Raw genomic sequence first — 53,423 nt, 5'->3', positions numbered from 1 at the left:
TTGACGCCCGCGGTGTTGCCCAGCGCGTTGGCCTCGACCATTTTTGGGTCGTTAGCTCAGTTGGTAGAGCAGTTGGCTTTTAACCAATTGGTCGTAGGTTCGAATCCCACACGACCCACCATTTTTGAAACCAGTTAACGCTGGGATCAGATCTTAAGATCAGAGGCCAAAAGCACTGATCGAAGAAGGCGACTGTAAAGGTCGCCTTTTTTTTACCGGGGTATAGCGCAGTCCGGTAGCGCGCCTGCTTTGGGAGCAGGATGTCAGGAGTTCGAATCCCCTTACCCCGACCATATTAAAAATCCTCGTATCGAAAGATACGGGGATTTTTTTTGTCCGACAAAAAGCCAAACCCCTTCAAGTCATCGTACAACCTGCCGATAGCCATGCGTCGGGGGACTGCCGAAACACGCCCCTTATCCAAGCCACTACAAAAAAAGGGCGCTCGTTATGTTTCTTCGTCGGTTGAATATTGCTCCTCGGGCTGCCTTGGGGTTCGCCTTGATTGCCGTGCTGGTGGCGCTGCTCGGGGTGTTTGCCCTTGGGAAGATGTCGAGTATTCGCGACAGTGAAGTCGCCGTTGAAAATCAATGGCTGCCCAGCATCCGTGGTGGCGATGAGATCCGCGAGATCATGCTGCGCATTCGTACGATCTCACTGCGTATGGCTCTGGATCAGGACCCGAAAAACCTGCCGCAATACCGCAGCCAGATGGACACCCGGGACAAAGAGCTCAGCGAGAAAATCGCGGCCTACGACAAACTGGTCAACACCGCCGAAGGCAAGGCCTTGTACGACCAGTTCAAGGTGACCTTCGCCGCCTACCGTGCCGGCATTGCGCAATCGTTCGCCCTGGCCGAGCAAGGGCGCCGTGATGAGCTGACCAAGCTGTTGCTGATCGACATGAAAACCGTGGTCGATGGCTCGGGCAAACAACTCACCGACCTGGCCGACCTGTTTGCCAAACAAGTCGCCGCCGAAAGCCAGAAGTCCGCGGCGCACTACGACACCTCGCGAATGATCGTCAGCCTGTTCATCGCGCTTGCGGCCCTGGCCACCGTTGGCTTGGCAATGCTGCTGACCCGCAGCATCGTCCGACCATTGAACGAAGCCTTGCATGCCGCCGAAAACGTGGCCCGAGGCGACCTGACGAGCCACATCGAAACCCACGGCAACGACGAAGTCAGCCGCTTGCTCAAGGCGTTGGCGACCATGCAACAGAACCTCAGGGAAACCCTGCAAGGCATCAGCGGCTCGGCGGCGCAGTTGGCCACGGCGGCGGATGAACTGAACGCGGTCACTCTCGACAGCACGCAAAACCTGCAACAACAGAGCAACGAGATCGAACAAGCGGCCACCGCCGTCAACGAAATGACCACCGCCGTCGAGGAGGTCGCGCGTAATGCGGTGTCCACGTCCGACGCCACGCGTCAGTCCAGTGAGTCCGCGCATGTTGGCCAGGAACGGGTCAGCGAAACGGTTTCGGCGATCGGTGCGCTTGCCAGCGATGTGGAGATTACCGGCGGCCTGGTCCAGTCCCTGGCCAATCAATCCCAGGACATCGGCAAGGTCCTGGATGTGATTCGGGCGATTGCCGAGCAAACCAATCTGCTGGCACTCAACGCGGCCATTGAAGCGGCGCGTGCCGGGGAAAGCGGACGCGGTTTTGCGGTGGTGGCCGACGAAGTGCGGGCGCTGGCGTATCGCACGCAGCAATCGACCCAGGAGATCGAGCAGATGGTCCAGGGCATGCGCAGCGGCTCGACCCAGGCGCTGGATTCGATGCAGGCCAGTTCAACCCGTGCGGCAAGCACCCTGGTGTTGGCCGAACGTGCAGGCGAGGCGTTGCAGACGATTACGGCGTCGGTGCACCAGATTCACGAGCGCAATCTGGTGATCGCCAGTGCGGCGGAGGAGCAGGCGCAAGTTGCGCGGGAAGTTGACGGCAACCTGGTGAACATCCGCGATTTGTCGGTGCGTTCTGCGACCAGCGCGGATCAGACCAGCGCCTCCAGCCATGAACTTTCGCAGTTGGCCAACTCGTTGCGGACCATGGTGCAGCGCTTTCAACTGTAAGGGCGCGAGACGAAAAAAAGCCGCGCTTCTCAACTGAAAAGCGCGGCTTTGACCTTGGACGCTCAGGCGCCTTCCTGGTCTTTCAAGTGCTCGAATAACCCTTTCGGCATTTTCTTGCCATTGGCTTCGAAGTTGGCTTTCACGTTGTCGTAAGCCTCCTGTTCGTCGATGAAGCCATCATGGTTGCTGTCGATTCTGTCGAAGTTGGACTTCGGCGCGACGGCCTGGAACTCGGCGCGGGAGACCTTGCCGTCGCCATCGGTGTCGGTTTTGGCCATCGACGCATCGCCACACTTGCCTTCGCCACATTTGCCTTCAGGGGTTTTCACCACCTGTTCCGCCGAGGCCAGCAAGTAGCCTTGGGACAGCGGCTGCGCAGCGAATACGGAACCGGTCAGCATCATGCCGCCGGCCAAAACCGCGCCCAGCAAACCGATAGTGTTTTGAGTGGTACGGGACATTTCAATGCTCCTGGGTTGCACGACACAACCATTCGATAAAGGACGCCACATGAGTGCGGCGATGACCGTCGCGGGCGGAGGTGCCTTGCTCGGGTGTGGCCATTTAACGAGCGGGGTGTATCGCTACTGTGTCGCGCATGGGGGAGTTTGTAAGCGAAGGAGGGCAAATCGCGGGGAGATACAGTGAGAAACAGATCTGCAAATCAATGGAGATCTGATGTGGGAGCGGGCTTGCTCGCGAAGGCGTTGTGCCAGACAACCTAAATGTTGAATGTCAATTCGCTTTCGCGAGCGAGCCCGCTCCCACAGTGCGTCAGTGAAGCTTGAGTCGCGGCTCGGTGCCGCGCCCGATCTTGCTGCCCAGCATCAGCATCGCCGTACGAAACGCGCCATACAGTGCCATCTGGTGCATGCGATACAGCGACACATAGAACATCCGCGCCAGCCAGCCTTCCAGCATCACGCTACCGGTCAGGTTGCCCATCAAGTTACCCACTGCCGAAAAACGCGACAGCGAAATTAGCGAGCCGTAGTCGGTGTACTTATACACAGGCAGCGGCTTGCCTTCGATGCGCAGCTTCAGCGACTTGGCCAGCAACGAGGCCTGTTGATGCGCCGCCTGCGCGCGCGGCGGCACATTGCGATCGGTGCCCGGTTGCGGGCAGGCCGCGCAGTCGCCGAAGGCAAAGATGTTCTCGTCGCGGGTGGTTTGCAGGGTCGGCATTACTTGCAGCTGATTGATGCGGTTGGTTTCCAGGCCATCGATGTCCTTGAGGAAACCCGGCGCACGAATCCCGGCGGCCCAGACTTTCAGGCTGGCGTTGATCACTTTGCCATCGGCGGTGATCAGGCTGTCCGCCGTGACCTCGCTGACGGCGGCATTGGTCATGACATTGACCCCGAGTTTCTCCAGGGTTTTATGCACAGGCCCGCCGATGCGTTCCGGCAGGGCGGGCAGCACCCGTGGGCCGGCTTCGATCAAGGTGATGTGCATGTTTTCCGGTTTGATCCGGTCCAGGCCATAAGCCGCCAGCTCATGGGCGGCGTTGTGCAGTTCGGCGGCCAGCTCGACGCCAGTGGCACCGGCACCGACGATGGCGACGCTGATCTGCTCGACCTTGTCGGTTTGCCCGGCATGGGCGCGCAGGTAGTGGTTGAGCAATTGCTGGTGGAAGCGTTCAGCCTGTTTGCGGGTGTCGAGGAACAGACAATGCTGCGCTGCGCCCTGAGTGCCGAAGTCATTGGTGGTGCTGCCGACCGCGATCACCAGCGAGTCGTAACCCACTTCGCGCGCTGGCACGAGCTCGATACCGGCTTCGTCATAAGTCGCCGCCAGCTGGATTTTCTTCTGCGCGCGATCCAGCCCGCTCATGCGGCCCAGCTGGAACTCGAAGTGGTTCCATTTCGCCTGGGCAACATAGTTGAGTTCGTCTTCGGAGGAGTTCAGCGACCCGGCCGCGACTTCGTGCAACAGCGGTTTCCAGATATGGGTCAGGTTCGCGTCGACCAGCATCACACTGGCCGTGCCACGTTTGCCCAGAGTCTTACCCAGACGGGTAGCCAACTCCAGACCGCCGGCGCCGCCGCCAACGATGACAATACGATGAGTCATGGGGATATCTCGCAAGGCTAAAAGAAATCGGTGCAGTTACCCGAGCGAGCGCGAGGCAGCTCATAGCGTCAAGTAACTGATAAATCGGCTCAACAGGCCCAAACCAATGGTCACTGCCAACACCACCACCAGGAGCATCCACGGCCGGAAAGGCCGGCGCTCGACTCGGTGCTGGGACAGGTGCAGGTACTCTTCGACATGTTTCTGGTCGTCGGGGTTCAGGCGGCTGGTCATATTGGCCTCGTCAGGTAGACGTTGCTGAATGTGTAGAAGCTACAGGCGGATTTAACGAACGTTGAACGGAGCATAGCCGCTGTCCGGGATAGGCTCGACGCTAACCGTGTCGTCCAGGCGAATGATTCCACTTTGTAGCACCCGGGCGGTGATTCCGCCATGGCCGCGAACCGCCTGAAACGTCCCGGGGCCAAGGTTGTTTTGCAGGCGCGCACAAGGCTGGCACCAACCGGTGGTTTCAAAAATCGCCTGGCCGATTTTGAAGCGTCGGCCCTTGAGGCTGAACAGGTTGATCCCGCTGACGACCAGGTTGCGCCGCAACTCGTTGGGCAACACAGGCTGATCGTCCGGTCGGCCCAGCAGCGAACTGATCACCGCCAGGTGTTCCCACTGAATCAGTGTCACTTGCCGCGCATTGCGTACGCCGGGGCGCGCGCGATCCCCGGTCAAACCCGCTTCGAGCCGGGCTTCCACGGCGTCCAGTTCGATCATTGGCACATGGGGCTGCGGACGCACGCCAATCCAGCGCACGCGACCGATTTGCGGGACGTCGGCAATCAGTTCCTGCAATGGGCTCACAGGCTGATACCGACGTCGAACACAATGCTGCGCCCGAGGTTGCTGCGCAGAAAATCCGGCGCATCCGGGTGCGCGAACAGCACGCGGGCGAAGGTCGGGCCGACAAGCGATAACGAACGCCATCCCTGGCGCAGGTATTCGGTGGGCGGCGGAAAGTGGCTGTTGAGGTCTAGTACTTCGCGCTTGAGACTAGCGAAAGCGATGATGTCCAGTTCACCCAGATCCATGCCGCGTTCTTTGTAGTTGTGCGCTTTTTTGCGCAATGTGGGCGCCAGTCTCAGCAGAAATTCATTGGCGGGGATGCGTTTGGGTTTGGCTTCACGCCGCACCAGTTGACTCAGGGAAAACGCGCTGCGCCGGCGTTGCAATTCATCGCGCCATTCGTCGTTCAGGCGTCGGCCTTCATCGAGGACAAAAAACACTTCGAAATTGGCATCGCGAAACAACACGTCCGGTGGCTCCCCGGCGGGGGCGAATTCTTCGGTGCGGTAGGGAATGTTCAAGCCTTGCAACAGGCGCTGGCAAACCCAACGCTCGCGCTCCCATTTGCGGGCATTGGACAGGAACGCGTTGGCTTGCTCGGCCGCGATGGTCAGCAGGCGTAAATAATCTGAGTCATCCATAGGCCCAAGCTTAGCGTTCAAATGCGACAAGCAGAAAGCATTGCATCAGATGGAGCGACTTTTACGCCGGTGTAGACTGCGTGGGCAGAGCGTTCATCTCACAAGGAGTCTGCGGTGGAGTTCAAGAGGTTCGCGACATGATCGGCGCCGAGTTGCTTTCACCCGAAACGTTGACAGTTGGCTGGCTGATTTTTGTGCCCGCAGTGCTGTGGGCGATGTGGCGCGCGCCGTGGGTCGAGTTGTTCAGCGATAGCCGTCGTCAGCATCTGCTGTTTGGCACGGTGTTCGCGCTGTTCATGTTGTGGCTGGTGCGGCGGTACTTCGATACCGGCGTGTCGTATCACTTCATCGGTTTGACCGCCGTTACCTTGTTGCTCGACTGGCCACTGGCGATCCTCGGTGCGCTGGTGGCGCAAGGCGGGCTGGTGCTGCTGGGGCGGCAGGACCTGGCGGCCGTCGGGGTCAACGGGACGTTGTTCATTTTGCTGCCGGTGCTGGTGACCGAATGCTGCGCGATCCTTGTGGAGCGCGCGCAACCGCGTAATCCCTTTGTGTATATCTTCGTTTCCGGGTTCTTTGCCGCGGCGCTCTCGGCGTTGTTGTGCCTGCTGCTGGCGCTGACGTTGTTGTGGTTCGACGAGCGTTTCGAGATGCCGTACTGGCTGGAGGATTTCGTCGGTTATCTGTGGCTGCTGATTTTCCCGGAGGCGTTTATCAACGGCATGGTGGTCAGCGCACTGGTGGTGTTCAGCCCCGAATGGCTCGAAACGTTCAACCGCACGCGCTACCTGTCGGCGCCCTGGAAGGACGACGATCCCAAGTCGTGATCCATATCAAATCAGCCCGGCGCTGACGCGACCATGCTCGGCAAAACCTTCAGGAGCATCGGCATGAGTGTCTACGAGTGGGCAAGGCAGGAGTTGCGTCAGAGTCTGGATGCGGCGCAGGAAGTTGGATTTGATCCGGGGTTGAGCGTGCGCGCCATGCTCAGCGCGGTGGTGCAGCACAGCAAAACCCTGCGCAGCGCCGAAGACCTGGCCGACGAGTTGCGTTTTCTCGCGGAAAACCTCGATGACAGCCAGGACTACGGCTTTATGCGGCCCTGAGCATCAGTGACGCGGTTCGAAGTCTTCGCTGAACAGATCGTCTTCGGCATCCGGGCTGACCGGAATCTTGTGTTCTTCCGACGCCCAGGCACCCAGGTCGATCAGTTTGCACCGGTCTGAGCAGAAAGGCCGGAACGTGCTGTCGGCGCTCCATTCAACGGGGGCGCCACAGGTTGGGCAGGTGACGACAGGGGGTTGGCTCATGACTGGCCTCCACGCAAAGTAAGGTAAAAGTGATGCAGGCGTTCGACCTCGCTGTGCAGCCAGGCGAGGTCGCGGTCGTTGACCACCACATCGTCGGCGCGGCTCACGCGATTCTCGCGGCTGGACTGGGCCTTGAGGATCGCCTGAACCAGTTGTTCGCTGGTCTGGTCACGCCGCAGGGTGCGTTCGATTTGCAGTTGTTCAGGGGCATCGATGACCAGAATCCGTTGGGTCATGGCGCACTGCCCGGATTCGATCAACAGCGGCGACACCAGAATCGCGTAAGGCGATTGTGCCTTGCCCAGGTGTTCGGCTATTTCCTCGCCGATCAGCGGATGCAGCAGCGCTTCGAGCCAGCGGCGTTCCTCCGGCACCTCGAAGATCAGTGTGCGCAATGCGCCGCGATCCAGTTGCCCGTCGGCTTGCAACACGCCGGGGCCGAAGTGTTCGGCGATTTGTGCCAGTGCCGGGCGACCCGGTTCCACCACCCAGCGCGCGGCGTGGTCGGCGTCGACCACGTGTACGCCAAGGTCGATAAAGTGCTGCGCAGCCGCACTTTTGCCGCTGCCAATGCCGCCGGTGAGGCCGAGAATCCAGGGTTTTTCCACAGGGGTATTCATTTCAAACCGACAAACTGCCAATAGAAGTCGGTTATTTGACCACCCCAGAGCAAGGCAATCCAGCCGGCAATTGCCAGGTAGGGGCCGAAGGGGATCGGGGTCGACATTTTCGCGTCGCGCAGGCGCAGCAAAATCACCCCGAGAATGGCGCCCACCAACGATGACAACAGAATGGTCAGTGGCACTATCTGCCAGCCGCCCCACGCGCCGAGCATCGCCAGTAATTTGAAATCGCCCTGACCGATGCCGTCCTTGCCGGTGATCAGCTTGAACAGCCAGAACACCGACCACAGCAGCATGTAACCGGCAATCGCGCCCCACAGTGCGTCCTGCAACGGCACGAACAGCCCGAAACTGTTGACGATCAGCCCCAGCCACAACAGTGGCAGCACCAGCAGGTCCGGCAGCAGTTGATGCTCGGCGTCGATCAGGCTCATCGCCAGCAGGCCCCAGCTCAACACCAGCACCATGCAGGCCGGCCAACCGAAACCGAAGTGCCAGGCAACAAAGGCGCTGAGCACGCCGCATGCCAGTTCGGTCAGCGGATAACGTTTGCTGATCGGCGCCGCGCAGTTCGAACAGCGGCCGCGTAAAAAAACATAACTGAGCAGCGGAATGTTTTCCCACGCACGAATCCGGTGGGCGCAGTGTGGGCACTGGGAGTGCGGCAGCATCAGGTTGTAGACCGGGCCGGGTGCTTCGGGTGGCAGGCCCAGCACGTCGTGGGCTTGCCGTCGCCATTCGCGGTCGAGCATCTTCGGCAGGCGCCACACCACGACATTGAGGAAGCTGCCGAGCAGCAGGCCGACCACCAAGGCAATTGCCACGAAGACCAGCGGGTAGACGGTCAGAATTTCATTCACAGGCATGTCAGATCGCCGAGCCGAGCTGGAAGATGGGCAGGTACATCGCAACCACCAGGCCGCCGACGATAACACCCAGTACCACCATGATGAACGGCTCCATCAGGCTGGTGAGGTTGTCGACCATGTTGTCCACTTCGTCCTCGTAGAAACTCGCCACTTTGTCGAGCATGTCGTCCAGTGCGCCGGACTCCTCGCCAATGGCCGTCATCTGAATCGCCATGTTGGGGAAGATACCCGATGCACGCATCGAGAAATTCAGCTGCATGCCGGTCGACACGTCCTGCTTGATCCGCAGCACCGCACGCTTGAAAACAATGTTGCCCGTCGCGCCCGCCACTGAGTCCAGTGCTTCGACCAAAGGCACGCCAGCGGCGAACGTCGTCGATAGCGTGCGTGCAAAACGGGCCACGGCCGACTTGTACATCAGCGTGCCAATCAGCGGCAGCTTCAGCAGCCAGGTGTCCATTCGGTCGCGAAAGCCCTGGGACGTCTTGAAGGCATGACGAAAACCGAAAATGGCCGCCACCAGCGCGCCGAGCATGGCCCACCACCAGTGCTGCATGAATTCCGACAGGCCAATGACCATCACCGTGAAGGCCGGCAATTCAGCCCCGAAACCCTTGAATACCGACTCGAATTGCGGCACCACTTTCACCAGCAGAATCCCGGTGACAATGATCGCGACGAATACCACGGCCATGGGGTAAGTCATGGCTTTCTTGATTTTGGCCTTGAGCGCTTCGCTCTTTTCCTTATAGGTCGCCACCCGTTCCAGCAGGGTGTCGAGGGCGCCGGCGTGCTCGCCGGCGTCCACCAGGTTGCAATAGAGCTCATCGAAATACTGCGGCTTCTTGCGCAACGACGCGGCGAAGCTGTTACCCGCCGCGACTTCCTGTTTCACCTCGTCCACCAGTTTGCGCATGGCCGGGTTATCGAAGCCTTCGCCGATGATGTCGAACGACTGCAGCAACGGCACGCCGGCCTTCATCATGGTCGCCATCTGCCGGGTGAACAGGGCGATTTCCTGAGCCTTGACGCGTTTGCCAAAACTGAAAATCGAGGCGGATTTCTTGCGTACCCGGCCGGGATTGATGCCTTGCTTGCGCAGTTGAGCCTTGATCAACGCCGGGTTCTGGCCGCTCAGCTCGCCAGTCATTTTCGTGCCTTTGCGGTCCGTGCCTTCCCAGGCGTAGACGCTGATTTTTGCCGCTTTGACCGCCATGTTCAGTCCTTGGTGACCCGGTTGATTTCTTCAAGGCTGGTGACGCCTTGCATGGCCTTGATCAGGCCCGAAGTGCGCAAGTCGTTGAAGCCGTCCTTGCGCATCTGGATGTCGATTTCCAGTGAGTTGCCTTCGGCCATGATCAGCCGTTGCAGGTCCGGGGTATTGCGCACCACTTCGTAGATCCCGACACGGCCCTTGTAGCCGCCGTTGCATTGGTCGCAACCGACCGGCTCATAGATCGTGAACGAGCCGATGCGTGCTTCGGGGAAGCCTTCCTTGATCAGTGCCTCGCGGGGGATTTCGATAGGTTTCTTGCAGTGGCTGCACAGCTTGCGCGCCAGGCGCTGGGCGATGATCAGCGTCACCGAGGTCGCAATGTTGAAACCCTGGATGCCCATGTTATGCAGGCGAGTCAGGGTTTCGGCGGCGCTGTTGGTGTGCAGCGTGGACAGCACCATGTGCCCGGTCTGCGCCGCTTTGATGGCGATTTCGGCGGTTTCGAGGTCGCGGATCTCGCCGACCATGATCACGTCCGGGTCCTGGCGCAGAAACGAGCGCAGCGCCTGGGCAAAGTCCAGCCCCTGCCTGGGATTGACGTTGACCTGGTTGATGCCTTCCATGTTGATTTCCACCGGGTCTTCGGCGGTGGAGATGTTGATGTCCACGGTGTTGAGGATATTCAGGCCGGTGTAGAGCGACACGGTTTTACCGGAACCGGTTGGCCCGGTGACCAGAATCATCCCTTGTGGCTGCTTGAGCGCGGCCATGTACAAGGCTTTCTGTTCCGGCTCGTAGCCGAGGGCATCGATGCCCATCTGCGCGCTGGACGGGTCGAGGATCCGGATCACCACTTTCTCGCCCCACAGGGTCGGCAGGGTGTTGACCCGGAAGTCGATGGATTTGCTCTTGGACAGGCGCATCTTGATCCGCCCGTCCTGGGGTTTTCGCCGCTCGGAAATGTCGAGGCTGGCCATGACTTTCAACCGCGCCGCAATGCGCCCGGCCAGTTGAATGGGCGGCTTGGCGACTTCGCGCAGCATGCCGTCGGTGCGCATCCGCACGCGGTAGGTTTTCTCGTAGGGTTCGAAGTGCAAGTCCGAGGAGCCGCTTTTGATCGCATCGAGCAGCATCTTGTGGACGAAGCGCACCACGGGGGCGTCATCGGCGTCCTGCCCGGCGATGGCGTCCTGGTTTCTGTCATCGCCTGACTCGATATCGAACCCGTCAAGATCGACATCGGCCATTTCTTCGAGGCCGGTGGAATGGCTGTCGAAGAATTTCTCGATGGCATCGCTGAGCTTGTCGTCCTCCACCAGAATGGCTTCGGTGTTCAACCCGGTGCTGAACTGGATGTCGTTGATGGCTTGATGATTGGTCGGGTCGGAAACACCGACGAACAGCTTGTTGCCGCGCCGCCAGAGGGGCAGGGCGTGGTGCTGGCGAATCAGCTTTTCGCTGACCAGGCCTTTGGGTTGGGTTTCCTTGTCCAGGCAATTAAGGTCAAGCAGCGCCATGCCGAAGTGCTCGGAGGCAATCTCGGCCAGTTCACGGCTCTTCGCCAGTTTGTTCTGCACCAGGTAGCTGACCAGCGAGATCCGGTTGCGTTGGGCTTGCTGAGACGCCTGTTGCGCGGTTTTGTCAGTGAGCAATTCGGCCAGGACCAATTGCTTGGCCAGACCGCTAAGGGCGATGTCGTTCATTGGGATACCGGACGCAGACAGTTCATGACTTATAGCCTAGTCAAGGAGCTGAGCCAAACCAGCGCGCTTCAAGTGACAAAAAGTGTCAGATAGTGCGGATTCTGCGGGCAGGAACCGGTCTGGCGCGCGCCTCGCGCCCCGGCCACAGGGGGCGGGCGGTTTGGCATGGGCTGTGCTGCGGCTAATTCAGATCATGAGATTTCGACTCATGCATGGAGCTTGTCTATGAATACTCAGAAAGGTTTCACCCTTATCGAACTGCTGATCGTGGTGGCGATCATCGGGATTCTGGCGACGTTTGCATTGCCGGCGTATTCCAAATATCAGGCGAAGGCCAAGGTGACGGCTGGCCTGGCAGAAATATCGGCGTTGAAAGTACCGTTTGAAGATCTGATGAATAACGGCACCAGCCCGACCACCGTGGCGGGAATTGGTGGGACTAGCCCAACCTCAAACTGCACGCTGACGGCTTCCGGAACAGCCACCGATGGCACAGGCAGCATTGTTTGTACGATCCTTAACGCGCCTGCACCGGTTTTAGGCAAGACCATCACCCTGTCGCGCACGACCGCTGGCTGGACGTGCGCCACTACCGCTCAGCAGGACTACGCGCCTAAAGGTTGCACCGGTTCCGCTACCTGATACTGACGTCGTTTATGCAAGCCAAAACCCCGCGGAAATCCGCGGGGTTTTTTATTTCTTCAGCGAATTCTCCATAAATAAGAAAATCCCCGACAATTCATGGCCTTAGGCCCACACCAAAACCTGCAACTTGCATGTCGATAAAATCAAACTCATGCATTTTGCATGATTCCGAAAATCAGCCATTTTTTTAAGTTGCTGATTTATAAGGATTTATACCTGTTTTGAAAGTTGGCACAGCGTTCGCAATATACCCAGTAACCCTGCTGACAAGACACGCAGCAGACTTTCTAGAAAAACAGGAGTTACTCGTATGAAGAAGTTCGCTATCGCTGCCGCTACTGCAACCGCGCTGACCCTGACCATGGCCAACGCAGCCTTCGCACAGACCCAAACCACCCAAGCCCCGATGACATTGGCGGCCGGTGAAGTGGCCAAGGCAAAAGAAACCACTTCTGATACTTGGATCACTACCAAAGTCAAAAGCGACCTGGTCACCGAAAAAGGCATTCCTGGCACCGACATCAAAGTCGAAACCAACAAAGGCGTTGTATCGCTGTCGTCGACTGTAGCCGTGACTGAAGCGCAGAAAACCACCGCCGTTGCGATCACCAAGAAAATCAAAGGCGTCAAAGCGGTCTCCGCTGACGGCCTGAAAGCCGAGTAAGGCAAGACTTCTCGCCTGGACCGGGAGAAGGCGTGGCAGACGGGCCGAGCAATACGCCTGCCGCCTCAGGAGAGTTCATGCGAAGGCCACAAGGATGTGGCCATTACAGGCCCCGGCATTCGTGTCGGGGCCTGTTCTATTGTGGCGACACAAAAAATCCAACTGTGGGAGCGGGTGAATTCAACTCCCGCGTTTGCTGGTGATCTGTCTCAGGCGATTGCCTTCGAACCGCAGGTATTGATACATCCCGCTATTGGGCCCGTAGGTCCATTCCTCCACCTGAAACTCTTCCCGGCGATTGGCACTTTTCTTGTAGCCCAACAGATCGCGGCTGGCGGGCTCTCCACACTTCTGCAATACCTCGCTCGACCGGTCGCCAACGCTGACCAACGCGCTGCCACAGCGCAGGGTATCTGCCGCCGAGGCCTGACTGGCGGCCATCGCCAGAGCCAGGCCGATCATCAATTGTCTGAGCATCACTCGGCATCCAGGTGCAGCGGTGTCACTACCCGGCCGTCACTTTGCGCTTCGCCCAGGCTGGCATCGATGAAGTACACGCGGTCATCGGCCAACTGGGCCTTGTCGACCAGGTAATCCTTGATGCTGCTGGCGCGGTCCTGACCCAACTGCCGCAACAGCACGTCGCTGGAACTCCAGAACTTGATCACGTCGGCACGCATCTTCGCGGTGCGTTCTTCCTTGCCCAGATCCTTCCAGTCGGCGGGCGGCTGGGTTTTCAGACGGGTGCGATAGATGCCTTCCAGCAGCGGACCTTTTTCGCTATCCGGCACCTGAATCAATGACGCCTGGGCCGGCACCTTGTCGCCGCGACGCTGGAGCATTTTGTAGTAGTTGTACTGGTATTCGCGTTCCAGGCGTTGCTCGGCAATCAATGGGCCGTCGCTGCTGGCAGCGGCAGTACCTTCGATTTCCAGGCGCAGGGCCGGACGTTCCTTGAGCGCCTGGGACAGCTTGATCAGCGAACCCTCGGCGTCTTTGCTCAGGTCGCTTGAGCCCGGCGCAAACGAGACCGTGCCCAGGTCTTGCGAACCACCGCCACTGATCAGGCCGCCAATCATTTTGAACGGCGCGGCGGCGGCTTTCACGATGAGGTTGCGCAGGGTCTGCCAGACAATCGGCATCACGCTGAACTGCGGGTTGTTCAGGTCACCGGTGACCGGCAGCTCGATGGAAATCTTGCCATCGACGTCCTTGAGCAGCGCGATTGCCAGTTTCAACGGCAGGCTGACCGCGTCCGGGCTGTCGACTTTTTCACCCAGTTGCAGCTGTTCGATCACCACTTTGTTTTCAGCTTTGAGCTGGCCTTTGGTGATCAGGTAATGCAGGTCGAGATTGAGCCGGCCCTTGCGGATGCGATACCCGGCGAACTTGCCGGAGTAGGGCGTCAGCGTGGTCAGCTCGACCCGTTTGAAACTGGTGGCGATGTCGAGGCTGGCCATCGGGTCGAACGGGTTGACCGCGCCCTTGATGGTCACCGGCGCATAACGGTCGACCTTGCCATTGATGTCGACGCTTGCCGGTTTCGCCTGACGGCTGTCGATGGTGCCGATCTGCCCGTTGAGCTGCTGCACGGCGGTGGCGAAGTTCGGTGTCAGGCTGAAATCGGCGAAGTTGGCCGAGCCGTCATTGATGGCAATGCCGCCAATGTGAATACCCAGCGGTTTGTCCTTGCTCGCCGGTTTGGCCGCTGCGGTTTTGGCGCCGGAGTCGGCCGGTTGCGGAATCAGCAGGTCGTCGATATTGGTGGTGCGGTCATCGTTGATCATGAAGCGCACATACGGCTGGAACAGGTTGACCTTGTCGATCGACAGGCTGTCGCCGTGTTGATAATTCAAGCCTTCGACCACCAGTTGCTGCCACTTGAGGAAGTCGCGGGTTTTCAGGGTGTCGAGGGTGTGCAATTGATCGACCTGAGCGCGACCGGTGACGCTGAATGCCAACGGCTCGGTGCTTTTCAGGTCCACCGCCAGGTCGCTGCCGAGCATGCCGCTGCGCAGTTCCAGGCGAATAAACGGGTTGATGTAGGACTGGGCGACACGCAGGTCGATGTCTTTGGTCTGCACGTTGAGTCGGGCGCTGACCGGCGCCAGATTGACCACGCCTTCGGCCGTGAGCTTGCCTTGCTTGCCCAGGCCGGTGTCGAGCTTCAGATTGAAGGGCGAGCCATTGAGGCTGTCGAAATTTTGCAGGTCCAGGTTCAGCGGGCCAACTTCCAGGGCAACCGCGGGCTGCGCCTTGCGATCCGCCAGATGCACTTGGTAATCGCGCAGTTGCACGTCTTTGAGCAGCACTTGCCACGGTTTGCTCGGGGCGGCGGGCTCCTTCGGCGAGTCCGCTGCTGCCGGCGTGCTGGGCGGTTCGGCGGCGGCTTTGGCGGCTGGTTTCGTCGGTTGGCTGGCGAACAGTTTCTGCCAGTCGAGTTGCCCGTCGGCTTCGAGTGCGGCCCAGGTTTCCAGTTTGTTGCTGCGGATCTTGCCGACCACCACTTGTTGCCTGGCCAGGTCTACGGTTGTGTCGCTGACGTCCAGCCGTTCGAGGTTGACCAGCGGCCGACCATCCGGGGCCTTGATGGCGAAGGGGGCGACGCTGACGGCGACATTGCTCAGCAGCAGTTCGGTGTCCTTCGACAAATTGAGTTTGTAATCGGTACTGAAGCTCAAGACCCCGCGTTCAAGGTCCAGTGGCACCGCGTCACGCACATACGGCCAGAAGGCTTTCATCTGGCCGTCGGTGATTTTCAACTTACCTTCGGAGGCGATCGGGATCAGGCTGAAGTTGCCGGTCCAGTCGATCTGCCCACCGGCCGGGCCGACGGCGACCAGGGTCATGTCGGCGTTGTCATCGGGCAGGGTGCTGAGGTTGTTCAGCTCGAAGTCGAGTTTGTCGTAGATGAATTCGATTGGTGTGCTGGGACGCGCATCCAGAAAATGCACGGCCCCGCCGGCCAGTTTGATGCGCTCGATGCGCATCGGGAACGGTTTGGCGTTGGGGTCGGCCGGGGTGGGTTCGCTGGCGGGGATTTTGAACAGCGCGAGCAGGTTGAGTTTGCCTTCCTTGTCGAAGAGGATTTCGGTCTTGGGTTTGTCCAGTTCGATGTCGGACAGGTGCAGTGCCTTGGTCCACAGGCTGTCGATCTGCAAGTTGGCGTACAGGCGTTCAAAACCGACCTGTTCCTTGCCCGGCTCGCCGATGATCAGGCCCCACAGCGTCACTTCGAGGGTGAAGGGGTTGAGTTCGATCCGCGAGATCGTCGCGGGCACCGTGGCGTAGTTGGCCAGTTGTTGGTTGGCAACCCGCAACGCGATGCCCGGCAATATCAGAAACCCCAGCAGGCTGTAGAGGGCCAGAGCAGTCAACAAGGCGCCGATAGCGCGAATCAATCCTTTGGGCATGTGCGGCTTCATCTGTCTGAATCGGAGTGCGTTGGAGTATGGCACGCGAATCCGGTTCCGAAGTGCTCGGGCCTTATAGGATTAATCTGAATCTGCGGTGGGGCCTCAGAGCTGAAGAATCAGGGTCTTCAGCGGTGGCTGTTGATCCATGGACGGAAAATCGGCGCCCGGTTTCATTACTGTCCACTCGCGCACTGGGCGACCGGCCTTCTCGGCGCAACGCAAAACCTGTTCGCGCCAGTCATCCATGCTGACTTTTGCCAGGTTGTTGCAGCAGATCAGCACGCCATTGTCGGCGGTGGTCAGCAGTGCCGGTTTGAGCAGGCTTTGGTAGTCGCGCAGCAGGTCGACGGTGCCGAACGCGCTCTTGGCCCAGGCCGGCGGATCGAGCAGCACCAGATCGTACTGACGCTGTTCCAGGCGCTGGTAACTCGGCAGTTTCTGCCCGCGACGCTGGCTGATCGGCAAACCGGCCAGTTGGCGGATCGCCGGGAAATAATCGGATTGAATGAACTCCATGGCCGGCAACTGCGCATTCAGCAGACCGTTTTCACGACCGACCGCGAGGTTACCTTCGGCGAAATCCAGGTTGCACACCTCACGCGCACCACCGGCCGCAGCACACAGGCCGACGCCGCAGGTGTAGGCAAACAGGTTCAGCACGCTTTTGTCTTTGCTGTGCGCCTTGACCCAGCCACGGGTGTTGCGCAGGTCGAGGAACAGCAGCGGATCTTGCCCGGCATGACGGCCGCGAACCCGGTAGTTGAGGCCCCATTCGTGGCCGACCAGATCCTGCAGCGCGGCTTCGTCGGCGCGGTAAACGGTGTCTTCGCGGTCGATGCGCGAGTTGCCACGGGAGCGATCGTTGTAAACCAGCAGCGTGTCCACGCCCAAGTGTTGATTGACGGTCGCGTGCAGTTGCAGCAGCGCCTCGCGTTCCAGCGACTGGTGAAAGCTTTGCACCAGCAGTTGCGGGCCGTAGCGGTCGATGGTCAGGCCGCTGGCGCCTTCCTGGCTGCCGTGGAACAGGCGATAGCAATCGGTGCCCTGCTGATGCAGCTCGGCAAGCAGGTCCTGACGATGTTCAAGGGCGGCGAGAAGCGCCTGATTCAAGGAAGACATGCTGGGCGCCTTGCAGGAGGGAATTTGGCGCGGGAGTTTAACACTGTGGCCAGAGGGATTACCTGTGGTGGAGGAGACTACATGTGAGGGGGCTTGCCTGTGGCGAGGGGGCTTGCCCCCGTTCCAGTGCGCAGCACTGGCAGGATTTCAGCAGCGCTCGAGATTTAGGGGCCGCTTCGCAGCCCAACGGGGGCAAGCCCCCTCGCCACAGGCAAGCCCCCTCGCCACAGACAAGCCCCCTTTCCACAGGCAAGCCCCCTTTCCACGGGCAAGCCCCCTTACCACAGGCAAGCCCCCTAGCCACAAGGGGCGGTTATGTCAGCAGACCCATCCGCCGCTTGGCCCGCTGCACCGAGCCATTGCGCACCGCCCAGCGCAGCATCGGCGCGCTGCGGTTGACGCTGGCTCGGATCAGTTTGCGTTGCAGCGGGCTTTGGCGAACGCCGAGCAGGTCACTGGCCCAGTCCGGCAGCAAATCGATCCCGGCCTGCATCATCAAGCCGCCGAAAGGCTTGGCCAGCCGACTCGGTGACGGCGCATTCAACAACAGACGCAACACTTCCCGACTGCGCCCGTCGCACAGCAATTGTGGGCGAATGCGCTCAAGGTAATCGGCGATTTCCTGCCGCGAACGCGGCACATCACGGGCGCCCAGACGCTCGGCGACCAGCGCGATTTCGCCGTAGTAACGGTCCTGATCGGCCAGCGACAAACGCGGATTGCGGTAGCGCACATGCGCGGCGAGGAAGTTGCTGACTTCGGCGACGTGCACCCAGGTCAGCAAGTCAGGATCGCTGGCGGCATACGGCCGGCCATCCGGCGCCGTGCCGGTCACTTGCAGGTGGATGGTGCGAACCTTCTCGATCAGCCAGTCGGCATCTTTGCGCGAGCCGAACGTGGTGCCGGAAATGAACTGCCCGGTGCGGCGCAAGCGCCCGAGCATGTCCTCGCGAAAATTCGAATGGTCCCAGACCCCGGCGAGTGCCAAGGGGTGCAGGGCTTGCAGCATCAACGCGCTGATACCGCCGATGAGCATGCTGCTAAAGTCGCCATGCACCTGCCAACTGACTGAATCGGGGCCGAACAGCCCGGGATCGCCCTTGGGGTTCTCCAGGTCGAGCTGGCCGAGGGACAGACCGGTCAGGCTCATGATCTGGGTTTCGATGCGGGTACGGATGAATTCCATGGCGACTCGGTGGTGAGAAGAGGGCGCGGCCAGTGCTGACCGCGCAGGGCTTACTGGTTCAGACGGGTGTCGATCAATCCTTGAACCACGCTCGGGTCGGCAAGCGTCGAGGTGTCGCCCAGGCTGTCCAGTTCGTTGCAGGCGATCTTGCGCAGAATGCGCCGCATGATCTTGCCTGAGCGGGTTTTCGGCAAGGCCGGCGCCCACTGGATCAAATCCGGTTTGGCGAAGCTGCCGATTTCCTTGCTGACATGGGCCAACAGTTCTTTCTTCAACTCGTCGTTGGGTACGGCGCCGTTCATGGGCGTGACGAAGGCATAGATGCCCTGGCCTTTGACGTCGTGGGGGTAACCGACCACGGCCGCCTCGGCGATGCTGTCGTGCAGCACCAGCGCGCTTTCGACCTCGGCGGTGCCGATGCGGTGGCCGGAGACGTTGATCACGTCGTCGATGCGCCCGGTGATCCAGTAATCGCCGTCCTCGTCGCGCCGGGCGCCATCGCCGGTGAAGTAGTAACCGGGGTAGGGCTTGAAGTAGGTGTCGATCATCCGTTGCGGGTCGCCGTAGACGCTGCGGATCTGCGCCGGCCAACTGGATTTGATCGCCAGCACGCCGCTGCCGGCGCCTTTGATTTCCTTGCCGGTTTCATCGAGCAGCACCGGTTGCACGCCGAACATCGGTTGCGTGGCGCAGCCCGGTTTAATCCGTTGCGCGCTCACCAGCGGGCTGAGCATGATGCCGCCGGTTTCGGTCTGCCACCAGGTGTCGACGATCGGGCAGCGCTGTTCGCCGACGATGTTGAAGTACCAATCCCACGCTTCCGGGTTGATCGGCTCACCGACGCTGCCGAGTAATCTGAGGCTCGCGCGGGACGTTTCCTTCAGTGGTTGCGGGCCTTCGCGCATCAAGGCGCGCAGGGCGGTGGGGGCGGTGTAGAAAATGTTGACGTGGTGTTTGTCGATCACCTGCCAGAAGCGCGAGCTGCTCGGGTAGCTGGGCACGCCTTCGAAGATCAGCGTGGTCGCGCCGTTGGCCAACGGGCCATAGACGATGTAACTGTGGCCGGTGACCCAGCCGACATCGGCGGTGCACCAGAAGACTTCACCGTTGCGGTAGTCGAGCACGTACTTGAAGGTCATCGCCGCTTGCAGCAAGTAACCGCCGGTGGTGTGCAGCACGCCTTTGGGTTTGCCGGTGCTGCCGGAGGTGTAAAGGATGAACAGCGGGTCTTCGGCGTCCATCGGTTCGGGCGGGCAATCGTCACTGACCTCGCGCAATGCCTGGTGATACCAGAGGTCGCGACCTTCGACCCAGTTCACGTCGCCCTGGGTGCGCTCGACCACGATGACGCTGCTGACATCCGGGCAACTGTGCAGGGCCTTGTCGACGTTCGCTTTGAGCGGGACGAATTTACCGCCGCGCACGCCTTCATCGGCGGTGATCACGGTGCGGCAGTCGGCATCGAGAATCCGGTCGCGCAGCGAGTCCGGCGAAAACCCGCCGAACACCACCGAGTGCACCGCGCCGATCCGTGTGCAGGCGAGCATCGCGTAGGCGGCTTCGGGGATCATCGGCATGTAAATGCACACGCGGTCGCCCTTTTTTACGCCACGGCTTTTGAGCACGTTGGCCAGGCGGCAGACATGGTGATGAAGTTTTTTGTAGGTGATTTGCGCCGATTCGGCCGGGTCGTCGCCTTCCCAGATGATCGCGATCTGGTCGCCGCGCTGTTCCAGATGACGGTCGATGCAGTTGTAGCTGACGTTCAACCGGCCGCCGGCAAACCAGCTGGCCTCACCGGTTTTCAGGTCATAGCGCTGGACGGTTTGCCACGGCGTGCTCCAGTCGAGGAAGCGCGTGGCCTGTTCGGCCCAGAAGGTGCTGGGGTGTTCAATGGATTGGCGGTACAGGCGCTGATAGTCGTCTTGACTCAAGTGTGCAGCCCGGCGGACGGCATCGGCTTCGGGGAACGTGCTGATATCGAACATGACGGTTCCTTATTCTTGTTTTGCGACAAGTAACAAAGATGCGCCGAGAGACCAACGTGTTCAAGTCATGCGCAAAGCAACTGTGGGAGCGGGCTTGCTCGCGAAGGGGGCAGGTCAGTCAACTCGATGCTGAATGATCCACCGCTTTCGCGAGCAAGCCCGCTCCCACAGGGTAGAGCCGTGTGGCGTTAGATCACCCGCGATGACGGCCGCGGAAGTAGTTGATCAAGCCTTGGGTGGAGGCATCGTCAGCCGGGGTTTCTTCGCTGCCGACCAGGCGGTTGTAAACGCCTTTGCCCAACTCTTTGCCCAACTCCACGCCCCACTGGTCGAAGGCGTTGATGCCCCAGACCACGCTTTGCACGAAGACTTTGTGTTCGTACATCGCCACCAGTGCGCCGAGGCGACGCGGGCTGATGCGCTCGACCACCAGGGTGTTGCTCGGACGGTTGCCCGGGATCACCTTGTGCGGCGCGAGCTTATGCACTTCTTCTTCGCTCAAGCCTTTGTCGCGCAGCTCGGTTTCAGCTTCGGCAAGGGTCTTGCCGAGCATCAGTGCCTGGCTTTGCGACAAGCAGTTGGCGTACAGCCACTGGTGGTGATCGGACACCGGGTTGAAGCTGACAATCGGCACGATGAAGTCAGCCGGAATCAGCTGGGTGCCCTGGTGCAGCAACTGGTGGTAAGCGTGCTGACCGTTGCAGCCGACGCCGCCCCAGATCACCGGACCCGTGTCGGTGGACACCGGGGTGCCGTCCTGACGCACGCTCTTGCCGTTGGATTCCATGTCCAGCTGTTGCAAGTGCTTGGTGATGTTGCGCAGGTAGTGGTCGTACGGCAGGATCGCGTGACTTTGCGCGCCCCAGAAGTTGCCGTACCAGACACCGAGCAACGCCAGCAGCACCGGCATGTTCTGTTCGAATGGCGCGCTCTGGAAATGCTGGTCCATGGTGTAGGCACCGGACAGCAATTCCTTGAAGTTGGACATGCCGATGGCCAGGGCAATCGGCAGACCGATGGCCGACCACAGCGAGTAACGCCCGCCGACCCAGTCCCACATCGGGAAAATGTTTTCTTCGCGAATACCGAAGGCCACTGCCGCCGCGTTGTTGCTGGAAACCGCGATGAAGTGACGATACAGCTCGGCTTCCGAACCGCCCTGAGCCAGGTACCAGGCGCGCGCGGCCTGGGCGTTTTTCAGGGTTTCGAGGGTGTTGAAGGATTTCGACGAGACGATGAACAGCGTGGTCTCGGCGCGCAGCTTCATGGTCAGTTCGTGGAACTCACTGCCATCGATATTCGCCAGGTAATGGCAGCGCACGCCTTTCTGGGCGTAGGACAACAGCGCTTCCGAGACCAGTTCCGGCCCCAGGAACGAACCACCGATGCCGATGTTCACCACGTCGGTGATCGGCTTCTCGGTGTAACCACGCCACAGACCGTCGTGGATCCGGCCCACGAGGTCGGTGATCTGGTTCAACACTTTGTGTACTTCGGGCATCACGTTGACGCCGTTGACCGAGAGCTTGTCGCCCACTGGACGGCGCAACGCGGTGTGCAGGGCCGGACGACCTTCGGACGAGTTGACGATTTCGCCGTCGAACAGCGCTTTGATCGCGCCCTTGAGGTCGACTTCGTTGGCTAGGCCCACCAGCAGGTCGCGGGTCTGGGCGTTGATCAGGTTTTTCGAGTAATCGAGAAACAGGCCGCAGCTGCTAAGGGTGAATTGCGTGAAACGCTGCGGATCGGCATTAAACGCTTCGCGCATGCTGAAATCCTGCATGGCTTGGCGGTGATCTTTCAACGCCTGCCAAGCGGGCAGGGCGGTCACATCGTGAGGAGTGCGGTAGTACGCCATCGCTGCGGGTTTCCTTTTTACTTGAACGGCCTTTTGAACACTGAAAATACCGGAGCGCTGCGGGAGGGCGTCCGGTCAACTGAGTCGACACGATTTGATGACACAGGGCGAATACAGTAAACCTCGCGCTGCGATCTGTCTTGACTTTGTCTGACCCGTTCCCGGTACTTTTTTGTACATCAGGTCGGGAACGGTCCGACAAACGGAAGAGAGGGCTCGCTCAGGCGACCTGAACCGGGATGGCGTTGCTGGTGTGGCTGAGCTCGTTGCCCGGCGCCATGTAGAGCATGCGCGGCTTGAAATTGAGCAGTTCGGCTTCGCTGTAGTGGGCGTACGCGCAGATGATCACCCGGTCACCGACCTTGGCCTTGTGGGCGGCGGCACCGTTGACCGAGATCATGCGCGAACCTTCTTCACCACGGATGGCGTAGGTGGTGAAGCGCTCGCCGTTGTCGACGTTGTAGATCTGGATCTGCTCGTACTCACGGATCCCGGACAAGTCCAGCCATTCGCCGTCGATGGCGCAAGAACCTTCGTAATCGAGAACTGCGTGGGTGACTTCGGCGCGATGCAGCTTGGCCTTGAGCATGATGGCGTGCATGAGGGTTTTCCCAGGTCGGAATCGAACGGCGGGCAGTTTGCCCGAAGGCTTTGGGGGCGGCAATACAGTCTGCGAGCAGACACAAAAACCAATGTGGAAGCGGGTTTGCTCGGGAAGGCGGTGTGTCAGTCAACATTTAAGCTGAATGACACACCGCCTTCGCGAGCAAGCCCGCTCCCACAGGGGGGTATTGCGGTGTTCAGACGTGCGCGTCGAGGTTCAGGTGCAGGTTGTCGATCAACCGCGTGGTGCCGAGGAACGCGGCCACCAGAATCACCAGGTCCCGGTCTTCCGGGGTCGCCGGGCGCAAGGTCAGCGCCTGACGAATCTCCAGGTAGTCGGTGCGCAAACCGGCTGCTTCGAGCTGTTTAATCTGCGTGTCGATCAGTGTCGGGTAATCCCGTTCGCCCTGTTTAATGGCGTCGGCAATCGACGACAGGGTGCGATAGACCACCGGCGCCACGGCCCGTTGTTGTTCGCTGAGGAAACCGTTGCGCGACGACAGCGCCAAACCATCCGCCGCACGCACGGTCGGTTCGCCAATGATCTGGATCGGCATGTTCAGGTCATGCACCAGCGCCCGGATCACCGCCAGTTGCTGGAAGTCTTTCTGGCCGAAGATCGCCAGGTCCGGCTGGACCATGTTGAACAACTTGCTGACCACCGTCGCCACACCTTCGAAGTGCCCCGGACGACTCGCGCCGCACAGGCCTTCGGACAGTTGCGGCACGCTGACGCGGGTTTGGCCGGTCATGCCATCCGGGTACATTTCCTCGACTGTCGGCGCGAACAGCAAGTGGCAACCGGCCTGGAGCAGTTTTTCCTGGTCGGCGGCCAATGTGCGCGGGTACTTGTCGAGGTCTTCGCCGGCGCCGAATTGCAGCGGGTTGACGAAAATGCTCGCGACCACGAAATCCACCCGTTGCGAGGCTTTGGTGATCAGTGCGACGTGGCCGCTGTGCAAGTTGCCCATGGTCGGCACGAAGCCGATGCGCTTGCCTTCGCTGCGGGCACGGGCCACGGCGGCCCGCAGTTCGCGTACGGTTTTAACGGTGTTCATGCAGAAAATCCGTGTTCGATCCCAGGGAAAGTGGCGGCTTTGACTTCAGCGACGTAGGCGCCGAGTGCCGCTTGAATGTTCGGCTGCCCGGCCATGAAGTTCTTCACGAACTTCGGCACGCGCCCGGTGATGGACAGGCCGAGCATGTCGTGCAAGACCAGCACCTGGCCGTCGGTGGCGCTGCCGGCGCCAATGCCGATCACCGGAATGCCCACTGCCTGGGTTATTTCCTGAGCCAGTTCGCTCGGCACGCATTCCAGCAACAGCATGGCTGCGCCGGCCTGCTCCAGGGCGATGGCGTCGGCACGCATCTGCCGCGCCTGGTTCTCGCTGCGGCCCTGGACTTTGTAGCCACCCAGAATGTTCACCGACTGCGGTGTCAGGCCCATGTGCGCGCACACCGGAATGCCGCGTTCGGCCAGCAGACGGATCGACTCCGCCAGCCACAACGCACCTTCAACCTTGACCATGTGCGCACCGGCCTGCATCAGTACGGCGCTGTTGGCCATGGTTTGTTCAATGGTGGCGTAAGCCATGAACGGCAGGTCGGCGAGAATCAGCGCGTCGGTGTTGCCGCGTTTGACGGCCGCCACGTGATAAGCCATTTCCGCGGTAGTCACCGGCAAGGTGCTGTCGTGACCTTGCAACACCATGCCGAGGGAGTCGCCCACCAGCAGCACTTCGACGCCAGCCTCATTGCAGGCATGGGCGAAGGTCGCGTCATAGCAAGTCAGCATGGTGATTTTTTCACCTTTTTGCTTCAGACCTTGCAGGGTGGTCAGGGTGATGGCTGGCATGAAAAGTTCCTCATTCAGGCGCTGTGGAAACTGCTGCGAGTAACGCGCGTGATTCTTCGTTAAATACAGGCGCACGGTCTGTTGTCGTGCTTGTAAGGCCTGGATTGCGCCCTTCAACGCCGGGTTGGCGGCAACGGGACGCCTATAGTCGTGAGGAGAACTCGGGAAGTCAATTGCGTGTGTTACCGCGATGTTACGTACGGGTTGTTACCGGGGTAACTGATGCGTTTCAGCAGCCGCAGAGCTTGTGTTCGACACAAAACCCCCACAGGAATTAGTGTTGATTTGGGGAAAGGCGTTCGAGGCCGATGAACGGGCACGCGAGCAGTAATTCCTTCAGGGTTCGGCCATCGGCCAACCGCAAATCCGCAGGCGCCAGCTCAGCCAGCGGATACAGCACGAAGGCTCGTTCCTGCAAATGGTAGTGGGGGACTTTGAGGCGCGGTTCGTCGATCAGCCGATCGCCAAACAAGACGATGTCGAGATCCAGCGTGCGGGGGCCCCAGCGTTCAAGACGCTCACGGCCCTGTTCATTCTCGATGGCCTGTAGCGCGTCGAGCAGGTCCAGCGGGGCGAGGGTACTGTCGAGCGCGGCGACCGCGTTGGTATAGCGCGGCTGGCCTGGCAATAAAGAGTCGCTCTGATAGAACGCGGATACGCCGACCAGCCCGCTCTGGGGCAGCCGCGCCAGCGCCTCGACGGCGCTGCGCAATTGTTCGGCGGGGTCAGCCAGATTGCTGCCCATGCCGATGTAGATGCGTTCCATGGATTACTCGCCCGTGGCACTCGGTGCGCCGGCCGCGCGTTTACGCTTGGCGCCACCGCTGCGACGACGTTTGCGCGGAGCGCCGGTGCCGTCTTCCTTGCCGCTGAGGTCGCGAATCATGTCGCGGCGCTCGCTGTCGTTGGCGTCCTGATAGTCCGTCCACCATTCGCCCAGGCCATCGGTCTGCTCGCCGGCGCTTTCACGCAACAGCAGGAAATCGTAACCGGCGCGGAACCGTGGGTTGTCCAGCAACAGGTCGGCGCGCTTGCCGCTGCGGCGGGGCAGACGCTCCTGCATGTCCCATATCTCGCGAATCGGCATGGTGAAACGTTTCGGAATCGCGATCCGCTGGCACTGCTCGGCAATCAACTCGTGCGCCGCTTCCTGCATCGCCGGAATCGGCGGCATGCCACGCTCTTGCAGGCGCAACACACGCGCCGGCAGGGCAGGCCACAACAGCGCCGCAAACAGGAACGCCGGGGTGACCGGTTTGTTCTGCTTGATCCGCAGGTCGGTGTTGATCAGCGCTTCGCTGATCAGGGTGTGGGTGTACGTCGGGTTGTATTCCAGCGCCTCGGCACTGGCCGGGAACAGCGGATCGAACAGCTGCAAGTCGACGAGCATCTCGAAGGTGTCTGCCGCATGCCCGGAAAGGAACAGCTTGAGCACTTCTTCGAACAGGCGGGCCGACGGGATCTCGCGCAGCATCGGCGCCAGATCGCGGATCGGCGCGGCGCTGTGTTTTTCGATGCCGAAATTCAGCTTGGCGGCGAAACGCACGGCCCGCAGCATCCGTACCGGGTCTTCCTGGTAGCGTTGCTTCGGGTCGCCAATCAGGCGGATCAGGTGATTGCGGATGTCGTGCACGCCGTTGGCGTAATCGAGAATGCGCTCGCTGACCGGGTCGTAATACAAGGCGTTGATGGTGAAGTCGCGGCGTTGCGCGTCTTCTTCCAGCGTGCCGTAGACGTTGTCGCGCAGGATACGCCCGCTCTCGTTGCGGGAAGACTGGTTGCTGTCTTCCTCTTCATCGTTTTGCGGGTGGTTGGCGCGGAACGTCGCGACCTCGATGATTTCGCGACCGAAGTGGATATGCACCAGTTTGAAGCGACGGCCGATGATCCGCGCATTACGGAATTCGGCGCGGACCTGTTCAGGTGTGGCGCTGGTAGCGACGTCGAAATCTTTCGGGGTGATGCCGAGCAGCATGTCACGCACACAGCCGCCGACCAGATAAGCCTGGTAGCCGGCGTTCTGCAGGCGTTCGACGATATTCACCGCATAACGGCTGAATTGGGCTTTTTGCAGCGAATGTTGGCCGCTGTTGAGCACTTCAGGCGTACTGCGAATATGTTGCGTATGACGCTTGGGAGAACGGAATGACTGGAACAACTTCTTCAGCATGGGGTGCACTGTTTGAAGGAATGTTCGGCCATAACGAAGAATGACCGCATGATGGGCGGGGATTCTAGCATTTAGTCGGGGGATGGTGTAGGACGCAGCAGATATGAGCTGCAAGCCGCGAGCTACAAGGGGAAATCCAGGCGCCAATGCGGGGATTTTTTCAAATCGCAGAAACTACAAGGGGAGCCGAAGCTCCCCAAGAAGTAGTTGCATGCTCTATTTTTATTATTGGTTTCGGGCTTTTTGTTTTTGTTAAGTGCCCTCGTCATGAAGAATTTCCTTCATGACCCTCCCAATCGGGAGCCAAGAGCAAACGGATTGCTTTGGTCGCTGTGTTGCAGTGATCTTGCGATCCAACCAGTTCAGGCTCTGTCTCAGGACAGTTTTTGTTGTTCTCGGCCTGGTCGTGGGGCTAGCCCCAAATACAACGCCTCTCCAAAAGAATCAGTTAGCTGCGCCTCTCGCCGTCTTGTTTTTATTGTGCGTGAGTCGATTCGTCTTATTTTTATTGTCTTGTGCATTGCTTGTTATTGTTCTTGTATCAAACATATAGCAGGGTGCGTGCCAACTTTTATGAGGTCCAGTAAAACAAGGGGTTAGGCCGGTTGATGGGCTTTTTCCAGGCCCAAAAAAACCGGGGCTTCGTTACCGTAAGCCCCGGCTTTTGTTACGTGAAAAAACATGGGTAACAGTTTTTTCACATTGTCACGTGTAACCCGCACATCCGACAGCCGAGGTTCAGCTTTCGCTGGCCACTCCGGTCTTGCGCCGTGGAATGCCCAGGCGTTGGCGGCGTTCCCACAGGCACTTGCGACTGACGCCGAGTTTGCGCGCCAGCTCGGTTTCGGTCATGTGGTCCTGATGCTCAAGGACAAAGTGCTGGAAGTAGTCTTCCAGCGACAGGTCTTCGGTAGGCTCGTGGCTATTGTTACCGGCGTTGTTGCCCTGTTGGGGCGGCAAGCCGATGAAATCGTCGTCGTCCAGATCGCTCAGCTCGATGTCGATGCCCAGCAGCTCGGCGGAGATCTCCGGGCTTTCGCACAGAATCACCGCGCGCTCGACGGCGTTTTCCAGCTCGCGCACGTTCCCCGGCCACGAGTAATGACGAATCGCCTGTTCGGCATCCGCCGCGAACTTCAGATCGGTGCGGTTGACCCGCGCGCTCTGCCGCGCAAGGAACGCATTGGCGATTTCGTTGACGTCGGCGCCACGCTCGCGCAGGGCTGGCAATTTCAGGGCAATCACGTGAAGGCGGTAATACAAGTCTTCACGGAACTGGCCGATCTTCGCCAGGCTCTTGAGGTCGCGGTGAGTGGCCGCGATCAGGCGTACATCGACTTTTTGCGATTGCACCGAGCCGACCCGCCGAATTTCACCTTCCTGCAGCACGCGCAGCAGGCGAGCCTGGGCTTCCAGCGGCAATTCGCCGATTTCATCGAGGAACAGGGTGCCGCCATCGGCGGCTTCCACCAGGCCGGCACGCCCGGCGCTGGCACCGGTAAACGCGCCTTTTTCGTGGCCGAACAGTTCGGACTCGATCAGGCTCTCCGGAATGGCCGCGCAGTTCACCGAAATCATCGGTGCCTTGGCACGCCTGGACAGGTTGTGCAGGGCGCGCGCCACCAGTTCTTTGCCGGTGCCCGACTCGCCCTGGATCAGCACGTTGGAATCGGTTGGCGCGACTTTGCGGATCTTGCTGTACAGGTCCTGCATCGGCGGGCAAGACCCGATGATGCCAATTTCGCCGTTGCTGTTATCGATGCCCGGTTTGGCGGCACCGTTGGCGACTTTGCCGACGGCAGGTTCGCCGCTGGCCTGCACTGATTGCCGGTCACGCAAGATGCGAGCGACGGCCTGGAGCATTTCATCGTGGTCGAAAGGCTTGGCGATGTAATCCACCGCGCCCATCTTCATCGAGTCGACCGCTGAGCGCAGGCTGGCGTAGCTGGTCATGATCAGCACGGGCGTGCCTTGGCCGAGCTTGATCAGTTCAGTACCCGGTGCGCCAGGCAGGCGCAGGTCACTGACGATCAGGTCAAAGGTGGGAATAGTGAAACGTTCTTGTGCTTCCTGCACTGAACCGGCTTCGCTGACCTGGTACTGGTTACGTTCCAGCAGGCGGCGCAAGGCGGAGCGGATAATTGTTTCGTCTTCGACGATCAAAATGTGCGGCATTGATTCGATACTCTCGACGGTCTCAGTTCACAGCGGACGTCGCTTCGACATGACGCGGCAAGGTCACCCGGATACGGGTGCCGCGTTGGCTTTGAACATCAGCCGGGCTGTCGATGGTGATTTGTCCATAATGCTCTTCAACGATGGAATAGACCAGTGCAAGGCCCAGACCGGTGCCTTCGCCAGGATCCTTGGTGGTGAAGAAGGGTTCGAACAATCGGTCCATGATGTTCTTCGGAATGCCGCTGCCTTCGTCTTCCACGATCAGGTCGACCGTGTGTTCGCCGGCTTCGCTTTTGACCCGCACCGCACTGCCGGGAGGCGAGGCGTCACGGGCGTTTGAGAGCAGGTTGATGAGTACTTGCGCAAGACGCTGTGGATCGCCCTCGACCCAGTGATCGGGGTCGCACAGGTTGTAGAACTGCACCTCGAAATTGCGCCGGTTCAAGGCCAGCAACCCGATGGCATCCTGGGCCACTTCGGCCAGACAGACGGGCTCGTCGCTGTGTTGATGACTGCCGGCATGAGCGAAACTCATCAGCGACTGCACGATCCGCGACACCCGTTTGGTCTGCTCGAGAATCTGCCCGCTGATTTCCTTCAGCTCGCTATCGTCTTCACGCTCTTCGCGCAGGTTTTGCGCCAGGCAAGCGATGCCGGTGATCGGGTTGCCGATTTCATGGGCGACCCCCGCCGCGAGCCGGCCGATGCTGGCCAGGCGCTCGGAGTGCACCAGTTTGTCTTCGAGCATCTGGGTTTCGGTCAGGTCTTCCACCAGCAGCACCAAGCCACTGTTACCCGGTGCCAGCGGCTCATCAATGGCCGCTTTGTGCAGGTTCAGCCAGCGGGTCTGGCCGTCGAGAGCCAAATGCTGTTTGTGCAAATGCTCGTCCGGCAGATTGATGAAGCCCTGCAGCAGTTCTTTCCATGGATCGCCAATGGTGCTCAAGCGCGAGCCGACCACACGTTGCGCGGCGATTCCGGTCAATTCCTCCATGGCTTTGTTCCACATGAGGATTTCCTGATCCTTGGCCAGCGAGCACACGCCCATCGGCAATTCCTGCAAGGTCTGGCGGTGATAACGGCGCAGGGCATCGAGCTCGGCGGCAAGCCCGGTCAGGCGCGAGTGGTAATCCTCGAGGCGGCTTTCAATGAAGTGAATGTCTTCGGTGACGTAGTTTTCGCCGCCAGCCTTATAAGGCAGAAACGTTTCGACCATGTCCTGCGCCACGCTCGGTCCCATCAGGCCGGAAAGGTTGGCTTCGATCCGGTCGCGCAAACGGCGCAAGGCATACGGCCGGCGCTCGTCGAAGGGCAGATAGAGGTCTCGCAACGCTTGTTCGACTTCTTTCTGCGCAGCCTTGGCACCCAGTGGTTTTGCAAGCTGTGTGGCGAACTCCTGGGGCGAGGCGGCGTGCAGCTCACGGCGTTGCGGACGACGCACGTTGTCCACGGCGCAAGCTTCGGCGGCACTGGCTTCTTCGGGGCTGGCGTTGGTGAACAGCGAGATCAGGGTGAACATCAGCACGTTGGCGGCCAGCGACGCAATCGCCGCCATGTGCCAACTGGTGTCGTCCAGCACGTAAATCATGTTCAGCAGCGGAATATAGAAGCCTTGCAGATTGCCGACCAGCGGCAACAGCATCGTGACCACCCACACCAGAATCCCCGCCAGCAAACCGGCGATGAAACCTCGCCGATTGGCGGTCGGCCAGTAGAGGACGGACAACACGCCCGGCAGGAACTGCAACGTTGCCACAAACGCAACGATGCCGAGGTTGGCCAGATCCTGTTCGGCGCCCAGCAGCAGATAGAAACCATAACCGGCCATGATGATCGCAACGATCAATGCCCGGCGAGTCCACTTCAGCCAGCGATAGATGTTGCCCTCGGCCGGCGGTTGGTAGAGCGGCAGCACCAAGTGGTTCAGCGCCATCCCGGACAGCGCCAGGGTGGTGACGATGATCAGCCCGCTGGCGGCCGACAACCCGCCGACATACGCCAATAGCGCCAGGGCCTTGCTGTTGGCGGCAATGCCGATGCCGAGCGTGAAGTACTCGGGATTGGTCGTGGCCCCCAGTTTGAGGCCAGCCCAGAGAATCAGCGGCACCGCCAGGCTCATCAACAGCAAAAACAGCGGCAGGCCCCAGCTCGCACTGACCAGCGAGCGCGGGTTGAGGTTCTCGGTAAACGTCATGTGGTACATGTGCGGCATCACAATCGCCGAGGCGAAGAACACCAGCAACAGCGTGCGCCACGGACCTTCCTGTAACGGCGTGTGCAACGCGGCGAGCGCGGTCTGGTTTTGCAGCAGCCACAATTCCAGCTGTTGCGGGCCGTCGAACACGCCATACAGCGCGTACAGGCCAACGCCGCCAATGGCGATCAGCTTGATCACCGACTCGAAGGCAATCGCGAACACCAGGCCTTCATGTTTCTCACGGGTGGCGATATGACGCGAGCCGAAGAAAATCGTGAACAGCGTAATCAGTGCGCAAAAGCTCAGGGCCACGCGGTGCTGCACCGGCTCCCGGGTGAGAATGCCGATCGAGTCGGCCACTGCCTGGATCTGCAACGCCAGCAACGGCAGCACGCCGATCAGCATGAAAATCGTGGTCAGCGCACCGGCCCAGGTGCTGCGGAAACGGAACGCAAACAAATCGGCCAGCGACGACAGTTGATAGGTGCGGGTGATTTTCAGAATCGGATAGAGCAACACCGGCGCCAGCAAAAACGCGCCGGAGACGCCCAGATAGCTGGACAGAAAGCCGTAGCCGTACTGATAGGCCAGGCCCACCGTGCCGTAGAACGCCCAGGCACTGGCGTAAACGCCCAGTGACAAGGTGTATGTCAGGGGATGGCGAATGATCGCCCGGGGGATCATGCCCCGTTCGCTGATCCAGGCGACGCCGAACAGCACCGCCAGGTACGCGGCGCTGATCAGGATCATCTGGGTCAGGCTAAAGCTCATCGGCATCTTTTTGGCTCTGCAGGATGAAGGTCACGACGATCAGGATCAGCCAGAGCAAATAAGGGCGATACCAGGCGCCAGTGGCGTCGATCCACCAATCCATGATGGCCGGGGAGAACAGGTAAATCCCCACTACCAGGAGCAGGACCAAGCGATAGATGTACATCCCGGCCTCTCTTTTTTATGCGCGTGCCCGAAAACGTGCGGCGATGGTAACGGATGGGCGCGCCACTGCAAGCGTGATCACTGCAGTTGCGCTTCGGGCAGCGCCAGTGTGCGCGGGATTAGCGATGCATCCCAGTGGGCGATGCCCCAGTTCAGCACTTCCCGTGGGCTGCCATCGGCCAGCTCAACCCCCGGATTCTGGCCCAGCGCACGCAATGCACGCAGCAACAGCGGCGTGGCCTGGTCCTCGGTCAGCGGCGGCGAACGGTAGGATTTCCCGAGTTTGTTGCCATCGGGCTGGGTAATCAGCGGGATGTGCAAATAACGCGGTTGGCGCAGGCCCAGCAGTTCTTGCAGGTAAAGCTGTCGCGGCGTGGAGTCCAGCAAGTCGGCGCCGCGCACGATGTCGGTGATGCCTTGCCAGGCATCGTCGAGCACCACGGCCAGTTGATAGGCGTACAGCCCGTCGCGGCGACGGATCACGAAGTCGCCGACTTCCCGTCCCAGGTGCTGGCGGAATTCGCCTTGCACGCGGTCGATGAAGTGGTAGTCCAGCTCCGGCACGCGCAGGCGAATCGCCGCGTCCCCGGTGCCATGGCCGGCGTTGCGGCACAGCCCCGGATAAATGCCGTGATACGGCTCCAGTTGTTTGCGCGAACAGGTACAGGCGTAGGCGAGGCCGTGATTGAACAGGCCATTGAGAATTTCGGCGTAGGCTTCGTGGCGGTCACTCTGGCGAACCAGCTCGCCGTCCCATTCGAATCCATAGCTTTCGAGCGCCTTGAGGATCGCCGCTTGAGCGCCGGGTTCTTCCCGTGGCGGGTCGAGGTCTTCCATGCGCATCAGCCAGCGACCGCCTGCCGAACGCGCGTCAAGGTAGGAGGCCAGCGCTGCGACCAGCGAACCGAAATGCAGGTGGCCACTGGGTGTGGGGGCGAAGCGCCCGATGTAGCGAGAGACAGTCATGAGGGCGATGGTACGTCGTCTAATCGTGCGCAATCCACCTGCGGGAGCGGGTTTGCTCGCGAATGCGCTGGGTCATTCAGCTTAAGTGTTGCCTGACACAGCGCGTTCGCGAGCAAACCCGCTCCCCCAGGGTTCGGTGCCGTGGCGGATTACAGAAACAAAAACGGAGCGTTCGCACGCTCCGTTTTTCTTTCAAGTCGAGATTACTTGCCGACTTGCTTTTCCTTGATTTCCGCCAGGGTCTTGCAGTCAACGCACATATCGGCGGTAGGGCGGGCTTCCAGTCGCTTGACGCCAATCTCGACGCCGCAGGACTCGCACCAGCCATATTCTTCGTCTTCGATCAGTTGCAGCGTCTTGTCGATCTTCTTGATCAGCTTGCGCTCGCGGTCGCGGGCACGCAGCTCGAGGCTGAATTCTTCTTCCTGGCTGGCACGGTCTGCCGGGTCCGGGAAGTTGGCTGCTTCGTCTTTCATGTGATCAACAGTACGGTCGACTTCCTGCATCAAGTCCTGTTTCCACTTGTTCAGGATCTTGGTGAAGTGCGCGCGCATGGGCTTGCCCATGTATTCCTCGCCCTTCACTTCTTTGTAGGGTTCGAAGCCGCTGATCGTCGTGTTCTGCTGTTGCTTTGCTTGGGTGGGCATGAAATGGACCGCCTCTACTCTTGTAATCCATCTGCGCAGGATTGCTCCATCACCGACACCTGCCGGCCCTGCGGCTGCAAGCGGGCGAACTTACCAGATCAAATCGGACCGCGCTACTCCCGGATGTCGAGGTAGTGGCCCGTGGTCCTTGCAAATCATTGCAAAGCCTTGTCTGGCGGTGTTGGAGACCTGATCAAATATTGATTTTAGTCAAACCTGGGGTACTCGCTCGAGTCGTTGATAACCAGGGTTCTAAGGCGTCTGACCGCTTTAGGTTCTCGCTCGTTCCTGCGCTTGGGTAGAATCGGTTCTTTTCCCGTTGAAGGAAGGCTAATGGCCCAGCCCTACAGTGCCCGCAGTCGCGCGATCGAACCGTTTCATGTCATGGCGCTGCTGGCGCGGGCCAACGAGCTGCAAGCCGCTGGCCATGACGTCATCCACCTGGAAATCGGCGAACCGGACTTCACCACCGCCGAGCCGATCATTCAGGCCGGCCACGCCGCATTGACTGCCGGGAAAACCCGCTACACCGCCGCCCGTGGCATCCCGGAGTTGCGCGAGGCGATTGCCGGTTTTTATCAGCAGCGGTACGGGTTGCACATCGATCCGCAACGCATCCTCATTACGCCCGGCGGTTCCGGAGCCTTGCTGCTGGCCAGCGCATTGTTGGTCGATCCGGGCAAACACTGGCTGCTGGCGGACCCCGGTTATCCCTGCAACCGCCACTTTTTGCGCTTGGTGGAAGGCGCGGCGCAGCTTGTTCCTGTAGGGCCGGACGTGCGTTATCAGCTGACGCCAGACCTCGTGGCCCGACATTGGGACCACGACAGCGTCGGCGCCTTGGTGGCGTCGCCAGCGAATCCGACCGGAACCCTGCTGACCCGCGACGAACTGGCCGGGCTGTCTGCCGCCATCAAGCAGCGCCATGGGCATCTGGTGGTGGACGAGATCTACCACGGCCTGACTTACGGCACCGACGCCGCCAGCGTGCTGGAGGTCGATGACAGCGCCTTCGTCCTGAATAGCTTTTCCAAATATTTCGGCATGACCGGGTGGCGTCTCGGCTGGCTGGTCGCGCCGGAAGCGGCGGTCGGCGAGCTGGAAAAACTTGCGCAGAATCTTTACATCAGCGCGCCGAGCATGGCCCAGCACGCCGCGTTGGCCTGCTTCGAACCGGCGACCATCAGCATTCTGGAAGAGCGTCGCGCCGAGTTCGGCCGTCGTCGCGATTTCCTGCTGCCGGCCTTGCGCGAGCTTGGCTTCAACATTGCGGTGGAGCCGGAAGGCGCTTTCTATTTGTACGCCGATATCAGTAAATTCGGCGGAGATGCCTTCGCGTTCTGCCGACATTTCCTCGAAACCGAGCACGTGGCGATCACCCCGGGCCTAGACTTCGGGCGTTATCAGGCTGGGCATCATGTGCGGTTTGCCTACACCCAAAGCCTGCCGCGCCTACAGGAAGCGGTCGACCGGATCGCTCGCGGCTTGAAGAGCTGGCAAGACTGATGCGCTTTTTTCCTCCCCTCGAAGAAGGTCGGCTGATTCGTCGCTACAAGCGTTTTCTCGCCGATATCGAGACGGTTAATGGCGAGTTGCTGACCATTCACTGCCCGAACACCGGCTCGATGCTTAATTGTCAGGTTGAAGGCGGGCAAGTCTGGTTCAGCCGCTCCAACGACCCTAAACGCAAATTGCCCGGCACCTGGGAAATCGGCGAAACCCCGCAAGGTCGGCTGTTTTGCGTCAACACCGGGCGCGCCAACGGCTTGATCGAGGAAGCGCTGCGGGCCGGGGTCATTACCGAGCTGAACGGCTTTACCGAACTGAAGCGCGAAGTGGCCTACGGGCAGGAAAGCAGCCGTATCGACTTCCGTCTCGAATACCCGAGCGGGCCGGCGTACGTGGAAGTCAAAAGCGTGACGCTGGGCTTTGACGGTTCAGCGGTGGCGGCTTTTCCCGATGCGGTGACGCAGCGCGGGGCCAAGCATTTGCGCGAGTTGGCGCATCTGGCCCGGGATGGGATTCGCGCGGTGCAACTGTATTGCGTGAGCCTGAGCGGCATCGAGGCAGTACGTCCGGCCGAAGAAATCGATTCGGCGTATGCGGCCGCCTTGCGTGAGGCGGTGGCGAGCGGGGTTGAAGTGTTGGCTTATGGCGTGCGTCTGAGTCACGAAGAAATGCACGTCGAGCGGCGTCTTGAGGTGTTGATCTAAAGGCTGATCCAAATGGCTTGTTCGTCCTCGCGACAAGCAATAGCGGTCAGCGATTGCCCGGCGCACGGGCCGGCAACGCATTCGCCGTCCTCGATCAGAAACAGTGCGCCATGGGTGGCGCACTGGATCAGGCTGTTGCTGGGGTCGAGAAACTGGTCAGGCTTCCATTCCAGCCCGACACCCCGGTGCGGGCAGCGATTGAGGTAGACGTAGACCTGGCCGCCCCGGCGCACGGCTAGCAGCTTTTGCCCGTCGACGTCGAAACCGCGACTGCTGTTGTCCGCCAACTCGGCGCCCGCGCAAAGCAACTTCATGTCTATCCTCAAGTCCCGTGGCTCGTGACCGGATATGTCCGAGCTTGACGTTTAAATGCAAACAATTATCAAATGGCCGCCCTGCCCGTGGGGTGCAGATGCAGATGCCGAGGATACTGGGCCTGTCATCTTAATGCCCGGGGAAAACCATTAAGGAAGCTGTTTATGCGCTTGAGTACCCGCGTTGCCGCGCTCTGTGTCGGACTTTTCGTCAGCCATCAGGCCGCAGCGGCCGAGTTGCCGCAACGTTGGGTCAGCGCCGGTGGCGCCTTGTCGGAGTGGGTCAGTGTGCTGGGCGGTGAAGCGAAACTGGTCGGCGTCGATACCACCAGTCAGCACCCTGAGGCCCTCAAGTCGCTGCCGAGCATCGGTTATCAGCGTCAGTTGTCGGCGGAGGGCATTTTGAGTTTGCGCCCGCAGATTCTAGTCGGCACCGAGGAAATGGGGCCGCCGCCAGTGTTGTCGCAGATTCGCACTGCGGGCGTGCAGGTTGAGTTGTTCTCGGCAAAACCGGATTTGCCGGCGTTGCAGGGTAACTTGCAGCACCTTGGCCAGTTGCTGGGGGCTGAGGATCAGGCAGCGCAGGCGTTTCAGCGTTATCAGCAGCAACTCGATCAGCAAAAGATCCGCGTGACCCAGGCGCAATTGACGCAAAAATCTCCGGGCGTCTTGGTGCTGATTGGCCATGCGGGCGGCAAACCGCTGATCGCCGGTAAAGACACCGCTGCCGATTGGCTGCTGCAACGGGCGGGTGGCCATAACCTGGCGACGCACACCGGTTACAAACCTTTTTCCAACGAATCCTTGATCAGTCTCGACCCCGAGGTGCTGGTGTTTGCCGACCGTGCGCTGACGGGCGACGCGGCAAAGGCTGCATTGTTCAAGGAAAACCCGATTCTGTCCTCGACTCGCGCCGCCAAGGACGGGCGCGTCATGGAGCTTGATCCGACGCTGCTGGTGGGGGGGCTCGGGCCGCGCTTGCCGGATGCGATTAAAAAACTGTCTGAAGGCTTTTTCCCAGGCAACGCCGCCCAATGACCGTTCTGGTTAAACCCCGTGCGTTGTTTATCGGGCTGAGCCTGCTGTGTCTGCTGGCGATCTGGTTGTCGCTGGCGCTGGGGCCAGTCAGTCTGCCGCTGTTCGATACGTTGCGCGCGGCGTTGCGCATGATCGGTGTGCCGATTGAGCCCGACGGGTTGGAGCAAGCCGAACTGATCCTCGGGCAGATTCGTCTGCCACGTACCTTGTTGGGGCTGGCGGTCGGCGGTGTGCTGGCGCTGTCGGGTGTGGCGATGCAGGGGCTGTTTCGTAATCCGCTGGCCGATCCGGGACTGGTCGGCGTCTCCAGTGGCGCGGCGTTAGGCGCGGCGATTGCGATTGTCGGCGGTTCGGCCTTTGGCGGTTTGCCGGAATCGTTCGGGCCTTATTTGTTGTCGGTGTGCGCCTTCCTTGGCGGGTTGGGTGTCACAGCGTTGGTCTATCGGCTCGGCCGGCGCAATGGCCAGACGAACGTTGCGACCATGCTGCTGGCCGGTATTGCCTTGACGGCGTTGGCCGGGTCGGCGGTGGGGCTGTTCACTTATCTGGCCGATGACGCGACATTACGCACGTTGACCTTCTGGAATCTTGGCAGCCTGAACGGCGCCAGTTACTCGCGACTGTGGCCGTTGCTGCTGGTCAGCGCCGGGGTGGCGCTGTGGCTGCCGCGCCGGGCCAAAGCATTGAACGCGTTGCTGCTGGGCGAGTCGGAGGCCGGGCATCTCGGCATTGATGTCGAAGGGCTCAAGCGCGAACTGGTGTTCTGCACCGCGTTGGGCGTTGGCGCGGCGGTCGCGGCCGCGGGGATGATCGGGTTTGTCGGGCTGGTAGTGCCGCATCTGGTGCGGTTGCTGGCTGGGCCTGATCATCGGGTATTGTTGCCGGCGTCGGTGTTGGCGGGTGCCAGCCTTCTATTATTTGCCGATCTGGTTGCGCGCCTCGCACTGGCGCCGGCGGAGCTGCCGATCGGTATCGTCACCGCGTTTATCGGTGCGCCGTTCTTTCTGTTTTTACTGCTCCGGAGGCGTGTCTGATGTTGCGCACGCAGAATCTGCATATCCGTCGCGGCACGAAGACTGTGCTGACAGACCTCACGCTTGAGCTCAAACCGGGGGAAGTCCTTGGTGTGCTGGGCCCCAACGGTGCTGGCAAAAGTACGTTGCTGGGGGCGTTATGCGGTGAACTGAAAGCGGATCACGGCAGCGTCTGGCTCGATGAGCAGGCGTTGAGTCAGTGCACCGGCACGCAGCGAGCCCGGCGCCTGGCGGTATTGCCGCAAGTATCGACCCTGGACTTCGCCTTTCGCGTGGAAGAGGTGGTGGGCATGGGGCGCTTGCCCCATCAAAGCGGTCGGGTGCGCGATGACGAGATCATCGCCGCCGCCTTGCACGCCGCCGACGCCGGGCATTTGAGCGGGCGCAGCTATCTGGCGTTGTCCGGTGGCGAGCGTCAGCGGGTACATCTGGCGCGGGTGCTGGCGCAACTCTGGCCGGGCGAGGCGGGCCAAACGTTGTTGCTCGATGAGCCGACCTCGATGCTCGACCCGCTACATCAGCACACCACCCTGCAAGCGGTCCGCGAATTTGCCGATCGTGGTGCGGCGGTGTTGGTGATCCTGCATGATCTGAACCTGGCGGCGCGTTATTGTGATCGGCTGCTGTTGCTCGAAGGTGGGCGGCCGGTGGCGCTCGACACGCCGGCGCAGGTATTGCGGCCAGAACCGCTCAAAGCCGTGTTCGGTCTGGAAGTATTGGTGCAGCAGCACCCGGAGCGCGGGCATCCGCTGATCATCGCCCGCTGAGTCATTCATCGAGGTGAACACATGCGTGTGATGTTGCTTATGGCGCTGCTGGTATTGAGTGGCTGCCAACATTTGTCGAGCCCTGCGCCGGTGACTGGCGAGATTCGCGATTTGCGCAGCGGTCAGACGTTGACGTCTGAGGAGCTGATCACGCGGCTGGCCAAACCGTCACGGTTGATCGTCGGCGAGCAGCATGACAACAGCGATCACCATCAACTGGAATTGTGGTTGTTGCAGCGCTTGGGCGAGCGCCGACCCCAGGGCAGCCTGCTGCTTGAAATGCTCACGCCGGATCAACAGTTACGCGTCGACGATGTCCGTCACGCATCAACGCTGCCAAAGGATTTGCCCGGTGCCCTGGCCTGGCAATCGGGCTGGGACTGGAGTTTGTACGGGCCCATCGTGCGTTTCGTCCTGACTCAGCCTTATCCATTGCTGGCGGCCAACCTGGACAATCTCGAAGTCCGCACCGTTTACGCCACACCGCCGACATTGAGTGGGGCGCATTCCAATGCCGCTTCGGTCAAGGATGAATTACTGGCACAAATCAACGATGCGCATTGCGGTCTGCTGCCCACGTCGCAGATGCCGGCGATGTTGGCGGTCCAGCAGCAACGTGATCGGCGGATGGCCGAACGCTTGCTCGCGGCGCCGGCACCTTCGGTGTTGTTCGCTGGCGCTTACCACGCGCGCAAGGATGTCGGCGTGCCGCTTCATGTGCTGGATTTGCGCGAGTCTCAGCCGCCGACTGTGTTGCTGCTGGCAGAGCACGGGGCCGAGGTGACATCGGCCATGGCTGATTACGTATGGTTCACGCCCGCCACGCCGGCTCAGGATTACTGTGCAGAAATGCGCAAACAGTTCGGCAAGTAGAACGGCAACTTTCTACAGGCAAAAAAAGACCCGGCAAGAGCCGGGTCAAATAACCGTGATTAGCCTGATGAGGAGATATCTGAGAGTCCGAACCAAGGGCTTTTCAAATATCGACCAGTCTCGCGACCAGTTGCGGTAATCATAGCGATTCTCATTACCATGTCAACCGTTGATTTTTGATTTGTTTGCATTGCTCCGTCTTTTGGCTGGATGGCCCTTTAAACATTGGGCTTGCGGGCATACACATGCCACGCATGTTCGGATTCAGTTTTTGTGGCGCGAGGAGATCGCGTCCAATTGCTTGTTCAGCGCCTCTTTGCGTTCGGCGGGAATGTCATTCCAGTGCACGTCCATCAACGCGCCTTCAATTGCATACAACAACACCTTGGACGCCCGAAACCCGCGAGTGCGCACGGCCCGGTACGCATCGACCGCCCCGAGGCGACGCAAATCCGAAGCGCTGTGGATGCCCACGGCATGCAGCCATTGCGCCGACGTCTTGCCAAGATTCTTCAGGTGCTGCAGTTCATCATTCATCAAGCCTCCTTGCGACGGCCGAACGGTGCGTGGGCGAGCTTCTCAGGAGTGTAGCCATCAGTAGGAAAAGCGTGATTCTTTGGTCGGTTTCGACGCAAAAGCTTCTAAGAGGCAAGGGCTTGACGTGTTCGAAGGGGCTGCGAATGCAGTAGAGGAGGGTGATGCAAGCCCTTGTGGGGGCGGGCTTGCTCGCGAAGACATCGTGTCAGTCGACACCAATACTGAAAGCTAAACCGCTTTCGCGAGCAAGCCCGCCCCCACAAGGGTTGCGTCGTATCGGGGAGGCGATGCGAACGTTAGCGGGTGCGGTAACGCAAGCGGGTGCCGAAGTTCATCGACATCAGAATCTCGTCTGCGCTGAGCTCGACAGGAAAGTAGGCACCGGAGATCTGCGCATGCGCCAGGCTGGCGCCTTCTAGCGATGCATTGCGAAAGTCGATGCCGCGCAAATCGGCGGAGCGGAAGTAGGCATCGGTGAAGTCGATGCTGTCGGCATTCAGTTCACGCAGGTCCAGGCCACGAAAGTCGCCCCCGGCCATGTCGATAGGACCGCCCGCAGGCCGTTCGCTGTTGAACCCTTTGATGTCGTCTTTGTGCAGCAAGGCATAAAGCGGAGTGTCGAGAAGCTTCGGCTGGTTCATGTCATATCACCCGTTGGTTTTATGACGCCAGTATAGTGCCACTATTTGACAGCCGTGAAGCCGGCAAAGGCTCCACGGTTGAAATAGTTTTTTACAGGCCAGGCATGCGTTGGCGAATTTGCGCGACAACGGTGTCGAGCGTTCCACTTTCATTGGTCTGGACGCGTTTGCTGCAGAGAATTTCTGCTGGCGTCAGCGGCTCGCGATTCGCTTGCTGGGCTTCGATAACCGCCAGGTTGGCGTCGGACGGGTCAGTGTTGTCGGCCTGACGCAAGGCCAGCCAGCTCTCGATCACGGCTTGGGGGGCGTGGCAATCGAGAATCAGGAACGGCGCCCCGGTGCTTTCGGCGACTTTCGATGCGCCGTCACGTTGCTCGCGCTTGAGGTAAGTGGCATCGATCACCACCGGGAAACCGGCGCGCAGGATGACATCGGCAATTTCATGCAGGCGGCTGTACGTCTTGGCACTGGCGTCGGCACTATAAATGCCGGCTTGCGGATCGTTCGGTACGGTTTGCTCGCCAAACAGGCGTTTGCGTTCAACGTCCGAACGCAGGCGAATGGCGCCCAATGCTTCCACCAGACGCATCGCCACACGGCTTTTGCCAACAGCGGAGACGCCGTGGGTGATTGCCAGGAAGCGTGAAGGAATGGTGCTGTAGCTTTCCGCCAGGTTGGCGTAGTTGCGGTATTGGCGCAGGGTCGTGGCGCGCATCACCGGATCGGCTTCGGCCGGCATGCTGAACAGGCTGACCTTGGCGCGAACCAGTGCGCGGTAGGCTTTGTAGAAGTTCAGCAACTCCAGGCCCTGATAGTCGCCGCTCAATTCCAGATACTGGCTGATGAATCGGCGTGCCAGGCTCTTCAGGCCACGGTCTTCGAGGTCCATTGCCAGGAAACCGGTGTCGGCGTAGACGTCGGTGAAACGGAACGGTTCGTTGAACTCGATGCAGTCGAAGATCACGACCTTGCCATCGATGACGGTGGCGTTGCCCAGGTGAATATCGCCGTGGCATTCACGGATGAAACCCTCGGCCTTGCGCTGGGCGAACAGTGGCTTGAGGCGTTCGAAGCTGCTTTCGGCCCAGGCTTGCAGCGCGTCGAGTTGCAGCAGGTCAGCCTTGTCGCTGAGGAACGGGCGGATCTGTTCGAAGTTCTGCCGCACGGGGGCCATGACGCTGTCCGGGGTGCCCGCTTCGTGTTCGGCCGGCACTTTCGGTGCGCTGAGGTGGAACTGAGCAATTTGCGCGGCCATCTCGTCGATGTGGGCGGTGGTCAATTCGCCGTTGGCTTGCAAGGTGCTGAGCAACTGGCTCTGTGGGAACTGACGCATTTTCAGCACGAAATCGACGACCGGGCCTTCGCCGCCCAATTGTGGCGCTTCAGCGCTACCGGTGATCGGCAACACTTCCAGATACAGATCGTTGGTCAGGCGCTGATTAAGGCGCAGTTCTTCGCCGCAGAAATGCTCGCGGGCATCGAGGCTTGTGAAGTCGAGGAAGCCGAAGTTCACCGGCTTCTTCACTTTATAAGCAAAGGGACCGGTGAGGATGACCCAGGAAATATGGGTTTCGATGACTTGAAACCCGTCTACCGGATGCGGGTAGAGGGCCGGGTTTTGCAAGGCGGCGATCAGGGACTGGCTCACAGGCGATCCTTTAGAGTCTTGGGAAAATTCACGGCCGCCATTATGGCCGCAAGTCCGCCTGACGCAAACCTCGGAGGGCGCCTGTTGAGTATGAATAAAGTGCGTATAATCCGCCGCCATGACTCGTACTCGATCCCCCCGCACTCCAAAAAAACCACCGTCCAGGGGCCTGCGCCCATGGTTGGGATGGGCCCTTAAACTCAGTCTGGTCGGCCTCGTGGTGCTCGCCGGGTTCGCGGTTTACCTCGACGCGATCGTCCAGGAAAAGTTTTCCGGCAAGCGCTGGACGATTCCGGCCAAGGTGTACGCCCGCCCGCTGGAGCTGTTTACCGGCCAGAAATTGAGCAAGGATGATTTCCTCACCGAACTCGATGCCTTGGGCTACCGCCGCGAAGCCGTGAGCAACGGCCCCGGCGCCGCGGCGGTCAACGGTAATACCGTCGATTTGAATACCCGTGGCTTCCAGTTCTATGAGGGCCTGGAAAAACCTCAGCCCGTGCGCGTGCGTTTTTCCGGTGACTATGTCGCCGAACTGTCGGCGACCAACGGTTCGAAGCTCTCCGTGGTGCGATTGGAGCCGTTGTTGATCGGCGGGATTTACCCGAAAAATCTCGAAGACCGCATTCTGATCAAGATCGATCAGGTGCCGCCGTATCTGCTGGAAACGCTCGTCGCGGTGGAAGACCGGGATTTCTATAGCCACTGGGGCGTGTCGCCCAAGTCGATTGCCCGCGCCATCTACGTCAACACCTCTGGCGGCAAGATGACCCAGGGCGGCAGTACGTTGACCCAGCAGTTGGTCAAGAACTTCTACCTGACCAGCGAGCGCAGCCTGACGCGCAAACTCACCGAAGCCATGATGGCGATGTTGCTGGAGTTGCATTACGACAAGCGGGAAATTCTTGAGGCCTACCTCAATGAGGTGTTTGTCGGTCAGGATGGCCAGCGCGCGGTGCACGGCTTCGGTCTGGCCAGTCAGTTCTTCTTCGGGCAGCCGTTGTCCGAACTGAAACTGAATCAAGTTGCGTTGCTGGTGGGCATGGTCAAGGGGCCTTCCTATTACAACCCGCGTCGCAACCCTGAACGGGCGCTTGAACGGCGCAACCTGGTGCTCGACGTGCTTGAGCAACAAGGTGTCGCCACCGCCGAGCAGGTTGATGCCGCGAAAAAAATGCCACTGGGTGTAACGACGCGCGGCAAGTTGGCCGACAGTTCGTTCCCCGGCTTTATCGACCTGGTTAAACGGCAACTGCGCGAAGACTATCGCGACGAAGACTTGACCGAAGAAGGGCTGCGGATCTTCACCAGTTTCGACCCGATTCTGCAGATGAAAGCGGAAGCCTCCGTCAACGACACCTTCAAGCGCCTTTCCGGGCGCAAGGGTGCCGATGACGTTGAGGCGGCGATGGTGGTGACCAACCCGGAAACCGGTGAAGTCCAGGCCATGATCGGCAGTCGCCAAGCCAGTTTTGCCGGCTTCAACCGTGCGCTGGATGCGGTGCGACCGGTCGGTTCGTTGATCAAGCCGGCGGTTTATCTGACCGCGCTTGAGAAGCCGAGCCAGTACACCTTGACCAGTTGGCTGTCGGACGAGCCCTTCTCGGTCAAAGGCGCGGACGGCCAGGTCTGGAAACCGCAGAACTATGATCGTCGTTCCCACGGCACGGTTTTTCTTTATCAGGGGTTGGCGCATTCCTACAACCTGTCGACCGCGCGTCTCGGGTTGGCCGTGGGCGTACCGAATGTCCTGAAGACCTTGGCGCGCCTGGGTGTGACCCGCGAATTCCCGGCGTTCCCGTCGATGTTGCTGGGCGCGGGTGGGATGACCCCGATTGAAGTCGCGACCATGTACCAGACGCTCGCCAACGGTGGTTTCAATACGCCGATGCGCGGGATCCGTAGCGTACTGACCGCCGAAGGGGAGCCGCTCAAGCGTTACCCGTTCCAGATTCAGCAGCGTTTTGATCCGGCTTCCATTTATTTGATCCAGAGCGCCATGCAGCGCGTCATGCGTGAAGGCACCGGCAGTTCGGTCTATAACGTGTTGCCCAAGACCCTGACGCTGGCCGGCAAGACCGGTACCAGTAACGATTCGCGAGACAGCTGGTTTGCCGGGTTCAGCCAGGATTTGCTGGCCGTGGTCTGGCTGGGTCGCGACGACAACGGCAAGACCCCGTTCACCGGCGCTACCGGTGCACTGCAGGTCTGGACAAGCTTCATGCGCAAGGCCGATCCGCTGCCGCTGGACATGCCGCAGCCGGACAACATTGTTCAGGCCTGGGTCGATTCGCGCACCGGGCAAGGCTCTGATGCCAACTGCCCAGGTGCGGTGCAGATGCCGTATATTCGCGGCAGCGAGCCACCTCCCGGCGCGGCGTGTGGTGGGGAAACCCCTGCAACCGGCGAAACGGTGATGGATTGGGTCAAGGGCTGGATGAATTAAGCAAAGAGGGTTTCAAGTGAACAAGTGGTTGATTCCAGCGGTTACCGCCGTGGCTTTGCTCAGCGGTTGCTCCACGGTGCAGCGCGGCTCGATTCCGGTGGTGGACTCGGGCAGTGCCGTCTCCAACAGTGAGCGGATTTCGGCGAACGGCGGCTTCCGTCAGACGACGGTCAAGCGTCCTGCGCAAGCCCAGGCTCAGGCGATTCCGCAAGGTGATACCGGCGTTGTCGTGATGGTGCCGGGTGGCGGCGCAGTTGCGTCGGCACCGATCAGCACATCGCCGATCACCCCAGGCCCGATTACGCCGGGGCCGATTACGCCGGGGCCGATTGATACCTCGCCGGTGCAGTCGGCACCGATCAATCAGGGCAGTTACAGCATGCCGTCTACGCCGAGCGGAATTCCCTCGGCCAGCACCGGTGGCGGATTGTCTGCCGATGAACAACTGGACGGTCCGGTGCTCGCACTGTTGACCACCGCTCAACAGCAGCAGGCTGGCGGCGACCTCAACGGCGCATCTTCCAGCCTGGAGCGTGCGCAGCGTGTTGCGCCGCGTGAGCCGCAGGTTCTTTATCGTCTGGCGCAGGTGCGCATGGCTCAAGGTGACGCGCCACAGGCCGAGCAGTTCGCTCGCCGCGGCCTGACCTTCGCCAGTGGCCGCCCGGATCTGCAAGCCAGCCTGTGGGAATTGATCGCTCAGGCGCGTGAGAAACAGGGCGATTCCGCCGGCGCATCGTTGGCCCGTCAGAAGGCCAAGGTTTCGCTGTGATGGATGCACGCTTCCCGAAGATTGCCGAGCAGTTGCTGCTGATCGAACGTGAACTGCGCATTCAGGGTTGGTGGGACGAGGTTTCGCCATCCGCTGAAGCGCTGTCCAGCGTCGAGCCGTTTTCGGTCGATACGCTGGATTTCGAACAGTGGCTGCAATGGATTTTCCTGCCCCGAATGAAGGCGATTCTCGAACAGGATCTGCCATTGCCGAACGCCTCGGGCATTCAGGAGATGGCCGAAATGGTCTTCGCCGCCCGCAATGTGCAGGGCAAGGACCGGCAGTTGCAGGTGTTGCTCAAAGAGTTCGACCTGCTGATCACCGCCTCCCGCTAGCGCCGATCCTTTTTCGGCGCGCGACTCCTGCAGATCCTATTGGCAATTATCTGCAATTTGTTTCTGTGCCTCGGTGGTGCGCTCCTGACGTTGCTCGTCGGTCAGGCGGCGCATCTCACCGTCGACCTCTTCGCGCAAGCGCGGATTGTTTTGCAGCTGCGCCAGATTCGTTCTGGCCTGATCGCAGAACACCTTCAACTGGGCTTGCTGCTCGGCCACCTGTTTTTTCACGGAGTTATCGATCGCTTGCTGATCGCCGATGGCAGTGCCGCGCGGCGCTGCGGCAGGGTTGCTCGCGGGCGAGGAGGGTGTCACCACGGTGGTGGCTTCCTGGCCTTGCGGTGGTTGCGCGTCGAAGTGGGTCACGCCTTGGGCGTCGACCCATTTGTAGATCTGACCAGCCATGCATAAAGGGCTGATCAGCAGAGTGGCGATCAAGATGTACGTTCGCATGCCTTTTCCTTGCCATGAGTTGCGCAATTGAAGCTAACACAGTTGCGGTTTGGCGGTTTTTTCTTGCTTTCTCATGCGCTTACTTCAATAAAGCACATAGACGGCTTGACTTGGAGAGGGCGAAACAGAAGAATCCAAAGTCCGCTGTAGAGGGACTGCCAGAAGCAGGCCCACTCAGCAGATCATGAGGCGCACATCCGCGCCGACCTGTAACACCCGCAACGCGTTACCTCGCGCTGGGTGGGAAAGCCCCGCAACACTTGGGACGATCCCAATACTTGCTCAGTCAGTGCTGACGTAGTCGGCGACCACCGTCGCTCATGCTCTGCTGAGAAGTAAACCTATTAAGACCTGTCCCCATTGGAGTGGGCAGTATTCTGGCGTTTTAGAGGTGAACAACGTGGAGCTTTTATCTGGCGGTGAGATGCTCGTCCGCTTTTTGCGTGACGAAGGCGTCAAATACATCTACGGGTACCCGGGTGGTGCTCTTCTTCATGTTTACGATGCCCTGTTCAAAGAACCGGAAGTGACCCATATTCTGGTTCGTCACGAACAAGCGGCTACCCATATGGCTGACGGTTATGCCCGTGCCACCGGTAAAGCCGGAGTGGTACTGGTGACTTCCGGTCCTGGCGCAACCAACGCCATCACCGGTATCGCCACCGCCTATATGGACTCCATTCCAATGGTGGTCATTTCCGGCCAGGTGCCTAGCACCATGGTGGGCACCGATGCGTTCCAGGAAACCGACATGATCGGTATCTCCCGGCCGATCGTGAAGCACAGCTTCATGATCAAGCATGCGTCGGAAATCCCGGAGGTCATGAAGAAGGCGTTCTACCTGGCGCAATCCGGTCGTCCTGGTCCGGTCGTTGTCGATATCCCGAAAGACATGACCAACCCGGCCGAGAAGTTCGAATACATCTTCCCGAAAAAAGCCAAGCTGCGTTCCTACAGCCCGGCTGTTCGCGGTCACTCCGGGCAAATCCGCAAAGCGGCAGAAATGCTGTTGGCGGCCAAGCGTCCTGTGATGTACGCAGGTGGCGGCGTGATCCTCGGTGGTGGCTCCGCGCCGCTGACCGAATTGGCGAAGATGCTCAACCTGCCAGTGACCAATACGCTGATGGGCCTGGGTGCCTACCCTGGCACCGACCGTCAGTTCATCGGCATGCTCGGCATGCACGGCAGCTACACCGCTAACCTGGCGATGCACCATGCCGACGTGATCCTGGCGGTCGGTGCGCGTTTCGATGACCGCGTGATCAACGGCCCGGCGAAGTTCTGTCCGAATGCCAAGATCATTCACATCGACATCGACCCGGCGTCGATCTCCAAGACCATCAAGGCTGACGTGCCTATCGTTGGCCCGGTCGAGAGCGTCCTGACCGAAATGGTCGCGATTCTCAAGGAAATCGGCGAGACCCCGAACAAGGAGTCCGTGGCCAGTTGGTGGAAGCAAGTGGGCGAGTGGCGCGGTGACCGTGGCCTGTTCCCTTACGACAAGGGCGACGGCAGCGTCATCAAACCGCAAACCGTGGTTGAAACCCTGTGCGAAGTGACCAAGGGCGATGCCTTTGTGGCTTCCGACGTGGGTCAGCACCAGATGTTCGCGGCGCAGTACTACACGTTCAACAAGCCGAATCGCTGGATCAACTCCGGTGGCCTGGGCACCATGGGCTTCGGTTTTCCGGCGGCCATGGGCATCAAGTTGAGCTTCCCGGATGCCGACGTCGTCTGTGTGACGGGCGAAGGCAGTATCCAGATGAACATTCAGGAACTGTCCACCTGTCTGCAATACGGCTTGCCGGTGAAAATCGTCATCCTGAACAACGGTGTTCTGGGTATGGTTCGCCAGTGGCAAGACATGAGCTACGGCAGCCGTCACTCGCATTCCTACATGGAATCGTTGCCTGACTTCGTCAAGCTGGCCGAGGCCTATGGTCACGTCGGCATGCGCATCACCGATTCGAAGGATTTGAAGTCGAAGATGGAAGAGGCGTTCGCCATGAAGGATCGCCTGGTGGTGCTCGATATTTCGGTCGACACCAGCGAGCACGTCTACCCGATGCAGATCAAAGACGGCTCCATGCGCGATATGTGGCTGAGCAAGACGGAGCGTACTTAATCATGCGGCACATTATTTCCTTGCTTCTGGAAAACGAACCGGGCGCTCTGTCTCGTGTAGTCGGCCTGTTCTCGCAGCGCAACTACAACATCGAAAGCCTGACCGTGGCGCCGACCGAAGACCCGACATTGTCGCGTCTGACGTTGACCACTGTGGGGCACGATGAAGTCATCGAGCAGATCACCAAGAACCTGAACAAACTGATCGAAGTGGTCAAATTGGTCGACCTGTCGGAGAGTGCTCACATCGAGCGCGAACTGATGCTGGTCAAGGTCAAGGCCACCGGCGCCCAGCGTGCCGAGATCAAGCGCACCACCGATATTTACCGTGGGCAGATCGTCGATGTCAGCGCCAGCGTGTATACCGTTCAATTGACCGGTACCAGCGACAAGCTCGACAGCTTCATTCAGTCCATCGGCACCGCCTCGATCCTGGAGACCGTCCGTAGCGGCGTAACCGGTATTGCTCGCGGCGACAAAGTACTCAGCATCTAAACCAAATTAGCGAATGGCCCGAACGGCCTGGATATATAGGGGAATTTCATGAAAGTTTATTACGAAAAAGACTGCGACCTGTCGATCATCCAGGGCAAGAAAGTTGCCATCATCGGTTACGGTTCCCAGGGCCACGCCCAAGCGTGCAACCTGAAAGACTCCGGCGTTGACGTTACTGTCGGTCTGCGTAAAGGTTCGGCCACTGTTGCCAAAGCCGAAGCTCACGGCCTGAAAGTGACCGACGTCGCTTCCGCTGTTGCGGCGGCCGACCTGGTCATGATCCTGACCCCGGACGAGTTCCAGTCTGCCCTGTACAAGAACGAAATCGAGCCGAACATCAAGAAAGGCGCCACCCTGGCCTTCTCCCACGGCTTCGCGATCCACTACAACCAGGTTGTTCCGCGCGCTGACCTCGACGTGATCATGATCGCGCCGAAAGCACCGGGCCACACCGTGCGTTCCGAGTTCGTCAAAGGCGGCGGTATCCCTGACCTGATCGCTATCTATCAGGATGCTTCCGGCAACGCCAAAAACGTTGCGCTGTCCTATGCTGCTGGCGTGGGTGGCGGTCGTACCGGCATCATCGAAACCACCTTCAAGGACGAGACCGAAACCGACCTGTTCGGCGAACAAGCCGTTCTGTGCGGCGGTACCGTTGAGCTGGTCAAAGCCGGTTTCGAAACCCTGGTTGAAGCAGGCTACGCGCCGGAAATGGCCTATTTCGAGTGCCTGCACGAACTGAAGCTGATCGTTGATCTCATGTACGAAGGCGGTATCGCAAACATGAACTATTCGATCTCCAACAACGCTGAATACGGCGAGTACGTGACCGGTCCGGAAGTGATCAACGCCGAATCCCGTCAGGCCATGCGCAACGCCCTGAAACGTATTCAGGACGGTGAATACGCCAAAATGTTCATCAGCGAAGGCGCAACCGGCTACCCTTCGATGACCGCCAAGCGTCGTAACAACGCCGCTCACGGTATCGAAATCATCGGCGAGCAACTGCGCTCCATGATGCCGTGGATCGGAGCCAACAAGATCGTCGACAAAGCTAAAAACTAAGTCGCGCACTTGTACGGAAAACGCGGCCTAGGCCGCGTTTTTTCGTTTGGATCACTGGTTCTGGTATAAAGCTGCATTGTTTGTGGCCGAACCGTCGTCCCAGACACTTGTCGAAAACTTTCCATCCTGTTGCAAGGTAACCTCCATGAGCGAACGCCCCGAAGAGCCAAAACAGGCTCCTGACGCCGAAAGCCTGCTGCCTATCGATGAACACATCGAAGAAGGGCATGACGCTGAAGGCCGTAAAGTCCGGCATCGTGGTATCTATCTGCTGCCGAATCTCTTCACCACTGCGAACCTGTTCGCAGGGTTTTATTCCATCATCAATTCGATGAGCGCGCAGGCCGCCTTAAGCGCAGGTGATTCGGCCAATGCGAGCAAATACTTCGGTTTTGCAGCGATCGCGATTTTCGTGGCGATGGTGCTCGACGGCCTCGATGGTCGCGTGGCCCGCATGACCAATACGCAGAGTGCCTTCGGCGCTGAGTACGACTCGTTGTCGGACATGGTTGCGTTTGGTGTGGCGCCGGCGTTGCTGGCGTTCGGTTGGGCCTTGGGTGACATGGGCAAGGTCGGCTGGATGGTTGCCTTCATCTATGTCGCCGGCGCTGCGTTGCGTCTGGCGCGCTTCAATACTCAGGTGGGGACCGCCGACAAGCGTTACTTCATCGGCCTGGCCAGTCCGGCGGCTGCGGGTGTGGTGGCGGGTATTGTCTGGGCGTTCAGCGATTACGGCATTCAGGGTTCGAAGATGTCGTTCCTCGTGGCATTGATGGTCGCGGCGGCCGGCATGCTGATGGTCAGCAACATCAAGTACAACAGCTTCAAGGAACTGGACCTGAAAGGGCGCGTACCTTTCGTGGCCATCCTCGCGGTGGTTTTGGTGTTCGCTGTCGTGTTCAGTGATCCACCACGCATCCTGCTGTTGGTTTTCCTCGCCTACGCCGCTTCTGGCCCTGTTCAATATCTGTTACACCTTCGTCGTCACAAAAACGCCGAATGATGTAATTTCCCCCTCATACTCCGCAGTCTATTGGTGCACCTGTCCTCCAATGTTGCGGAGTTGCCATGCTGATCAAATTTCCCAACGCGTCTGACTGTCTCGAGTCGGACGTCACGCCTGAATCCGTTTATCTTTCTCGACGCAATGTCCTCGGTGCTGCTATGGCGGGTTTGGCTGTGAGCAGTCTGCCTCGTTGGGCCAGTGCCGAAGACGCTGCGCGTTATGCCGATGTCGAGTCCGGCAAGGCGCCCTCCTGGTTCATCGACAAACTTCCTTCTACCAAGTGGGGGGCGGTCAACGTCAAGGATGAAGCGATCACGCCTTTCAAGGACGCGACCCACTACAACAATTTCTATGAGTTCGGCACCGATAAAGGAGATCCGGCCGCGAACGCGGGCGCGCTGAAAACCGAACCGTGGAGCGTCGTGGTCGATGGGGAAGTGGGAAAGCCGGGGCGCTATGCACTGGAAGACTTCATGAAGCCTTATCAGCTGGAGGAGCGCATCTACCGTCTTCGCTGTGTAGAAGCCTGGTCGATGGTCATTCCCTGGATCGGTTTCCCTATCTCGGCGTTGCTCAAGGAAATTGAGCCAACGTCCAATGCCAAATACATTCGTTTCGAAACGCTGCAGGATCCCAAGACAATGCCGGGGCAGCGTTCCGGTTTTGCGCTGATCGACTGGCCTTATGTAGAAGGGTTGCGATTGGATGAGGCGATGAATCCCCTGGCGATTCTTGCGGTGGGGATGTATGGGCGTGAATTGCCGAATCAGAACGGGGCGCCGCTGCGTTTGGTGGTTCCGTGGAAGTACGGTTTCAAGAGTGTGAAATCCATCGTGCGGATCAGTCTGGTCAGTGAGCAGCCGAAAACCACATGGCAGAGCATTGCGGCGGATGAGTATGGCTTCTATGCGAATGTGAATCCTGCGGTTGATCATCCTCGTTGGACTCAGGCTCGCGAGCGGCGGCTGCCGAGCGGTTTGTTCAAGCCTAACGTGCGAGATACGCAGATGTTCAACGGCTACTCGGATGAAGTCGCTTCTTTATATACAGGGCTCGATCTGCGGAAGAACTACTGATGCGATATCCGTTTTGGCGCATTGCCGTGTTCATTGCCGCGGCGATCTGGCCGCTGCTTTGGTTGTATCAGGCGTGGGCTGATGTGCTCGGGCCGGATCCAGGCAAAGTGCTGGTTGATCGATTGGGGCTGGGGACGCTTGTTCTGCTGCTAATTACACTGAGCATGACGCCCTTGCAGAAAATCACCGGTTGGGCGGGGTGGATTGCTGTTCGACGGCAATTGGGGTTGTGGTGCTTTGCTTATGTGGTTTTGCATCTGTGCGGCTATACAGCTTTCATTCTTGGATTTGATTGGTCGCAATTGGGTGTTGAGCTGCGCAAGCGGCCGTACATTATCGTAGGCGCGCTAGGGTTTCTGTGTCTGTTGGTGTTGGCGGTAACTTCCAATCGCTACAGTCAACGGCGTTTGGGTCTGCGATGGAAGAAGTTGCATCGCCTGGTCTACGTCATTCTTGGGCTCGGATTGCTGCACATGTTGTGGATCGTTCGTGCCGATTTGAAGGAGTGGGTGGTGTATGCCTCTATAGGTGTGTTGCTGTTGTTGCTTCGCATACCTGCGATAACCCGCAGAATCCCGCGTTTGATGGCAAAAAAAGCATCCACTGCAAGAAAGGCGTAATTAACGGTTGACGGCAGATTCTGGAGGTCTATAATTCGCCCCACTTCCGGCGCAGTCGAAACGGAAAACTCCTTGGTAAACAATGAGTTACGCAGTTTTCGACAGTGAGTTGCTTCAGGTCATCGAAGCCGAAAGGGGGTTGAAAAAAGAGGTGTTGACAGCAGCGAGTAACGCTGTAGAATTCGCCTCCCGCTGACGAGAGATCGACAGCGCAAGTGGTTGAAGTTGCAGAGGAAAC

The 53,423-nt window shown here is 59.8% G+C and carries 51 protein-coding genes and 2 tRNA genes; 22 read left to right on the top strand and 31 right to left on the bottom strand.

The features are described 5' to 3' along the window. The first annotated feature begins 45 nt into the window (after nucleotides 1-45). From ACQKP4_RS14265 to ACQKP4_RS14255, 3 genes are all read left to right on the top strand, one after another. Nucleotides 46-121, top strand: a tRNA-Lys gene (locus ACQKP4_RS14265). A 95-nt stretch (nucleotides 122-216) separates the two neighbouring features. Continuing rightward, a tRNA-Pro gene (locus tag ACQKP4_RS14260) sits at nucleotides 217-293 on the top strand. 157 nt (nucleotides 294-450) lie between these two features. Continuing rightward, on the top strand, nucleotides 451-2,076 hold the full coding sequence (locus tag ACQKP4_RS14255; protein WP_427634071.1) for a methyl-accepting chemotaxis protein: 1,626 nt from the start codon (nucleotides 451-453) through the stop codon (nucleotides 2,074-2,076). Nucleotides 2,077-2,138: 62 nt separating this feature from the next. On the opposite strand, the gene ACQKP4_RS14250 is transcribed toward ACQKP4_RS14255, so the two are convergent. From ACQKP4_RS14250 to ACQKP4_RS14230, 5 genes are all read right to left on the bottom strand, one after another. Then, a complete protein-coding gene (locus ACQKP4_RS14250; protein WP_427634070.1) occupies nucleotides 2,139-2,537 on the bottom strand; it encodes an EF-hand domain-containing protein in 399 nt (132 codons plus the stop codon). Nucleotides 2,538-2,850: 313 nt separating this feature from the next. Continuing rightward, on the bottom strand, nucleotides 2,851-4,149 hold the full coding sequence (locus ACQKP4_RS14245) for an NAD(P)/FAD-dependent oxidoreductase (protein WP_427634068.1): 1,299 nt from the start codon (nucleotides 4,147-4,149) through the stop codon (nucleotides 2,851-2,853). A 60-nt stretch (nucleotides 4,150-4,209) separates the two neighbouring features. After that, entirely contained in the window at nucleotides 4,210-4,383 is a 174-nt protein-coding gene (locus ACQKP4_RS14240) for a DUF3094 domain-containing protein (RefSeq protein WP_008028730.1), read from the bottom strand. Nucleotides 4,384-4,434: 51 nt separating this feature from the next. Further along, nucleotides 4,435-4,962: an MOSC domain-containing protein gene (locus ACQKP4_RS14235; protein WP_427634066.1), complete on the bottom strand. Its 528-nt coding sequence runs from the start codon at nucleotides 4,960-4,962 to the stop codon at nucleotides 4,435-4,437. Beyond that, complete coding sequence (locus ACQKP4_RS14230; RefSeq protein ID WP_427634065.1) at nucleotides 4,959-5,585, bottom strand: DUF1780 domain-containing protein; 627 nt, start codon at nucleotides 5,583-5,585, stop codon at nucleotides 4,959-4,961. The genes ACQKP4_RS14235 and ACQKP4_RS14230 overlap by 4 nt, the downstream gene beginning before the upstream one ends. Before the next feature lie 137 nt (nucleotides 5,586-5,722). Here ACQKP4_RS14230 and ACQKP4_RS14225 point away from each other — a divergent pair, with 137 nt between their 5' ends. Together ACQKP4_RS14225 and ACQKP4_RS14220 are read left to right on the top strand one after the other, a co-directional pair. Then, the gene (locus ACQKP4_RS14225; RefSeq protein ID WP_427634063.1) at nucleotides 5,723-6,412 is read left to right on the top strand and encodes an energy-coupling factor ABC transporter permease; all 690 of its coding nucleotides are present in this window, start codon (nucleotides 5,723-5,725) and stop codon (nucleotides 6,410-6,412) included. A 63-nt stretch (nucleotides 6,413-6,475) separates the two neighbouring features. After that, nucleotides 6,476-6,691, top strand: a complete 216-nt coding sequence (locus tag ACQKP4_RS14220; RefSeq protein ID WP_427634061.1) for a hypothetical protein — start codon at nucleotides 6,476-6,478, stop codon at nucleotides 6,689-6,691. 3 nt (nucleotides 6,692-6,694) lie between these two features. Here ACQKP4_RS14220 and yacG read toward each other — a convergent pair whose 3' ends face one another. Genes yacG through pilB form a run of 5 tightly spaced genes read right to left on the bottom strand, consistent with a single transcriptional unit; the run spans nucleotide 6,695 to nucleotide 11,306 of the window. Beyond that, nucleotides 6,695-6,895, bottom strand: a complete 201-nt coding sequence (gene yacG, locus ACQKP4_RS14215) for a DNA gyrase inhibitor YacG (RefSeq protein WP_427634059.1) — start codon at nucleotides 6,893-6,895, stop codon at nucleotides 6,695-6,697. Further along, on the bottom strand, nucleotides 6,892-7,515 hold the full coding sequence (coaE, locus tag ACQKP4_RS14210) for a dephospho-CoA kinase (protein ID WP_427634058.1): 624 nt from the start codon (nucleotides 7,513-7,515) through the stop codon (nucleotides 6,892-6,894). Before coaE ends, yacG begins: the two co-directional genes overlap by 4 nt. Next, complete coding sequence (locus ACQKP4_RS14205) at nucleotides 7,512-8,384, bottom strand: prepilin peptidase (RefSeq protein ID WP_427634056.1); 873 nt, start codon at nucleotides 8,382-8,384, stop codon at nucleotides 7,512-7,514. The genes coaE and ACQKP4_RS14205 overlap by 4 nt, the downstream gene beginning before the upstream one ends. 1 nt (nucleotide 8,385) lies before the next feature. Then, nucleotides 8,386-9,603, bottom strand: coding sequence for a type II secretion system F family protein (locus ACQKP4_RS14200; RefSeq protein ID WP_427634054.1), 1,218 nt, complete (start codon nucleotides 9,601-9,603; stop codon nucleotides 8,386-8,388). Nucleotides 9,604-9,605: 2 nt separating this feature from the next. Further along, nucleotides 9,606-11,306: a type IV-A pilus assembly ATPase PilB gene (gene pilB / locus ACQKP4_RS14195; protein ID WP_427634052.1), complete on the bottom strand. Its 1,701-nt coding sequence runs from the start codon at nucleotides 11,304-11,306 to the stop codon at nucleotides 9,606-9,608. Nucleotides 11,307-11,531: 225 nt separating this feature from the next. Here pilB and ACQKP4_RS14190 point away from each other — a divergent pair, with 225 nt between their 5' ends. Both ACQKP4_RS14190 and ACQKP4_RS14185 read left to right on the top strand, forming a co-directional pair. After that, nucleotides 11,532-11,948, top strand: coding sequence for a pilin (locus ACQKP4_RS14190; protein WP_427634050.1), 417 nt, complete (start codon nucleotides 11,532-11,534; stop codon nucleotides 11,946-11,948). 313 nt (nucleotides 11,949-12,261) lie between these two features. Further along, nucleotides 12,262-12,615, top strand: coding sequence for a BON domain-containing protein (locus ACQKP4_RS14185; RefSeq protein ID WP_427634048.1), 354 nt, complete (start codon nucleotides 12,262-12,264; stop codon nucleotides 12,613-12,615). A 180-nt stretch (nucleotides 12,616-12,795) separates the two neighbouring features. Here the strand turns inward: ACQKP4_RS14185 and ACQKP4_RS14180 are convergent, their stop codons facing one another. The 16 genes from ACQKP4_RS14180 to dksA all read right to left on the bottom strand — a co-directional run bounded on the left by ACQKP4_RS14180 (nucleotide 12,796) and on the right by dksA (nucleotide 33,734). Then, complete coding sequence (locus ACQKP4_RS14180) at nucleotides 12,796-13,092, bottom strand: DUF2845 domain-containing protein (RefSeq protein ID WP_427634046.1); 297 nt, start codon at nucleotides 13,090-13,092, stop codon at nucleotides 12,796-12,798. After that, nucleotides 13,092-16,040, bottom strand: coding sequence for a DUF748 domain-containing protein (locus ACQKP4_RS14175; RefSeq protein ID WP_427634045.1), 2,949 nt, complete (start codon nucleotides 16,038-16,040; stop codon nucleotides 13,092-13,094). The genes ACQKP4_RS14180 and ACQKP4_RS14175 overlap by 1 nt, the downstream gene beginning before the upstream one ends. Nucleotides 16,041-16,133: 93 nt before the next feature. After that, nucleotides 16,134-17,150: a class I SAM-dependent rRNA methyltransferase gene (locus ACQKP4_RS14170; RefSeq protein ID WP_427634043.1), complete on the bottom strand. Its 1,017-nt coding sequence runs from the start codon at nucleotides 17,148-17,150 to the stop codon at nucleotides 16,134-16,136. 313 nt (nucleotides 17,151-17,463) lie between these two features. Then, a complete protein-coding gene (locus tag ACQKP4_RS14165; protein WP_427634041.1) occupies nucleotides 17,464-18,336 on the bottom strand; it encodes an oxygenase MpaB family protein in 873 nt (290 codons plus the stop codon). A gap of 50 nt (nucleotides 18,337-18,386) precedes the next feature. Then, nucleotides 18,387-20,324 carry an acetate--CoA ligase gene (gene acs, locus ACQKP4_RS14160; protein ID WP_427634039.1) on the bottom strand — a complete coding sequence of 646 codons (1,938 nt, stop codon included), beginning with the start codon at nucleotides 20,322-20,324 and terminating at the stop codon, nucleotides 18,387-18,389. Nucleotides 20,325-20,517: 193 nt separating this feature from the next. Further along, nucleotides 20,518-22,182, bottom strand: a complete 1,665-nt coding sequence (pgi, locus tag ACQKP4_RS14155) for a glucose-6-phosphate isomerase (RefSeq protein WP_427634038.1) — start codon at nucleotides 22,180-22,182, stop codon at nucleotides 20,518-20,520. A 220-nt stretch (nucleotides 22,183-22,402) separates the two neighbouring features. Continuing rightward, on the bottom strand, nucleotides 22,403-22,783 hold the full coding sequence (gene panD / locus ACQKP4_RS14150) for an aspartate 1-decarboxylase (protein ID WP_003228271.1): 381 nt from the start codon (nucleotides 22,781-22,783) through the stop codon (nucleotides 22,403-22,405). Nucleotides 22,784-22,982: 199 nt separating this feature from the next. Then, nucleotides 22,983-23,843, bottom strand: coding sequence for a pantoate--beta-alanine ligase (panC, locus tag ACQKP4_RS14145; RefSeq protein WP_427634036.1), 861 nt, complete (start codon nucleotides 23,841-23,843; stop codon nucleotides 22,983-22,985). After that, nucleotides 23,840-24,640 (bottom strand): 3-methyl-2-oxobutanoate hydroxymethyltransferase, encoded by an 801-nt coding sequence (gene panB / locus ACQKP4_RS14140; RefSeq protein WP_427634034.1) that lies wholly within the window; start codon nucleotides 24,638-24,640, stop codon nucleotides 23,840-23,842. The genes panC and panB overlap by 4 nt, the downstream gene beginning before the upstream one ends. A 274-nt stretch (nucleotides 24,641-24,914) precedes the next feature. Further along, nucleotides 24,915-25,406 (bottom strand): 2-amino-4-hydroxy-6-hydroxymethyldihydropteridine diphosphokinase, encoded by a 492-nt coding sequence (gene folK, locus ACQKP4_RS14135; RefSeq protein WP_427634032.1) that lies wholly within the window; start codon nucleotides 25,404-25,406, stop codon nucleotides 24,915-24,917. A gap of 3 nt (nucleotides 25,407-25,409) precedes the next feature. Next, nucleotides 25,410-26,810: a polynucleotide adenylyltransferase PcnB gene (locus ACQKP4_RS14130; RefSeq protein WP_427634030.1), complete on the bottom strand. Its 1,401-nt coding sequence runs from the start codon at nucleotides 26,808-26,810 to the stop codon at nucleotides 25,410-25,412. A gap of 738 nt (nucleotides 26,811-27,548) precedes the next feature. Continuing rightward, entirely contained in the window at nucleotides 27,549-28,985 is a 1,437-nt protein-coding gene (locus tag ACQKP4_RS14125; RefSeq protein WP_427634028.1) for a sigma-54-dependent transcriptional regulator, read from the bottom strand. Nucleotides 28,986-29,007: 22 nt separating this feature from the next. Beyond that, entirely contained in the window at nucleotides 29,008-31,962 is a 2,955-nt protein-coding gene (locus ACQKP4_RS14120; protein WP_427634026.1) for a sensor histidine kinase, read from the bottom strand. Beyond that, nucleotides 31,946-32,122, bottom strand: a complete 177-nt coding sequence (locus ACQKP4_RS14115) for a hypothetical protein (RefSeq protein WP_003176118.1) — start codon at nucleotides 32,120-32,122, stop codon at nucleotides 31,946-31,948. The genes ACQKP4_RS14120 and ACQKP4_RS14115 overlap by 17 nt, the downstream gene beginning before the upstream one ends. 77 nt (nucleotides 32,123-32,199) lie before the next feature. Beyond that, nucleotides 32,200-33,087, bottom strand: coding sequence for a tRNA glutamyl-Q(34) synthetase GluQRS (gene gluQRS / locus ACQKP4_RS14110; protein WP_427634025.1), 888 nt, complete (start codon nucleotides 33,085-33,087; stop codon nucleotides 32,200-32,202). Between the two features lie 203 nt (nucleotides 33,088-33,290). Then, nucleotides 33,291-33,734 (bottom strand): RNA polymerase-binding protein DksA, encoded by a 444-nt coding sequence (dksA, locus tag ACQKP4_RS14105; RefSeq protein ID WP_427634023.1) that lies wholly within the window; start codon nucleotides 33,732-33,734, stop codon nucleotides 33,291-33,293. 333 nt (nucleotides 33,735-34,067) lie between these two features. Between dksA and ACQKP4_RS14100 the strand changes: the two genes are divergently transcribed. After that, complete coding sequence (locus ACQKP4_RS14100; RefSeq protein WP_427634022.1) at nucleotides 34,068-35,240, top strand: pyridoxal phosphate-dependent aminotransferase; 1,173 nt, start codon at nucleotides 34,068-34,070, stop codon at nucleotides 35,238-35,240. Then, a complete protein-coding gene (sfsA, locus tag ACQKP4_RS14095) occupies nucleotides 35,240-35,947 on the top strand; it encodes a DNA/RNA nuclease SfsA (protein ID WP_427634020.1) in 708 nt (235 codons plus the stop codon). Before ACQKP4_RS14100 ends, sfsA begins: the two co-directional genes overlap by 1 nt. Here the strand turns inward: sfsA and ACQKP4_RS14090 are convergent. After that, nucleotides 35,944-36,261 carry a Rieske (2Fe-2S) protein gene (locus ACQKP4_RS14090; RefSeq protein WP_427634018.1) on the bottom strand — a complete coding sequence of 106 codons (318 nt, stop codon included), beginning with the start codon at nucleotides 36,259-36,261 and terminating at the stop codon, nucleotides 35,944-35,946. The two genes, sfsA and ACQKP4_RS14090, sit on opposite strands and share 4 nt — an antisense overlap. A 165-nt stretch (nucleotides 36,262-36,426) precedes the next feature. On the opposite strand from ACQKP4_RS14090, the gene ACQKP4_RS14085 reads away from it, so the two are divergent. From ACQKP4_RS14085 to ACQKP4_RS14070, 4 genes are read left to right on the top strand one after another with little or no spacing between them, the layout of a single operon-like run. Next, entirely contained in the window at nucleotides 36,427-37,299 is an 873-nt protein-coding gene (locus tag ACQKP4_RS14085; protein ID WP_427634016.1) for a heme/hemin ABC transporter substrate-binding protein, read from the top strand. 50 nt (nucleotides 37,300-37,349) lie between these two features. Further along, on the top strand, nucleotides 37,350-38,333 hold the full coding sequence (locus ACQKP4_RS14080; protein WP_427634073.1) for a FecCD family ABC transporter permease: 984 nt from the start codon (nucleotides 37,350-37,352) through the stop codon (nucleotides 38,331-38,333). After that, the gene (locus ACQKP4_RS14075) at nucleotides 38,333-39,100 is read left to right on the top strand and encodes a heme ABC transporter ATP-binding protein (protein WP_427634014.1); all 768 of its coding nucleotides are present in this window, start codon (nucleotides 38,333-38,335) and stop codon (nucleotides 39,098-39,100) included. The genes ACQKP4_RS14080 and ACQKP4_RS14075 overlap by 1 nt, the downstream gene beginning before the upstream one ends. Nucleotides 39,101-39,121: 21 nt before the next feature. After that, nucleotides 39,122-39,973 carry a ChaN family lipoprotein gene (locus tag ACQKP4_RS14070; RefSeq protein WP_427634012.1) on the top strand — a complete coding sequence of 284 codons (852 nt, stop codon included), beginning with the start codon at nucleotides 39,122-39,124 and terminating at the stop codon, nucleotides 39,971-39,973. 264 nt (nucleotides 39,974-40,237) lie between these two features. Here the strand turns inward: ACQKP4_RS14070 and ACQKP4_RS14065 are convergent, their stop codons facing one another. From ACQKP4_RS14065 to ACQKP4_RS14055, 3 genes are all read right to left on the bottom strand, one after another. Beyond that, a complete protein-coding gene (locus tag ACQKP4_RS14065) occupies nucleotides 40,238-40,510 on the bottom strand; it encodes a TfoX/Sxy family protein (protein WP_009050884.1) in 273 nt (90 codons plus the stop codon). A gap of 296 nt (nucleotides 40,511-40,806) precedes the next feature. Continuing rightward, entirely contained in the window at nucleotides 40,807-41,151 is a 345-nt protein-coding gene (locus ACQKP4_RS14060) for a pentapeptide repeat-containing protein (protein WP_427634010.1), read from the bottom strand. A gap of 91 nt (nucleotides 41,152-41,242) precedes the next feature. Beyond that, complete coding sequence (locus tag ACQKP4_RS14055) at nucleotides 41,243-42,799, bottom strand: AAA family ATPase (RefSeq protein WP_427634008.1); 1,557 nt, start codon at nucleotides 42,797-42,799, stop codon at nucleotides 41,243-41,245. A 118-nt stretch (nucleotides 42,800-42,917) separates the two neighbouring features. Here ACQKP4_RS14055 and mrcB point away from each other — a divergent pair, with 118 nt between their 5' ends. Genes mrcB through ACQKP4_RS14040 form a run of 3 tightly spaced genes read left to right on the top strand, consistent with a single transcriptional unit; the run spans nucleotide 42,918 to nucleotide 46,346 of the window. Next, nucleotides 42,918-45,242, top strand: coding sequence for a penicillin-binding protein 1B (mrcB, locus tag ACQKP4_RS14050; protein ID WP_427634006.1), 2,325 nt, complete (start codon nucleotides 42,918-42,920; stop codon nucleotides 45,240-45,242). Nucleotides 45,243-45,258: 16 nt separating this feature from the next. Then, complete coding sequence (locus ACQKP4_RS14045) at nucleotides 45,259-46,011, top strand: hypothetical protein (protein ID WP_427634004.1); 753 nt, start codon at nucleotides 45,259-45,261, stop codon at nucleotides 46,009-46,011. Beyond that, the gene (locus tag ACQKP4_RS14040) at nucleotides 46,011-46,346 is read left to right on the top strand and encodes a YqcC family protein (protein WP_149418325.1); all 336 of its coding nucleotides are present in this window, start codon (nucleotides 46,011-46,013) and stop codon (nucleotides 46,344-46,346) included. The genes ACQKP4_RS14045 and ACQKP4_RS14040 overlap by 1 nt, the downstream gene beginning before the upstream one ends. A 36-nt stretch (nucleotides 46,347-46,382) precedes the next feature. Here ACQKP4_RS14040 and ACQKP4_RS14035 read toward each other — a convergent pair whose 3' ends face one another. Continuing rightward, nucleotides 46,383-46,799 (bottom strand): DUF4124 domain-containing protein, encoded by a 417-nt coding sequence (locus tag ACQKP4_RS14035; RefSeq protein WP_427634002.1) that lies wholly within the window; start codon nucleotides 46,797-46,799, stop codon nucleotides 46,383-46,385. A gap of 400 nt (nucleotides 46,800-47,199) precedes the next feature. Here ACQKP4_RS14035 and ACQKP4_RS14030 point away from each other — a divergent pair, with 400 nt between their 5' ends. The 6 genes from ACQKP4_RS14030 to msrQ all read left to right on the top strand — a co-directional run bounded on the left by ACQKP4_RS14030 (nucleotide 47,200) and on the right by msrQ (nucleotide 53,185). Then, a complete protein-coding gene (locus tag ACQKP4_RS14030; RefSeq protein WP_427634000.1) occupies nucleotides 47,200-48,924 on the top strand; it encodes an acetolactate synthase 3 large subunit in 1,725 nt (574 codons plus the stop codon). A gap of 2 nt (nucleotides 48,925-48,926) precedes the next feature. After that, a complete protein-coding gene (gene ilvN / locus ACQKP4_RS14025; protein ID WP_003176102.1) occupies nucleotides 48,927-49,418 on the top strand; it encodes an acetolactate synthase small subunit in 492 nt (163 codons plus the stop codon). Nucleotides 49,419-49,466: 48 nt separating this feature from the next. After that, nucleotides 49,467-50,483 (top strand): ketol-acid reductoisomerase, encoded by a 1,017-nt coding sequence (ilvC, locus tag ACQKP4_RS14020; RefSeq protein ID WP_007948647.1) that lies wholly within the window; start codon nucleotides 49,467-49,469, stop codon nucleotides 50,481-50,483. Nucleotides 50,484-50,628: 145 nt separating this feature from the next. Further along, nucleotides 50,629-51,486 (top strand): CDP-diacylglycerol--serine O-phosphatidyltransferase, encoded by an 858-nt coding sequence (gene pssA, locus ACQKP4_RS14015; protein WP_427633998.1) that lies wholly within the window; start codon nucleotides 50,629-50,631, stop codon nucleotides 51,484-51,486. Nucleotides 51,487-51,551: 65 nt separating this feature from the next. Next, the gene (gene msrP, locus ACQKP4_RS14010) at nucleotides 51,552-52,565 is read left to right on the top strand and encodes a protein-methionine-sulfoxide reductase catalytic subunit MsrP (protein ID WP_427633996.1); all 1,014 of its coding nucleotides are present in this window, start codon (nucleotides 51,552-51,554) and stop codon (nucleotides 52,563-52,565) included. After that, complete coding sequence (msrQ, locus tag ACQKP4_RS14005; RefSeq protein WP_427633995.1) at nucleotides 52,565-53,185, top strand: protein-methionine-sulfoxide reductase heme-binding subunit MsrQ; 621 nt, start codon at nucleotides 52,565-52,567, stop codon at nucleotides 53,183-53,185. Before msrP ends, msrQ begins: the two co-directional genes overlap by 1 nt. Nucleotides 53,186-53,423: the final 238 nt, after the last annotated feature.

Source organism: Pseudomonas sp. NPDC086278, from assembly GCF_050280905.1.
GTDB lineage: Bacteria > Pseudomonadota > Gammaproteobacteria > Pseudomonadales > Pseudomonadaceae > Aquipseudomonas.
Note: the sequence above shows the minus strand (reverse complement) of the source record. Positions and strands in the feature narration are given on the sequence as shown.

Excerpts from the sequence above, each read along its gene's own strand:
- ACQKP4_RS14255 (WP_427634071.1), top strand. The coding sequence starts at position 451 with ATGTTTCTTCGTCGGTTGAATATTGCTCCTCGGGCTGCCTTGGGGTTC.
- ACQKP4_RS14250 (WP_427634070.1), bottom strand. The coding sequence starts at position 2,537 with ATGTCCCGTACCACTCAAAACACTATCGGTTTGCTGGGCGCGGTTTTG.
- ACQKP4_RS14245 (WP_427634068.1), bottom strand. The coding sequence starts at position 4,149 with ATGACTCATCGTATTGTCATCGTTGGCGGCGGCGCCGGCGGTCTGGAG.
- ACQKP4_RS14240 (WP_008028730.1), bottom strand. The coding sequence starts at position 4,383 with ATGACCAGCCGCCTGAACCCCGACGACCAGAAACATGTCGAAGAGTAC.
- ACQKP4_RS14230 (WP_427634065.1), bottom strand. The coding sequence starts at position 5,585 with ATGGATGACTCAGATTATTTACGCCTGCTGACCATCGCGGCCGAGCAA.
- ACQKP4_RS14225 (WP_427634063.1), top strand. The coding sequence starts at position 5,723 with ATGATCGGCGCCGAGTTGCTTTCACCCGAAACGTTGACAGTTGGCTGG.
- ACQKP4_RS14220 (WP_427634061.1), top strand. The coding sequence starts at position 6,476 with ATGAGTGTCTACGAGTGGGCAAGGCAGGAGTTGCGTCAGAGTCTGGAT.
- yacG (WP_427634059.1), bottom strand. The coding sequence starts at position 6,895 with ATGAGCCAACCCCCTGTCGTCACCTGCCCAACCTGTGGCGCCCCCGTT.
- coaE (WP_427634058.1), bottom strand. The coding sequence starts at position 7,515 with ATGAATACCCCTGTGGAAAAACCCTGGATTCTCGGCCTCACCGGCGGC.
- ACQKP4_RS14205 (WP_427634056.1), bottom strand. The coding sequence starts at position 8,384 with ATGCCTGTGAATGAAATTCTGACCGTCTACCCGCTGGTCTTCGTGGCA.
- ACQKP4_RS14200 (WP_427634054.1), bottom strand. The coding sequence starts at position 9,603 with ATGGCGGTCAAAGCGGCAAAAATCAGCGTCTACGCCTGGGAAGGCACG.
- pilB (WP_427634052.1), bottom strand. The coding sequence starts at position 11,306 with ATGAACGACATCGCCCTTAGCGGTCTGGCCAAGCAATTGGTCCTGGCC.
- ACQKP4_RS14190 (WP_427634050.1), top strand. The coding sequence starts at position 11,532 with ATGAATACTCAGAAAGGTTTCACCCTTATCGAACTGCTGATCGTGGTG.
- ACQKP4_RS14185 (WP_427634048.1), top strand. The coding sequence starts at position 12,262 with ATGAAGAAGTTCGCTATCGCTGCCGCTACTGCAACCGCGCTGACCCTG.
- ACQKP4_RS14180 (WP_427634046.1), bottom strand. The coding sequence starts at position 13,092 with ATGCTCAGACAATTGATGATCGGCCTGGCTCTGGCGATGGCCGCCAGT.
- ACQKP4_RS14175 (WP_427634045.1), bottom strand. The coding sequence starts at position 16,040 with ATGAAGCCGCACATGCCCAAAGGATTGATTCGCGCTATCGGCGCCTTG.
- ACQKP4_RS14170 (WP_427634043.1), bottom strand. The coding sequence starts at position 17,150 with ATGTCTTCCTTGAATCAGGCGCTTCTCGCCGCCCTTGAACATCGTCAG.
- ACQKP4_RS14165 (WP_427634041.1), bottom strand. The coding sequence starts at position 18,336 with ATGGAATTCATCCGTACCCGCATCGAAACCCAGATCATGAGCCTGACC.
- acs (WP_427634039.1), bottom strand. The coding sequence starts at position 20,324 with ATGTTCGATATCAGCACGTTCCCCGAAGCCGATGCCGTCCGCCGGGCT.
- pgi (WP_427634038.1), bottom strand. The coding sequence starts at position 22,182 with ATGGCGTACTACCGCACTCCTCACGATGTGACCGCCCTGCCCGCTTGG.
- panD (WP_003228271.1), bottom strand. The coding sequence starts at position 22,783 with ATGCACGCCATCATGCTCAAGGCCAAGCTGCATCGCGCCGAAGTCACC.
- panC (WP_427634036.1), bottom strand. The coding sequence starts at position 23,843 with ATGAACACCGTTAAAACCGTACGCGAACTGCGGGCCGCCGTGGCCCGT.
- panB (WP_427634034.1), bottom strand. The coding sequence starts at position 24,640 with ATGCCAGCCATCACCCTGACCACCCTGCAAGGTCTGAAGCAAAAAGGT.
- folK (WP_427634032.1), bottom strand. The coding sequence starts at position 25,406 with ATGGAACGCATCTACATCGGCATGGGCAGCAATCTGGCTGACCCCGCC.
- ACQKP4_RS14130 (WP_427634030.1), bottom strand. The coding sequence starts at position 26,810 with ATGCTGAAGAAGTTGTTCCAGTCATTCCGTTCTCCCAAGCGTCATACG.
- ACQKP4_RS14125 (WP_427634028.1), bottom strand. The coding sequence starts at position 28,985 with ATGCCGCACATTTTGATCGTCGAAGACGAAACAATTATCCGCTCCGCC.
- ACQKP4_RS14120 (WP_427634026.1), bottom strand. The coding sequence starts at position 31,962 with ATGCCGATGAGCTTTAGCCTGACCCAGATGATCCTGATCAGCGCCGCG.
- ACQKP4_RS14115 (WP_003176118.1), bottom strand. The coding sequence starts at position 32,122 with ATGTACATCTATCGCTTGGTCCTGCTCCTGGTAGTGGGGATTTACCTG.
- gluQRS (WP_427634025.1), bottom strand. The coding sequence starts at position 33,087 with ATGACTGTCTCTCGCTACATCGGGCGCTTCGCCCCCACACCCAGTGGC.
- dksA (WP_427634023.1), bottom strand. The coding sequence starts at position 33,734 with ATGCCCACCCAAGCAAAGCAACAGCAGAACACGACGATCAGCGGCTTC.
- ACQKP4_RS14100 (WP_427634022.1), top strand. The coding sequence starts at position 34,068 with ATGGCCCAGCCCTACAGTGCCCGCAGTCGCGCGATCGAACCGTTTCAT.
- sfsA (WP_427634020.1), top strand. The coding sequence starts at position 35,240 with ATGCGCTTTTTTCCTCCCCTCGAAGAAGGTCGGCTGATTCGTCGCTAC.
- ACQKP4_RS14090 (WP_427634018.1), bottom strand. The coding sequence starts at position 36,261 with ATGAAGTTGCTTTGCGCGGGCGCCGAGTTGGCGGACAACAGCAGTCGC.
- ACQKP4_RS14085 (WP_427634016.1), top strand. The coding sequence starts at position 36,427 with ATGCGCTTGAGTACCCGCGTTGCCGCGCTCTGTGTCGGACTTTTCGTC.
- ACQKP4_RS14075 (WP_427634014.1), top strand. The coding sequence starts at position 38,333 with ATGTTGCGCACGCAGAATCTGCATATCCGTCGCGGCACGAAGACTGTG.
- ACQKP4_RS14070 (WP_427634012.1), top strand. The coding sequence starts at position 39,122 with ATGCGTGTGATGTTGCTTATGGCGCTGCTGGTATTGAGTGGCTGCCAA.
- ACQKP4_RS14065 (WP_009050884.1), bottom strand. The coding sequence starts at position 40,510 with ATGAATGATGAACTGCAGCACCTGAAGAATCTTGGCAAGACGTCGGCG.
- ACQKP4_RS14060 (WP_427634010.1), bottom strand. The coding sequence starts at position 41,151 with ATGAACCAGCCGAAGCTTCTCGACACTCCGCTTTATGCCTTGCTGCAC.
- mrcB (WP_427634006.1), top strand. The coding sequence starts at position 42,918 with ATGACTCGTACTCGATCCCCCCGCACTCCAAAAAAACCACCGTCCAGG.
- ACQKP4_RS14040 (WP_149418325.1), top strand. The coding sequence starts at position 46,011 with ATGGATGCACGCTTCCCGAAGATTGCCGAGCAGTTGCTGCTGATCGAA.
- ACQKP4_RS14035 (WP_427634002.1), bottom strand. The coding sequence starts at position 46,799 with ATGCGAACGTACATCTTGATCGCCACTCTGCTGATCAGCCCTTTATGC.
- ilvN (WP_003176102.1), top strand. The coding sequence starts at position 48,927 with ATGCGGCACATTATTTCCTTGCTTCTGGAAAACGAACCGGGCGCTCTG.
- ilvC (WP_007948647.1), top strand. The coding sequence starts at position 49,467 with ATGAAAGTTTATTACGAAAAAGACTGCGACCTGTCGATCATCCAGGGC.
- pssA (WP_427633998.1), top strand. The coding sequence starts at position 50,629 with ATGAGCGAACGCCCCGAAGAGCCAAAACAGGCTCCTGACGCCGAAAGC.
- msrP (WP_427633996.1), top strand. The coding sequence starts at position 51,552 with ATGCTGATCAAATTTCCCAACGCGTCTGACTGTCTCGAGTCGGACGTC.
- msrQ (WP_427633995.1), top strand. The coding sequence starts at position 52,565 with ATGCGATATCCGTTTTGGCGCATTGCCGTGTTCATTGCCGCGGCGATC.